Genomic DNA, 56,393 nt, shown 5'->3' with positions numbered 1-56,393 from the left:
AGACCTTCGGACAGCAAAACATCCGCAGTCCTGTCCGTGCTGGCAAAAAAACAAAAGGCAGCCCGCGGGCTGCCTTTTTTTGTACGGCGTGCCTTGGCACGCAGTCGCTCAGCGACGGCCGTACTTCTGCTTGAAGCGCTCGACGCGGCCAGCCGTGTCGACAATCTTCTGCTTGCCGGTCCAGAACGGGTGGCATTCGGAGCACACTTCCACATGGTAACCGGGCTTGCCCAGCGTGGAACGGGTGGTGAATGTGCTGCCGCAGGAGCAGGTAACTTGCACGTCAGCGTAATTCGGATGGCCTTCGGTCTTCATGACGGATTCCTTGTTGCGCGGGCGGCGGATGTGACCGCCCTTGAAAATAAGACTGCGGATTATGGCAGGACTTTGGCCCTGCCGCAAGTTAGCCCGGGCGCTCAGCGACGCATCGCGTCGAAAAACTCGTTGTTACCCTTGGTCTGGCGGATCTTGTCGAGCAGGAAGTCCATCGCGTCGAGGTCGTCCATGCCGTAGAGCAGCTTGCGCAGCACCCAGATTTTCTGGAGTTGAGCCGGCTCGATCAGCAGCTCCTCGCGGCGGGTGCCGGAGCGGTTGACGTTGATGGCCGGGTAGATGCGCTTCTCGGCCATGCGGCGGTCGAGGTGCACTTCCATGTTGCCGGTGCCCTTGAATTCTTCGTAGATCACTTCGTCCATGCGGCTGCCGGTGTCGATCAGCGCGGTGGCGATGATGGTCAGCGAGCCTCCTTCCTCGACGTTACGTGCCGCACCGAAGAAGCGCTTGGGTTTCTGCAGGGCGTTGGCGTCCACGCCGCCGGTCAGTACCTTGCCGGAGGCCGGCACCACGGTGTTGTAGGCGCGGGCCAGACGCGTGAGCGAATCAAGCAGGATGATCACGTCGCGCTTGTGTTCGACCAGGCGCTTGGCCTTTTCGATCACCATTTCCGCGACCTGGACGTGGCGCGTGGCCGGCTCGTCGAAGGTGGAAGCAATCACTTCGCCCTTGACCGAACGCTGCATTTCGGTGACTTCTTCCGGGCGCTCGTCGATCAGCAGAACGATCAGCACGGCTTCCGGATGATTGGCGGTGATGGCGTGAGCAATGTTCTGCAGCATCACCGTCTTGCCCGACTTCGGCGGAGCGACGAGCAGACCGCGCTGTCCCTTGCCGATCGGCGCGATCATGTCGATCACGCGACTGGTGATGTTTTCTTCGCCGCGCATTTCGCGCTCGAGCTTGAAGACCTTGTTCGGGTGGAGCGGCGTGAGGTTTTCGAAGAGGATCTTGTGCTTGGCATTCTCGGGCGGCTCGCTGTTGATCTTGTCGAGCTTGACCAGTGCGAAGTAGCGCTCGCCGTCTTTCGGCGTGCGGATCTCGCCTTCGATGGTGTCACCGGTGTGCAGGTTGAAACGGCGGATCTGCGAGGGCGAAACGTAGATGTCGTCCGTGCCCGCCAGGTAGGAAATGTCCGGTGAGCGGAGAAAGCCGAAGCCGTCAGGCAGGATTTCCAGAGCGCCGTCGCCGAAGATCGGCTCCCCTTTTTTCGCGTGATTCTTCAGCAGGGCAAACACGAGTTCCTGTTTGCGCAGACGGTTGGCGCCTTCGATGCCGTTGGCGTGAGCCATCTCGAGGAGTTGGCTGACATGGAGAGCCTTGAGCTCTGACAGATGCATGGGATGACCCTGAAAAAGATATGTGCGGGGAGGGTGGGCAATCTGCGGGATTGCCGGGCGTCCAGAACGGAAAGGGAAATGTGGATCAGTGTGATCAGTGCGCTGGAAAAGCGATCCGCGAGTCGTACAGGGCGGAGAACCCCGGAGATGACAGCATGCGGTGCCAGCGTTGGCCGGAACTGTAGCGATTCAGTTCCGGCCTGTCAAACGGGCTGTTGTATCAGATGTTGGCGTCGATGAACGCGGCCAGCTGCGACTTGGACAGCGCGCCGACCTTGGTGGCTTCCACATTGCCACCCTTGAAGAGCATCAGGGTGGGAATGCTGCGGATGCCGAACTGCGCCGGGACGCTTTGGTTTTCATCCACGTTCATCTTTGCGACGACGATCTTGCCGGCATATTCCTTGGCGATTTCTTCCAGGATCGGGGCAATCATCTTGCAGGGGCCGCACCATTCGGCCCAGTAGTCGACGAGAACGGGGAGTCCCGACTTCAGGACGTCGGCTTCGAAACTGCTGTCGGAGATGTAGGTAATGTCGCTCATTGAATCCTCGCTGTTGTGAGTCTGCCCGGTTGGGGGAAGCAGACGGGTCATGAGCCCGAATGCTATCCAAATCGGAGCGCAGGGGGAAGGCGAGGCTGCCTATCCGCGCAATAGCATCGCAGGCAGCATTGCCGGTTTTGCCGGAGCAGGTACTCAGGCGCTGGCCGGCTGGACCTTGCCGATCCAGTCTCCCTCAAGGGGACGGTGCTGGCGCATCGATTCAAGCAATGTCTCCGCATCGGCCGCCACATGAATGCGGTCCAGATGGATCTGCTGGACGAAACCGGCTTGAACCATGTGCCGGACCATGGCAAGAAAAGGCTCGAAGAAACCGTTCACGTTCAGCAGCCCCACCGGATTGTGATGGATATGGAGCTGGGACCAGGTCAGGATCTCGAACAGCTCGTCCATCGTGCCGAGGCCGCCCGGCAAGGCTACGAAAGCCTCGGCGCGCCGGGCCATGGCGGCCTTGCGGGCATGCATGGAGTCCACCACCACCATTTCGGTCGCACGGGGGTGGGCGAGTTCGCGTTCGGCCATGAAGCCGGGGATCACTCCGTAGGCCGCGCCACCTGCATTCAGCACCGCGTCCGCCACGACGCCCATCAGGCCGACATGGCCGCCACCCCAGACCAGTTCGATCCGGTGCCGGGCAAGTGTCTGGCCGAAGTTTGCCGCGGCCTGACTGAAAACGGGATCGGCGCCGCTGGACGCACCACAGAATACGCAAAGGGATTTCATGACGGAATGCACGAACGCAAGGGAGCCGGCAGATTAGCCGGAGCAGGGCGCCGGGGCAATCCGGCCCGCCAGAGGCTCAGATCAGGTCGGCGTTGATGACGGTCTTGAGTACGGTCTGCATTTCCCCGTTGCGCTCCCGGATCTGGAACCACCAGAGCGCCCCTTTCTTGAAGGACAGTGCACTGGCTTCATCGCGCAGCAGGATGGAGGCGACTTCGCCCAGCGTGGGCTGATGGCCCACGACCAGCACGGAACCACCCGCATCGGGCCAGCCTGCCGCCTCAAGAATGCTGTGCGGCGTGGCGTCCAGCCCGACGTCCTCGCTGACTTCGTAGCTGTGGTCCCAGGCTTCGACGGTCTGCCGGGTGCGGACTGCCGGGCTCGTCAGCACGCGCAGGTTCGCCGGCGCATGCTGATCGAGCCAGTGTGCCATGCGCTGGGCCTGCTTCACTCCGCGCGCGGTGAGCGGGCGACTGATGTCGGGATTTCCTTCGGCAGCGTCTGCGTGACGCCAGAGCAACAGGTTCAAGATGCCTCCGGATTCCGGCGTGCCAAGGCGCGCCTGGGTCAGTGGTGGGATGGCTTCTTTCGCGACGCGCCGGCCTTTTCGTCCTGCCATCCCGCGTCGGCCAGCACCAAGCCGGCGCGCCGCAGGATAGTGCGACGAAGTTTCAGGCTTGTTGCGGCATGCCAGCCGGTCAGGAAAGCGACCGGTGCGGCGAATCGGGGATCACTGCTGACCCAGCGACCCAGTACGGGCAGCGCGTCCGCGAGGTCATTCAGCCTGCCAAGCCGGCTCTGCAGGTCGGCCAGCGCGCGGAGGCGTCGCGACACCGCTTTGTGCGGCTTCCGGGGGGCCAGCTCGCAGACCAGTCTGAGCTGCTTGATGAGGATGCGCAGCGCGTGAAGACTTTCGTTGCTCCGCTCGCTGCAGACCCGTTCAAGCTGAGCCTGCGCCTTTTCGTGCAGATGGCGGGCCGCTTGTCGCCTGAGCGTTCCTGTCAAACTTGCCGAGTTGGCGGGCAGGGCGAGCAGCGCGCGATGGAACTCCAGCGCCAGCATGCCCGCGCCGGCTGCGGCGAGCTGGAGACGGACTTCCGCGAGCGCAGATTCCCGCCATTGTTCCGCATGCCGGGCAAGCGGCGGAAGATAGCCGTCCACATCATCTTCGGTCGCCGGCAGGATGAGTTCGTCACAAAGCACCTGGCTGCTGCGCAGGGGGCCCAGGCTTTGTGACAGGGCCTGCAGCCGTGCTCGCCAATCGTCGGCGAAGCCCTCCGGCAGCGCCGGCTCGAAAATCCGCAGCAGCCCGCGCAGCCGGGTGAGTGATACCCGCAGCTGATGGATGAATTCCGGATCCGGGTAGCTGAGGGCGCCGTGGTGGTTGGCCGACCATGCCGACAGGCAGACAAGCGCGCGCTGGCGAAAGCTGTCCAGCACGTCGGCGTCGTCGGGCACGGGGTCGATCAGGCTGGATTGCGGTGTGACGGGCGTGTCATGGAAGAGCTGGTAACCCCGCGCGGCCTTGCTTGGATCGAAGGGAATCAGTGGAAGGCCCGAGGCCAGCGCACAGGCGAGTTCGAGCAAATCGTCCGCATCGCCCGAAACCAGCTCCAGTTCCAGCTCGCTGATGAGCGTTTGCCGGCCGGCTGCGCTGATCTCGCCACGATCGATCATGACCAGGATGGAGACGCCGTCGCGCGGCTCGAGCTTCAGCGTGTCGCGCACGAAGTCCGTGCTGAACAGGGGCACGAGCGCGGCATGGTGTTTCTCCAGCGTCCTGCGGACTTCGGTGGCCTCGACATCCGAAAAGTCGAATTCGCCCGAGAAAGCCTTTTCCCATTCCGGGCGTGAGGACAAGCCTCCGAATGACTCCGCCGCGCACTTGACTGTCTGCAGCCAGTTTTCGCCGGATTTTCGCGTCCGCAGCGCGATCCGTTTTGCCGACAAGGCCAGATCGGGCGTGTCGAAATAGGTGTTGATGAGCGTTTTCCGGCTGCCCTGGCGAGCTGCGCCGGCAAGCAGCGGATGGGCCAGAACGGCGTCGAGCGCCTCAGGCGGGAAGGCCAGCTTGAGTTCGATTTCCCGTGCCATCAGTCGGCCTTCCAGTGGCCGGATTTGCCACCTTCCTTCTCGAGCAGGCGGACGGCTTCGATGCACATGCCCCGGTCTGTCGCCTTGGCCATGTCATAGATCGTCAGCAGCGCCACGCTGGCCGCCGTCAGCGCCTCCATCTCGACACCGGTCCGGCCGACGGTTTCGGCCGTGACCTCGCATTCGATGGCGTGATTTCCTTCATCGATCCTGAACGCCACCGCAACCCGCGTCAGCGGAATCGGATGGCACAGCGGGATCAGTTCCGAGGTGCGCTTGGAACCCTGGATCGCCGCGATGCGGGCGATGCCCAGCACATCGCCCTTCTTGCTGTGACCGTCGCGGATCATGGCGAGCGTGGCGGCCTGCATCACGATGCGGCCGGTGGCGACGGCACGCCGCGCAGTTTCAGACTTGTTGCCGACGTCGACCATGTGGGCCTGGCCTTCGGCATCGAAATGGGTAAGCGGAGAAGTGGTCATGAAGTATCGGATGCTTGTTGCCCGCGCAGAATCGGGGCCGTGAAGTCAGGCTGGTTGTGAACGTTCCGGAACGGGAAGTATCATAGCCTCATGCCAAATCGAACAGTTCTCCGCCGCTGCCTTGCGCAGGTCCTGATCGCGGTCCTGATGATCCAGACCGCAGCCGCCCAGACCTACAACTCCGGCTTGCCCGATCTGGGCGATCCGGCGCAGGAAGCCCTCTCGCCAGCGCAGGAACGACGGATTGCCGAGGAGGTGATGCGTTCGGTCCGTTTTCGCGAACCGAGCTACCTGGATGATCCGGAGGTCGAGGAGTACCTGAATGCGCTCGGACGCACGCTGGCCTCGACGCTGCCGGAGCAGGGCAACGGGTTCCAGTTCTTTGCGCTGCGCGACAGCACGATCAACGCTTTTGCCATGCCCGGAGGCGTCATCGGCGCACACACCGGCCTGATCGTGACCACCGAGGCCGAATCCGAGCTTGCTTCGGTGCTGGGCCATGAAATCGGGCACGTCGTCCAGCATCACATGGCCCGCATGCTGGTCCGGCAGGGCAACACGACGGCAATGGTGCTGGCGTCACTCCTGCTGGCGGTGCTTGCAGGGCGGAACAGCCCGAGTGCGGCAGGCGCGGTTCTGGCCTCGGGGCAGGCTGCCGCGATCCAGAGCCAGCTGGCTTATTCGCGTGACTACGAGCGCGAGGCGGACCGGGTTGGCCTGCAGATCCTGAATGCGGCGGGATTCGATATTCGCGGCATGCCGACGTTTTTCGACCGTCTCTTCCAACGCACGCGCTCTTCGGAAAACAACGCGCCGGCCTATCTGCGCACCCACCCCTTGACCCTCGATCGCATCGCGGATATCGGCTCCCGCGTCCATCAGATGCGCGCGATGCCGCATCCGAGTTCCATTGACTACACCCTGGTTCGGGCGAAACTCGAAGTCATGCAGCTCGGCGCCCGGGCAGCCATTCCGCGCCTGCTGGCCCGCGAGGCACAGACACGCCAGGAACAGTCGGCCCGCTGGTATGGCCTCGCGCGTGCCTATCTGGCCGACAGCCAGCTCGTCGAGGCGGACAAGGCCTATGGCGAGCTCGCACGGCTCACGCCGGACACCGCCATGTTCGCTTTGCTGGGGGCTGAACTCGAGCGCGCGCACGGCCGTCCGGCCCAGGCCGCCAGACTCTGCGCAGACGCCCGGAAGCGTTATCCTGCGCGCAGCTCGCTGATCTATTGCGAGGCGGAAAGCTGGCTCGCCGGCAGTTTGCCGGACAATGCGCTCAAGGTGCTGGACCCGCTGCTGCGCGTGCCGGCCAGCGATTACCGGCTCTACATTCTTCAGGCCAAGGCGGAAACCGCGCTGGGCCGTACTGCGCTGGCCCATCGTGCGCAGGCCGAGGTCTATCAGCTGCAGGGCGACCTGAGTGCGGCCATTGACCAGCTCCAGCTGGCCCAGCGGGATGGCGGCGGCAGCTTCATGGAGCAGGCCTCGATCGATGCCAGGCTGCGAGAGTTCAAGCGCCTGGCTGAAGAGCGCAAGGACAAGGACAATTGAACGACTTCAAGGAACACGGCATGAACAAGATTGACAGCGAGCTGGACGTGCGCGGCCTCAAGTGCCCGCTGCCCATTCTCCGCACGAAAAAAACGCTTGCCACGATGAGCAGCGGTCAGGTGCTCAAGGTCATGGCGACCGACCCCGGTGCGCGCAAGGATTTCGAGGCTTTTGCCCGTCAGACCGGGCATGAGATGGAAGACCAGAGCGGGGACGATGGTAGCGAGTTCGTCTTCCTGATCCGTCGCAAGTAAAGAAGAAAAGGATTCCCACGTTTTGGCGCTGCGCTCCACTGTTTTCAAGGCCGAAGTCGGCATTTCAGACCTCGATCGTCACTACTACCAGACCCATTCCCTGGTGCTGGCCCGTCACCCCTCCGAGACCGATGAACGCATGATGGTGCGTCTCCTGGCGTTCGTGCTGAATGCCAGCGAGACACTCGAGTTCGGCCGCGGCATCTCGAGCGAAGACGACCCAGCGCTGTGGGATCGTGATCTCACTGGTGCCGTGCAGCACTGGATCGAAGTCGGCCAGCCGGACGAGCGCCTGCTGCGGCGCGCCTGCGGCCGGGCCGACCGTGTCAGCGTCTATGCCTATGGGCGCGGACTGGACCAGTGGTGGCAACAGAATGCCGCCGCGCTCGAAAGACAGGACAAGCTCACCGTCTGGAAACTCGAGGCTGCTGACTGTGCGGCTCTGGCCGCACTGGCCGGACGCGGCATGCAGATCCAGAGCACCATCCAGGATGGCCAGCTCATGCTCTCGGCTGGCGACGATACGCTGCAGATCGAACCGCTTCGTCTCACGCCGGAGCGCTGAGATGGACATGCAGGCGCTGACGCTCGCCTTGCTGGTTCTCCTGCTGGCGGGCCTGGCGGCGCTGGGCTGGCGCCTTGCTGCGCTGACCCGTGGGGCGGCCACTGAGCGGGATGCGATGCTTCAGGCGCTGGCAAGTGCTCAGGCCGCGGGCCATCGCGCCATGCTCAACGACCTCGGCGCCGGTCTTGACCGGCTCGGTGACCGCATGCTGGCAGCCAGTACGGACGCCTCCGAGCGCCAGCGCAATCTGGTCGCTGGCGAGCTGCGCGCTACCCGGGACGCGATGCAGGCCCTGCATGGCGCGATGCAGACCCTGCTTGCCCAGCAGGGCGGGGATGCGGCACGCAAGCTCGATCAGCTTGCCGCGCTGCTCGACCAGCGTCAGCAGCAGCTCAAGGCCGAGATGCTCGGTCAGACGCTCGAGAAACTTGCCGAATCGGCTCGCACGGATCGCGAACTGCTGCAGGATGGCCTGCGTCGTGCCGCACTTCAGCAGAGCGAAACCAGCGAGAGCCTCAATCGGACCATGAACGAGCGGCTGGAGGCCATTGCTGGCGTGGTGAATCAGCGCCTCGACGAGGGGTTTGCCAAGACCAACGAGACCTTTGCCAATGTGATGGCGCGGCTGGCAACCATCGATGAAGCGCAGAAGAAGATCGGGGATCTCACCCTGAACGTGGTCAGCCTGCAGGAACTGCTTGGCGACAAGAAGGCGCGCGGAGCCTTTGGCGAGGTGCAGCTCGAAGCTCTGGTCCGCAATGCCCTGCCGCCTGATGCCTATGAGTTCCAGTGCCAGTTGGCCAGCGGCGTTCGGGCTGACTGTGTTCTCCGGCTGCCCGAGCCGACCGGCCGTATTGCGGTGGATTCGAAGTTTCCGCTCGAGAACTACCATCGCATGTTTGATCCGGCGGCAGGCGAGCTGGAGCGCAAGGCAGCGGAAGGGCTCTTCAAGCAGGATATCCGGCGGCATGTGGAGGCGATCGCCAGCAAGTACATCGTGGCAGGCGAAACGGCGGACGGAGCGGTGATGTTCGTCCCGGCTGAGGCTGTTTTCGCCGAAATTCACGCCTATCATCCGGACCTCGTCAGCTGGGCCCAGGCCCGGCGGGTCTGGATCGTGTCCCCCACCACGCTGATGGCCGTGCTGAATACCGCAAGGGCGGTGCTCAAGGATGTGGAAACGCGCCGCCAGATCCATCTGATCAAGGATGCGCTGGGCAAGCTGTCGAAAGACTTCGGCCTTTTCGATCAGCGCATGAAGAAGCTGGCCGACCACATCCGTCTGGCGCATGAGGACGCGCAGGATGTGCACATTTCTTCGAAGAAGATCTCCGGCCACTTCCAGAAGATCGAGAAAGTCGAGCTGAGCGATGTGGCGGGCCTGCTCGATGTCGAGGATGACTCGCGCGCATCCTGAAGGCTCAAAGCCAACCGGAGCGGAAGGCTCCGGTCGGTGCGAAGAGGGTGGACGGTCTTACCGGATATTGACGTGCACCTTGCAGCGATCCTCGTAGCGCTGGTCGCCTTTCTTGTCCTTGATGACCAGACGGAATTCCATGTCCCCCGTGCCTTTCACCACGACCGGCAGGCTGAAGAAGCGGCCGGTGCCGTCTCCCTGATTGGCAAGGCTCGGGGTGGCGCTGGTGCCGAGTACCGTTTGCCAGCCACTGCCTTCGGTGAACCATTCGCCGGAGAGGGGTTCAACGTCCCCGGTCGTATTCACGCGGATCGACATCCTGACCGTACCGCCGTTAGCCACGTCGACACTCTTGGTGTTGCCGGAGCCGCCGCAGCTGTCTTCATACTTGTCGAGCCAGACACCTTTGGTGACATCGGCAATGGCGTCCGCGATCGTGTCACCGCCGCCGCCACAGGCAGTCAGGGCAAAAAGCGGCACGGCCACGAGGGTGAGGGCATGCGGGCGGAAGAATCGGGTTTTCATGGTCTGTCCTTTCCTGATGAATACCGCGATCTGCGCGGCACGAGGCTGGCGCGACGCTCAGACGCGTCAGATCGGATAAATAATTGTCAGACAGTTTAAAGACTCGCGCTCCGGACGAAGGTGCAGTCGTCGCCCGAAGCAGGACGTCAGACAGACGGCCGCCACCGTGAACCGCACGGGCGGCAGACGGGACGCGGCGTGTTCCCGCTCAGTCGGAGATCCGTCAGGAAAGGCAAGCGGGCCGCAACGCGGTCAGGCGCTCAGCGCGCGCGGACCCGCAGGGAGATCTGCAGGAACTCATCCCAGATGTCGCCCTGTGCCAGACCCTTGATCATGCGGTCGGCCCGGGCTGCATGCAGCAATGCGGCGCGCAGGCCACCGGATTTGAGCCGCTGCACGGCGCGCTTGCACAGCGCCTGACGCGGGCCGAAAACGCGTTCCGCCTTCAGTGCGCCATCGATGTTCTGGCCGGCATCCACGCTTGCGCGCAAGCGTGCCAGGGTGCGGACTTCGTTGGCGATCGTCCACAGCACCAGAGGGGGGGCGGCGCCTTCGCCCTTCAGGCCTTCGAGCAGTCGTGCACAGCGTGGCGCATCGCCCTCAAGCAGCGCCAGTCGCAGCTTTTCGGTGTCGTAGCGCGCCACATGCAGCACCGCATCCTCGATCTGCTCGAGGCTCAGCTCGCCCGGGTCATACAGCAGGGAGAGTTTCTGGATTTCCTGGTGGGCCGCGAGCAGGTTGCCTTCCACATGGCCGGCAATGAACTCCAGCGCTTCACGGGATGCACGCTGTTGCTGACGGGCCAGGCGCTGGGCTATCCAGTGCGGCAGCTCCGCCAGGGGCGGTGCATTGCACTCGATCACCGTGCCGGCTTCGGACAGGGCAAGGAACCAGGCTGCCTTGCGCACCGTCCAGTCCAGCAGTGGAAGCGTGATGAGCGTGATGTCACCGGCATGCGGGTCGAGCTCGCGGGCGAAACGCGCGAGCGCCTCGCCGCCCTGCTTGCCCGGTTTGCCGTTGGGAATGCGCAGGTCGACGAGCTTCCTCTCGCCAAACAGCGAAAGATTGCCCGCTGCCAGGCCGAATTCGTCCCAGCGGAAATGCTGGTGGGTGACGATGACTTCTCGTTCGCTGACGCCCGCTTCGCGAGCTGCGGTACGGATGCTGTCTGCCGCTTCGATGACGAGCAGGGGCTCGTCACCGTGCAGGACGTAAAGCGGAGCCAGCCCTCGCTGGAGCTGAGCGGCGAGCTGGTCAGGGCGCAGGTTCAAGGCTTGGCGGCGTCGCTTGCCGGTTCGGAATTGGGTACTGCCCGGGCGAGCCGGCGCATCAACTGCTGCAGGATGTCGTTCTGCATGTCGCGGTAGAGCAGTGCGTCTTCCTGCTCCTTGGCGAGCTCCTGACCTTCGGCAAAGCTCACGTCACGCGTGACATAGATTTCGCTGTAGGACGTGACTTCACGACCATTCTTGTCGAGGACCCGGAAACCGAAGCGCTGACGCAGCTGATACTCGCGGACCGTGCCCGAGGCCGTCAGCGACAGGATGTATTTTTCCTTGTCGTTGCGTGCCACGAAAAACTGGACGTCGGCTTCCTTGAGGCTGTCGACCACCCTGGTCGAACCACTGGTTTCGATCTGCCGCTTGAGCGCCGCCGTGAAGGTGTCATAGCGGTTCATGTTCAGATAGATCGTGGAGAAGGGCAGCGTCTGTGGTCCGCGCAGGTGGTAGCCGCAGGCGGAGACGGAGGCAAGCAGGACTGCAGCGAGAAAGACACGGCGGAGCATGGTTTTCCTTCAATGTGTAGCCCGGATGCCACGGAGCGGAATCCGGGGGCTTGCGTCCCGGATTCCGGCCTGCGGCCTTCATCCGGGCTACGTTCAGACGACGATATTAACCAGCCGGCCCGGCACCACGATGATCTTCTTCGCGGGCTTGCCTTCCATGAACTTCTGGGCGGCTTCCGAGGCTACGGCCAGGGCTTCGATCGCGGCCTTGTCGGCTGCGGCCGGCACCTTCACCGCACCGCGCGTCTTGCCCAGCACCTGCAGCACCAGTTCGATCTCGTCCTGCACCAGTGCGGCGTCCAGCGGTTCCGGCCAGGCTGCGGCGAGGATGTCTTCGCCATAGCCAAGGTCCGCCCACAGGGTGTGGGTGATGTGCGGGGTGATGGGCGAGAGCACGCGCAGCAGGATGCCGAAGCATTCCTCGATGACTTCGGCGGCAATCGCCGAATCACGCGGGGCTTTCTCCAGCGCGTTCATCATCTTCATGCACGAGGAGGCGACGGTGTTGAACTGCTGCTTGCCCAGATCGTAGTTGGCCTGCTTGAGGTTCAGGTGGATCTCGCGGCGCAGCGTGGCGAGGTTGTCCGGCAGCTTGGCCGAAGCCAGCTCGCGCGTGGCGGGCAGCAGCGGCTTGATCTGGCTGGCATAGACGTGGCCGAAAGCCCATACGCGCTTGAGGAAGCGGTAGGAGCCTTCGATGCCGGCGTCGGACCATTCCAGCGTCTGCTCGGGCGGCGCGGTGAACATCATGAAGAAGCGGCAGGTGTCGGCACCGTACTGTTCGATCATGGCGTTCGGGTCGACGCCGTTGCGCTTCGATTTGGACATGGTGCCGAAGCCGCCGTATTCGACGGGCTCGCCATCACGCACAGCGGTGGCTCCGGTGACGCGGCCGGACTCATCCTTGATCAGGTCCACTTCTTCGGGGGCGAACCACTCGATGCCGGTCTTGTCGGAGCGGCGCGAGAACAGGTGATTCAGCACCATGCCTTGCGTGAGCAGGCGCTTGAAGGGCTCGCGGTAGTTCACGAGCTTGAGGTCACCCATCACCTTGGTCCAGAAACGCGAGTAGAGCAGGTGGAGGATGGCGTGCTCGATGCCGCCGATGTACTGATCCACCGGCAGCCAGTAGTTCACTCGCTCATCGACCATCGCCGTGTCGTTGCCCGGCGTGGCGAAGCGGGCGTAGTACCAGGAGGAATCCACGAAGGTGTCCATGGTGTCCGTCTCGCGGCGGGCGGGCTTGCCGCAGCAGGGGCAAGCGACGTTCAGGAAGTCTGGACGCTTGTGCAGCGGGTTGCCGGAGCCGTCCGGCACGCAGTCTTCGGGCAGCACGACCGGCAGCTGGTCGTCCGGCACCGGCACCGAGCCGCAGTCATCACAGTGGATGATCGGGATCGGGCAGCCCCAGTAACGCTGGCGCGAAATGCCCCAGTCGCGCAGGCGCCATTGAACCTTCTTCTCGCCCGCGCCCTTGGCGGCGAGGTCGGTGGCGATGGCGTCGACAGCGGCTTCGTAGCCGAGGCCGTCGTACTTGCCGGAGTTGATGGTTTGGCCTTCCTTGCTGCCGTACCACTCCTGCCAGGCGTCGGTGGAGAAACTCTTGTCTCCAAGGGCGACGACCTGTTTGATTGGCAGGCTGTATTTCTTGGCGAATCCGAAGTCGCGCTCGTCATGCGCCGGCACGGCCATCACGGCGCCATCGCCGTACGACATCAGCACATAGTTGCCGACCCACACTTCAACCTGTTCGCCGGTGAGCGGGTGGGTGACGAAAAGGCCGGTGGGCAGGCCTTCCTTCTCCATGGTCGCCATGTCGGCTTCCATCACCGAGCCGCTCTTGCACTTGGCGATGAAGGCGGCGAGTTCGGGATTGTTCTGTGCGGCGTGCGTGGCCAGCGGGTGCTCGGCGGCCACGGCGCAGAAGGTGACGCCCATGATGGTGTCGGCACGGGTGGTAAACACCCACAGCTTGCCGTCACCGATCAGCGCGCCGGATTCCTCCTTGATTTCGTGCGGGAAGGCGAAGCGCACGCCGGTGCTCTTGCCGATCCAGTTGGCCTGCATCAGGCGCACGCGCTCGGGCCACTGGTCCAGCGTATCCAGATCGTTCAGCAGCTCATTGGCATACTGGGTGATGGCGAGGTAGTAGCCGGGGATTTCGCGCTTCTCGACTACCGCGCCGGTGCGCCAGCCGCGGCCATCAATCACTTGCTCGTTGGCCAGCACGGTCTGATCGACCGGGTCCCAGTTCACGGTCTGGGTCTTCTTGTAGGCGATGCCCTTTTCGAGCATGCGCAGGAACAGCCACTGGTTCCACTTGTAGTAGTCAGGCTTGCAGGTGGCGAGTTCGCGGCTCCAGTCGATGGCGAAGCCCAGCGACTTCAACTGGCCCTTCATGTATTCGATGTTGGAGTAGGTCCACTGTGCCGGCGGCACCTTGTTGGCGATCGCCGCGTTCTCGGCGGGCAGGCCGAAGGCGTCCCAGCCCATGGGCTGCATCACGTTGTAGCCGCGCATCTTGTGGAAGCGGGTCAGTACGTCGCCAATCGTGTAGTTGCGCACGTGGCCCATGTGCAGCTTGCCCGACGGGTACGGGAACATGGACAGACAGTAGTACTTGGGCTTGCTGGCGTCTTCCACGGCCTTGAAGGCAGCGGTGCGCTCCCAGAATTGCTGGGCAACTTGCTCGGTGGCGGTGTGATCGTACTTTTCCTGCATGGACGAGGACTGCATGGAGTGAATCCGGTCGGTGAAAATCGCGAATCGGGGATTTTAACCTGCCGCGGCACCTGAAGGCGTGGTGCAGCTCAACGAATGGTGGCAGGGAGCGGGAGGTTGTCCGGAACCAGGGCGTTCCGGGAAAAGGCCGGACCCTCCGGCCGTGCGGAAATGTTCAGGACTTCTTGCGCGCTGCCTTGTTGGGACATTCAGGCTTGACGCACTCGGCGTAGAGATACATCGCGTGCTCGCGGATGTGAAATCCTTTTTCCTTGGCGATGGCGTTTTGCCGCGCTTCAATCTCGGGGTCGTAAAATTCCTCCACTTTGCCGCAATCGAGGCAAACCATGTGGTCGTGGTGATCGCCCTTGTCGAGCTCGAAAACGGCCTTGCCGGATTCGAAATGGTGGCGCTGCAGCAGCCCGGCCTGTTCGAACTGGGTGAGCACCCTGTAGATCGTGGCAAGGCCGACATCCAGCTCTTCCGCCAGCAGCAGACGGTAGACGTCCTCTGCGGAAAGGTGGCGTTCCGTTGAGCGCTGGAACAGGTCAAGGATCTTCATGCGAGGCAGCGTCGCCTTGAGTCCCGATTCCTTGAGGCTATTGGGTGGGGGCATCACGGTCTCCGGTAGGTGAGGGCCGTATGATATAGTCCAGCGCCTGTTCTTGGAATCTGGAAGGACGGGCCAGCCTGAAGGGGCGCCTGTCAGACCCTCCTGTTCCGTCCTTCGATGTCACGAGAGATTTTCCGCATGTTCCTGCGTTCCGGATTGGTGCTTGTTGCTGCCACTTTGCTGGCGGCCTGTTCCTCGAGTGCTGTGACCAGCGTGGTCAGGCCCTATCAGATCGAGGTCAGGCAGGGGAACGCGCTGACCCAGGAGATGGTGTCGAAACTCTCCCCGGGCATGAGCCGCGAGCAGGTCAGGTTCGTGATGGGTTCGCCGATGCTTGTGAGCATCTTTCACAAGGACCGCTGGGATTACGTCTATCAGGTCTCCGGCAATCGCAAGCCTCTGGAGCGTCGCTCCATCACGCTGTTCTTCGAGGGTGACAAGCTTGCCCGCGTCGAGGGCGACGTGATTCCGGCCAATGGCGTGCAGGAGAGCGCGCCGACGGCGCCGCGCGTGATCGATATCACCGGCCCGGCCGTGCCGCCTGTGACCCCCTGATTTTCCGGGGGCGCCCCGGAGCGGCTCCCCTGTCAATTCGTTCTGCTTCCATCTTCCGAGGTTTTTCATGACGGTAAAGGTCGCGATTGCCGGAGCTTCCGGCCGCATGGGTCGCATGCTCATCGAAGCTGCGCTGCAAACGCCCGGCGTGTCGTTTGTCGCTGCGCTGGATCGTCCGGACAGCGCCTTCCTCGGGCGTGATGCCGGCGAAATGGTCACGGGCAACGCCTGCGGCGTGCCGGTGTCCTGCGATATCGAGGCGGCGCTGGAGGCGGCGGATTGTCTGATCGACTTTACCCGGCCCGAAGGCACGTTGGCCCACCTTGATGTCGCGCGTCGCGTGAAATGCGCCATGGTGATCGGGACAACCGGTTTCAAGCCCGAGGAAAAGGCCCTGATTGGCGCGATAGCGGCTGAAATTCCGGTCATGCTCGCGCCGAACATGGCGGTCGGTGTGAATGCCGTGTTCAAGCTGCTCGACGTGGCTGCCCGAATCCTGGCTTCCGGCTATGACGTGGAAGTGTTCGAGGCTCATCATCGCTTCAAGGTGGATGCGCCTTCCGGAACCGCGCTGCGCATGGGCGAAGTGATTGCCGACGCATTGGGCCGCGATCTCAAGGAATGTGCGGTGTATGGGCGCGAAGGTGTCACCGGTGAGCGCAAACCCGAAACCATCGGCTTCGCCACGGTTCGTGGCGGAGACGTGATCGGTGACCACACGGTGATGTTCTGCGGGCTGGGCGAGCGCGTCGAGATTTCGCACAAGGCCAGCAGCCGGATGCCCTACGCTACCGGCGCGCTGCGTGCGGCGGTTTTCCTGCAGGGGCGCCCCAATGGGGTGTATGACATGCAGGACGTACTTGGTCTCAAATGAGTTTCCACGCATTGAATTGACAAGGGCCGGCAGAACCGGCCCTTTTTCATGCTCAAGTCTGCGGCCTTGCAGGCCGTTGATGTCCGGGAGTCAATCTGCTTTGTTGTCACCGGAGAACCCATGGCCCGCCGACGCCAGGAAGAAGAGCATGAAAATCACGAGCGCTGGCTGGTGTCCTATGCGGACTTCATCACGCTGCTGTTCGCCTTCTTCGTGGTGATGTATGCCATCAGCTCGGTGAACGAAGGCAAGTACCGGGTGCTTTCGAACTCGATCGTGCATGCGTTTCGCAGCGCAACCAATCAGGACGGCATGAGCATGGTGCCGCAGCCCCAGGTACTCAGTGCGCCGGTGGCGCCCGTCGTTTCACGCAGTGCCAGCCCCGATGCGCAGGCTGAAGCCCGCAGGGCTGCATTCCGCCAGAAGATGCGTGACATGGCTGACGACGTCAAACGGGTGCTGGATCCGCTGGTACGAGGTGGGCAGGTCAGGGTGACCGAAGGCGTGAATGGCATTTCCATCGAAATCAATGCCAGTGCCCTGTTCAGTCCGGCAGAAGCGCAGCTGGGGCCCGAGGCGGTCCGGGCCCTGCAGGCCGTGGCCGAGGTCATTGCCAAGGGCGAGTTCCCGGTCAAGGTGGAGGGGCATACTGACAATCTGCCGATCAAGACTGCCATTTTTCCCTCCAACTGGGAGCTGTCCGCCGTGCGGGCATCGTCCGTGGTCCGGCTTTTCGTCGCCAGTGGCGTGGCTGCCGACAGGCTGACCGCTGCCGGCTATGGCGACCAGCGCCCGGTGGCGGACAATGCTTCGGCGGACGGTCGCGCCCGGAATCGGCGTGTCACGATCCAGATCGAGTCGATGGCGCCAGATGTGGCTGAAGCGCCTTCCACGACAGAAGTACTGGAGAGCGGGCAGCCGGAGGGCGTACGCAAGCTGGAAAATGCGGATGGCGCCCTGGGGACGCCGGAAAACACCCGGCTGGTGGCGCCGCAACAGTCTTCCCCGGCTGGGGGCAACTGAAGATCAGTAGCTGCCGAGCAGGCGGGAGCCCGGGCGGGTTCTGGCGCTGCCGTCGCGCCCATAAACGGTGGGCTGGTCGGAATGTGCCATCAGGATGGCGAGTGCCTGATGATTGCTGGCAAGCCTGTCGGTAAGCAGGCGGCCGTTGTCTTCGTTGAGCTGGCGGGCGCTGGCCACAACGGTGAGGTAAGTTTGCCAGACAGGCGTTTCGGGCGAGCCCAGCAAGGCTTCCACGCCGGCGCGATCATTGGTCAAGCCAGCCTGGGTCAGCAGGACAGAGCGGGCGTGAGCCGATTGCTGCAGCAGGCGCGCGTAATGTGCCTTCTTTTCGGACAGCGCGAAAAGCGGCTCGACGTCGCGCTGGGTCAATATCCGGCGTTCCTCTTCCAGCACGGTGACGAATTCCCTTACATGCTGCGTTTCGGCAACAAGCTGTGTCGTCAGGCGCTGGCGCAGGGCCGCGGAATTGACTGGCGTATTCACGCTGTCCTGGGTTGTGCGGAAAGCATCTGACGAACGCTGTCGATCAGTCCGTCTGCGACTTTTTCGGGATTGACCTTGAATTGCCCCTGGGCAATGGCGTTCTTGATTTCATCTACCTTGCCGCTATCGACCACCGGGGTGTTTTCGACGGCTGATTCGAGCTTTTGCAGATTGCTGGCGAATGCAGACAGCTGAACCTTGGATTCGCTGGGCGCACTGGTGCTTGTCGAGGCCTCTCGCGCAACGCGGGCCTTGGAATCACTGACGGATCCCGACGATTTGAGTGAATTATCGATTTTCACGGCGTTTCCCTTTGCTCTGGACGTGCATGGCTGGCGCGAAGGATTCCGGACCCGGAGCATTTCGCGTTGACACAGCAGTCATATCGGAGTCGGTCAGTGAAACTTTAGGTTTTTTTATGGACCAAGACAAGCGCGGCAAGGCCCTTTCGGCTTTGCGGCATGGGGCTTTCGCACCTTCAGGGGCGAACGTCGACCCGGCCGTCTTCGGTTGCCAGGCCCGTGATGATGCGGCCGCTTTCGAGCTTCACCCGTACGGCCTGACCGGGCGCGGCGCTGCCGATGGCCACTCCTTCATTGCTGACGGAGAGTGAGCCGTCAACAAGCTCGATCCGCACGGACTGCCCGGCCTCGATGACGTTCTCCTGCCGCAGCAGGCTTTTCAGGATCGGGCGTCCGGGCGCGATGGCTGCACGGCTGATCCGCCCGCGGGCTGAGGCGGGGTCAAGAATCAGATCCGGCGGGTAGCTGCCCAGATCAGCTTCGAGTGAGGTCAGATCATCTGCGCCCAGAAGCTGACCGCTCGGGATGTGGCGGGCGGCAACGACGGCGACGCCATCGATCCGGACTCTTGCCTGGATGTAGAGCGACTGCGAGGGGCCGTCGCTGCAGCGGGCTCCCAGCGACACCTGTCCCCAGAAGCGCGCGCGCTCGGGCAGGAAAATCTGCCATTGCTTGCAGGCGGTGATCCTGGGGCTCTCGGGAACGCGCGGCAGGTCCAGCGTTGCCTTGCCCGGCAAGCCGGCGGCTTGCGCGCTGGCAAAGCTCCGCAAAGCCGGCTCGAGTGCTCCGGCAGCCCTGGTTGGGCCGGGCAACGCGGCCAGCAGGAGCGAAATCAGAAAGGCGAGGGCGGCGGGTTTCATCCTGTGCGGTGGTTCGGGTCCGGTCTTCATTAAACCGCGACCCGAGGCGCATGCATGGCGGGAACAGTCGCCGACTTGCCGCTCATTTCCGGCCTCCGGTGCCTTGCCGGCAAAGTTTGCCGAAACGGGCCTGTCTGCCGCCGGGAAAGGCGGGAGTTTTGCCGCTTTATCGCGCGCTGCCGCCTCAAAGCCCCGTCGTACGATGCTGGCACAGAAGCTGCAATGAGACTGTCGCCAGACCAGCAAGTCCATGTGGGGAGCGACGGAATGTTTGAAGAGATCATGAACGGAGTGGAGCAAATGAACGTCCAGCTCGATAACGCCCTGCGCTTTCACCAGACCGCACTCAACCTTCGCGCCGAACGCCAGGAGCTGCTTGCGGGCAATATCGCCAACGCGGACACCCCGGGCTACAAGGCGCGCGACATGAATTTCGGCTCGGCGCTGGGCAGTGCCCTGCAGGGACGCGGAACGGCTCCTGTCGCCCTGTCGACCACTGCCGCGCGGCACATTGCAGCCAGTGCGCCGGGCTCGTCAGCCCAGTTGCTGTACCGCACCGAGCAGCAGTCGAGCGTGGATGGCAACACGGTGAACATGGATGTCGAGCGCGCGGCGTTTGCCGAGAACTCGGTCCAGTATGAAGCCAGCATCACTTTCATCAACGGCCTGTTGCGGACGATGCAGCAGGCAGTTTCCGGCCAGTAAGCGGGAGGCTGCCATGAGCATGTTCAATGTATTCAATATCGCGGGCTCGGCGCTTAACGCGCAGTCAATGCGCCTCAATACCACCGCGAGCAACCTGGCCAACGTGGAGAGTGCGCTGGGTGCGGACGGTAAGCCCTACAAGGCCAAGCAGGTCGTTTTTCAGGCCGTCCAGATGGGAACGGCTGGCCAGGGTGTGCAGGTGAAGCAGGTGGTCGAGAGCGCGGCGCCCGGGCGCATGGTCTACGACCCGAAGAGCCCGCTGGCCGACGAAAAGGGCTACGTCACCATGTCCAACGTGGATGCGGTCGAGGAGATGGTGAATATGGTGTCTGCCTCCCGCGCCTATCAGACTAATGCCGAAGTCATGAACACAGCCAGAACCCTGATGCAGAAAACCCTTGCATTGGGTCAATCGTAGTAAAGCAACCGGAGCAAGACCATGGCCGTTACCAGCGCAACTTCCAGCAGCGCGCAGCAGATCCTGTCGTCACTGAATGGCACGACCTCTTCAGGTTCGACTTCGTCGTCCAGCACCAAGGTCGATGAGCAGCAGTCGCGATTCCTCAAGCTGCTGACCACGCAGCTGAAGAATCAGGATCCGCTCAATCCGATGGATAACGCTGAAACGACCTCACAGCTCGCTCAGATCAGCACGGTGGACGGTATCGAGCGCTTGAACTCGACCCTGTCTTCCCTGATGGCAAACATGCAGTCCTCCGATGCGTTGCAGGCTGCCGCACTGGTGGGGCGCGCGGTACTGGTGCCGGGCTCCGGAATGCTGGTAGCCGATGGCATGGGCGTTGGTGGCGTGCAGCTCGACAAGGCGGCCTCTGCCGTGAGCGTCACCATCACCGATGCCAATGGCCTGGAGGTCAAGCGAATCGATCTGGGCAAGCTGGAAGCCGGAACGCATGAGTTCGCCTGGGATGGCAAGAACGACGCCGGCACCAAGGTGGCCGACGGCTCTTACAAGATGAAAGTGACCGCCACCAATGGTGACACCAAGGTGACGGCCAGCACGCTCGAGCTCGCCACGGTCAATAGCGTGGTGACGGGGGGCAGTGAGGTCCAGGTGGATGTCGGTTCGCTTGGGCGTGTTTCGATGGGCGACATCAAGCTTATTCTGTAATTCCGGGAGCAGATCATGGCATTCCAGCAAGGACTCAGTGGCCTCAACGCAGCCTCCAAGGCACTTGATGTCATCAGCAACAACGTTTCCAACGCCAACAACGTCGGTTTCAAGCTCTCCGGTACGCAGTTTTCGGACGTCTACGCCACGGCGCTCAACGGCGCTTCTGCCGGTATCCAGATCGGGATCGGTACGGCCGTCGGAAAAGTGTCGCAGGTGTTCAACCAGGGCAACATCACACCGACCAACAATCCGCTTGACGTGGCCATCAACGGCAACGGCTTCTTCCGCGTCGAGAGCAATGGCGTGGTGGCCTACTCGCGCAATGGCCAGTTCCAGGTGGACAAGAACGGCAACATCATCAACTCGAACGGGTACAAGCTCACCGGCTACCCGGCGGATGCGCAGGGCGCCATCCTGCCCGCCAGCCCGAGCGCGATCTACATCGACACGTCTGACCTGATGCCGGTGCAGACCACCGTCATCGACATGGGGCTCAACCTCGATTCGCGCTCGACGACGCCGGCCAATGCCTGGGTGACCGGCGCCACGACGCCGGACACCAGCACCTACAACTCATCCACCTCGGTCACGGTGTACGACAGCCTCGGCAACTCGCACATCATGAGCCTGTATTTCCGCGCCGGCGGAGCAGGCAGCTGGAACATGTATACCCAGCTTGACGGAGGGGCGACCAGCGCCACGCCGACCCCGGTTACTTTCGACACCTCAGGCCAGCTGACCAGCACCATGCCGCTCACGGTGGCCGGCCTCACCGTCAGCACCGGCGCGGTCAGCCCCTTCAGCGTGAGTCTTGACCTCACCGGCAGCACGCAATACGGCAGCGCGTTCGGTATCAACCGGCAGACGCAGGACGGCTACGCCTCGGGCCGCCTTTCCGGTATCACGATCGGAACGGACGGCATCATCCAGGGGCGCTACAGCAACGGCCAGACCCGCAACCTTGGCCAGATCGTGCTTGCGAACTTCGCCAATCCGCAAGGGCTCACCTCCCTGGGCAACAACCTCTGGGGCGAGTCGCCTTCCTCCGGCCAGCCGCTGGTGGGCGCGCCGGGCACTGGCAGCCTGGGGGATCTCATGGCAGGTGCCGTGGAAGAGTCGAACGTCGACCTCACCGCAGAACTGGTCAGCATGATCACGCAGCAGCGCAACTACCAGGCCAACGCGCAGTCGATCAAGACGCAGGATCAGATCATGCAGACGCTGGTTAATCTGCGCTGATGCGCAATCGTAGAAACCGGAGGCCGGCATGGACAAGCTGATCTACACCGCGATGACCGGGGCCAAGGCCACCATGGGCCAGCAGGCCGCGGTGGCCAACAATCTGGCCAATGTGTCGACAACCGGTTTTCGCGCCGAACTGCATCGCCTGCGCGCGGTGCCGGTCCAGTCCGAAGCCTTGCCGACGCGTGCCTTCGTGGTCGATTCCACCACCGGCAGCGATTTCACGTCCGGCCCGATGAGTCAGACTGGGCGCTCGCTGGACGCCGCCATCAACGGCTCCGGCTGGTTTGCCGTGAGCCTGCCGGACGGTTCCGAAGCCTACACCCGCTCCGGCTGTTTCAAGCTCGATGAAAACGGCATATTGCGAACGCAGGGTGGGCTCGAAGTGGTCGGGGATTCCGGCCAGATCTCGATTCCGCCGGATAACTCGGTCGAAATCGGTGGTGATGGCACGATCACCGCGACGCCCCTGACCGGGGCAGCGACCGCAACGCCGGTGGCCCGGCTCAAGCTGGTCAATCCACCCGAGGCCGATCTGGTCCGCGGTGGCGACGGTCTTTACCGGCTGGCCAGTGGCGAGCAGGCACAGGCGGACGAGACGGTGCGCGTGGGCGGTGGCTATCTCGAAGGCAGCAATGTGAATCTGGCCGAGCAGATGGTCAGCATGATTTCGCTCTCGCGCCAGTACGAGACGCAGATGCGTCTGCTCTCGAATGCCCAGGAAAACGATCGGTCAGCCACGCAGGTACTGACTGCGCGCTGAGGCCGCAGGAATGCAGGATGTTTGTTGTCCTAATCGCAGGACTGGTCACGGGGTGAGCGAAATATCCTGAGGGCCTGGAGGATGGAATCATGATCAGAGCTTTGTGGGTGGCAAGAACCGGTCTCGATGCACAGCAAACGCATCTGGATGTCATATCGAACAACCTCGCCAATGTGAGTACCAACGGCTTCAAGCGGGCGAGGGCGGTGTTCGAGGATCTGCTCTATCAGACCGTTCGCCAGCCGGGTGCGCAGAGTTCGCAGACCACGCAGATTCCCTCCGGCCTGCAGATCGGTACCGGTGTACGGCCGGTAGCGTCAGAGCGGATCCAGACCCAAGGAAACCTCCAGCAGACCGGCAACTCGCTCGACATGGCGATCCAGGGTTCGGGCTTCTTCCAGGTCCAGCTGCCTGATGGCACGACGGCCTATACGCGTGACGGCTCCTTCCAGCGCGATTCTCAGGGCCAGCTGGTGACTTCCAGCGGCTATGTCGTGCAGCCCGCGATCACGATTCCGTCCGACGCGCTTTCGATCACCGTCGGCAAGGATGGCACGGTGAGCGTCAGCCAGCCCGGGCAGGTGGCTGCCACCCAGATCGGTACGATCCAGGTGGCCAACTTCGTCAATCCGGGCGGCCTGCTTTCGACCGGTGAAAACCTGTTTCTCGAGACGCCTTCGAGCGGCGCGCCGACGGTCAGCACGCCGGGCACCAACGGCACCGGCGTGATCAACCAGAACTATGTCGAGACCTCGAACGTGAATGTGGCTGAAGAGCTCGTCAGCATGATCGAGGCACAGCGCGCCTACGAACTCAATTCGCGGGTGGTGACGACGGCTGACCAGATGCTGTCCAAGCTCACCAATCTGTAAGCGGTGGGGAGGTGTGTCATGACTGAATGCAGAAGGCTGATTTCCGCCGCAGCGTTTGTCCTGCTGCTATCCGCCTGCAGCATGCTGCAGCAAACGACATCCGTTCACCAGCCCATGACCGCCCGGCCCATGCCCGCGCGCGCCATGACAGATGGTGGCGGCTCGATCTTCAACAGCCAGTCGCGCTCGCTGTTCGAAGACCGCCGCGCCCGCTACGTGGGTGACACGATTACCGTCAATCTGGTCGAGAAGACGGCTGCGACCAAGTCTTCGAATGCTTCGGCAGAGCGTGCCAGCACGACCGATGTCGGAACCCCCGTGATCAGCGGATTGCCGGGCAAGTTCCTCAACAAGGTCGGCGTGACGGCGGATGACACGACGACCTTCTCCGGCAAGGGCGGGGCAGCCGCCAACAACACCTTCACCGGTACGGTGACGGTGACGGTGATCGACGTATATGCCAATGGCAATCTTCTGGTTTCCGGCGAGAAGCAGGTGGCCATCAACCAGGGGCAGGAATTCATCCGCTTCTCGGGTGTGGTGAATCCCTCCAACGTGACCGGATCGAACACCGTGCAATCGACCCAGGTGGCCGATGCGCGCGTGGAATACAAGGCGTCCGGCTATATCGACGAGGCCCAGACCATGGGTTGGCTGCAACGCTTCTTCCTGAACGTGATGCCGTTCTGAACAGCGTGAAACCAGGCAGGAACACATCATGAAGCCGCTTCTCCAGACCACCTTCCGGGTTCTCATGCTGGCACTCCTGCTGGGCGTATCAGGCCACGCAGGGGCCGAACGCATCAAGGATCTCGCAAGCATCACCGGCGTTCGCAACAACCAGCTCGTCGGCTATGGCATTGTCGTAGGGCTCGATGGTACGGGTGACCAGACCTCCCAGGCGCCCTTCACCACCCAGAGTCTCATCAACATGCTCGGCAATCTCGGCGTCACGATTCCGCCCGGCACCTCCCTGCAACTGAAGAATGTGGCGGCGGTCATGGTGACGATGCAACTGCCTCCCTTTGCGCAGCCTGGGCAGCAGTTTGACGTGACGGTCTCCAGCATGGCCAACGCGAAAAGCCTCAAGGGGGGCACGCTGCTGCTGACCCCGCTCAAGGGCGCGGATGGGCAGGTCTACGCCATTGCCCAGGGCAACATGATCGTCGGGGGCGCCGGCGGGCAGGCAGGTGGCGCGCGGGTAACAGTCAATCATCTGTCTGCCGGGCGCATTCCCGGCGGCGCAACGGTGGAGCGTTCCGTCCAGACCATGCTCGGCGGCGCAGAAGGTGTGCAGTTTGAGTTGCACCAGGCCGATTTCGGCACCGCTCGCAGGGTGGTGGATGCGATCAACCGCGATCTGGGTGAGCAGGCGGCGGTGGCGCTCGACGGACGCCGCATCCAGATCCAGGCGCCGGATACGCCGAACGAGCGGGTGGCATTCCTGGGGCGAATCGAAAACATCGAGGTCAGCCCGATTACCGGAGCAGCGAAAGTGATCGTGAATTCGCGCACCGGTTCCATCGTCATGAACCAGGCGGTGACGCTGGCGGAATGCGCGATTGCACATGGCAATCTGACTGTCTCCGTCAACACCGAAACACAGATCAGTCAGCCCAACGCCCTCTCGCAGGGGCAGACCGCCGCGACGCAGACCGGAACGGTCGGTATCACCCAGGATCAGGCCAGCCTGATGCGCTTCAAGCCGGGCGTTACGCTGACCGAGGTCGTCAAGGCCCTCAACTCGGTTGGCGCCACGCCGATGGACCTGGTCAACATTCTTCAGGCCATGAAAACAGCCGGCGCATTGCGGGCCGAGCTGGAGGTGATCTGAGGACACTGGCATGAACGTGCAGCAGCCCAACGCGCTCGATCCGAACAGCCTTGCCGACATCAAGCGGCTCAGCCGTGAGAACTCGCCCGAAGCCAACAAGGCGGTCGCCAAGCAGTTCGAAGCCATGTTCATGCAAATCGTCATGAAGAGCATGCGCGACTCGGTGCCGGATGACGGCATCTTCGGCAGCGAGAGCACGAAGTTCTATCAGAGTCTGGCTGACCAGCAACTCGTGATGCAGATGGCGCAGAAGGGCGGGCTCGGGTTGGCCGAGGTGATCGAGCGTCAGCTCAATGGCAGCGCCTCTGCGCGCCCGCCCATCTATGATCTGAAGGGGCCGCCACCGGCTGCCGATAATGGGGCCCGTGCTGTATCGCAGACCTCGGCTGCAGCCGCGGCTCCCCGGCTCGGCGCACCCTACAGCGCCTCTGCGCAGGACTTCGTTTCCCGCGCCTGGCCGGAGGCAAGCCAAGCGGCCGCTAGCCTCGGCGTGCCGCCGCATTTCCTGGTGGCACAGGCCGCACTCGAAACCGGCTGGGGCAAGTCCATCATCCGGAATGCGGATGGCAGTTCGAGCTACAACCTTTTCAACATCAAGGCAGGCGCCGGCTGGCAAGGTGCTGTGGCCGAAGCCCGCACCACCGAGTACGAAAACGGTCAGCCCGTCAGCAAGGTGGAGCGTTTCCGCGCGTATGGCTCTTACGCTGAAGCGTTCGAAGACTATGCAAGGCTCATCGGCAATGCGCCGCGCTATGCCGCCGTTAAGGGGCAGCAGGATGCCGTCGGCTTCGCACGCGCACTTCAGCAGGGCGGCTATGCAACGGATCCGGCCTACGCCGACAAACTTGCCCGCATCATCAATGGCGATACGCTGAGGGCAGGGCTTCTGGCTTCCGCTCGCTGAACGGATACGCTTTGGGCATGTCCGGCTACACTGCAGCTTTTTCCGCACAGGTGTCTGCCATGTCCAAAGCCTTCAACGCGCTTCATGTCACGCTTGCGCTGATCGTGTTCGTCGCGCTGCTGATCTCCGGCATTCAGCCCTTTGATCGCACCACATGGTGGCTGGAGGTTGCGCCGGTCTTCATTGCAGCCACCATCCTGGCCACGACAGGCCGCCGTTTCCCCTTGACGGACCTGCTCTACACACTGATCGCGCTTCACGCGCTGGTGCTCATCCTCGGCGGCGCCTACAGCTATGCGCGCGTACCGCTCGGCTTCTGGTTGCAGGACGCCTTCGATCTGGCGCGCAACCCCTACGACCGCATCGGTCACTTCATGCAGGGATTCGTCCCCGCCATGGTCGCCCGCGAAATCCTGATTCGTGGCAAGCATGTTGCCGGCCGCAAGATGACCGCCTTCCTCTGCATCGCCATCGCCCTTGCCATCAGCGCCTGCTACGAACTCATCGAATGGGCTGCCGCCGTCATCCTCGGGCAGGGCGCCGACGAGTTCCTCGGCACGCAAGGCGATCAATGGGACATGTTCATGGCCCTCATCGGCGCCAGCTGCGCGCTGGCGTTGCTGGGGCGGTGGCATGACAGGGTGATGCAAACAGTTCTGCCACAGCGCTGAAGAGGTGATTGTTGGCGAGGCGACGAAGTCGTGCGTGGGATGAAGTCCAAGAAGCAGGTTTCGATGCCGCTTTCGTTAGCGTTTTCAGGTTGGGCTATGAATGGAGCGTAGCGTGTAATAGTCGGCGCCAGAGAGGTCCTTCTGCGCCGTGCCACCCGAAAGAGAGAAGTGTTCGAAGGAGTCATGCACGTAGGTCGAGAAGAAATGTCGCGCGGCTGGAGCAAGGGCGGTCGTATCGGCAGGCACTGACGCAGCACCCCGCCCGGCAGGCGTGCGCGCGAGATTGTTCAGTAAAAAGGCCATGGTCTGGAGCGCCTTCCGATTGTTGGCATCTGGCTGTGCCTTGAGCTTGATCTGAGTGTCGGCATGTGCCAAGCCGGAGTCAATCCAACTCCAGTACTGCTGCATATGAGCCTGCATGTGGCTGCGCATGTCGCCCTTGGGCTGGACTATCTCAAGATAGGCGCCCAAGTCTGACCGCATCTTATCCGGAATGCCGAACGAAGGCTCGAACTGTAAAGCCCAGCGTTCAGAGGCTTGCATCTCTCCGAGAGACATCATTTTGAGGCCCGCTCCACGAGCTTCGTCGAGCATTTGCAGCAAGGCCGTGCGCGCCAAGGTATTGGGGCGTCCCTGCTCCAGCAGGGAATAGCCGCCACCTACGTCCGCATGGGCGCCGGGATAGACCACATGACGTGTCGCACCGTCGCCTTCGGTGAGCGGAAAGGCGTGGCGCAATTCGTGCGCCGCCACGAAATGGCTGCAACGTTCCACCCAGGACGGAATCGAGGTTTTGATAAGGTCCTGCATCTTGTTGGCAGCCGCCCAGCCGACGGACTCCACAGTATCGAAAAGCCCCAGAAACTTCACATTCAGCGGGGTGCCGTCGTAGCTCAGTTTGCCGTTTGTTGTGCTGACCTTGCTGTGCCCAGCGACCCAGTTTACAAAGGCCCGCGCCTCGGTGGCTCCGCGCGAGAAGCCAAATGCGGCGAGATTGATTTCGTCGAGGCGTCGGGTAGTCTGAAAACGATCGATTTCGGCGAAGAAATCGACGGCTGCCTTTTCAAGACGCTCGGTTATGCCGTTGGCAAAGCCGAGGCCGAGCGCACTTTCTCCTTTTTCTTCATAGCCGATGTCCTCGATTTCGCGGATATCTCCCCGTCCGTATGACACGCGGCGTTTCTCGTAACGATCCTGAAATTGAAAAGGGGTTCCAAGCCCTTCGTAGTACCGGCGTATGACCCCGGCTTTGACAGTGTCGATGTGCGCGTCAAAAAGAGCAGCAACGTTCGAGTGAGAGCGCGGAAAGTCGCGTTCGCGGTTGTTGCCTGTACCGTCAAAGAACGCGCTATACCACAGCGTAACGTGGCAGACAGGGCACGCTGGGGAGTCGCTTTTGCGCGTTTTTTCGCGCGCACGCTTCACCATGTTTTCAACCGATTTCATTTTGGGTGCGATGGCGCCGGTCATGATCACTTCACTCCGTCCGCACGCTCCAGTGGGCTCAATGTCCAGATATTTTCTGGCCCATCTTCGACTTCGCGTTTGAGCTGGAGTTCGGCAATACGCGCGTCGAGCAGATCTTTGCGCGGCCAGGTCATCGGGCCTATCGAAACCACGACCCTCCTGCCGGGCAGGATGTGGAGGATGGCGCTAGAGGCCAGATCGGGCCACCATTTCTCTACCGTTGCATTGACTATCGCGACTTCGCCTTTTGCTGTTGTTAGCGTTACTTCTGACCTAGTCGCGCCCAATGGCATTGCGATACAACACATTCCGCCTCCGCCTGTAACGTCTCCGACCTTAACTCGGTCTGTCCCGGTTCCAACGGTTTTTCCATTCAGTTTCACCAGTACAAAAGTTTCCTGCGAGTAGTTGTACACCACACCGGTCATGCCGCCGATCATTTTCGGGTCTGCGTGCGCACATCCCACTACTAGCCATGCAATCAGCGTGAGCAAGGCGTTGCGGGGCACGCGTAAGGGAAAAGTTGCAAATGACATTCCTGGCTTCCTTGTTTGCATCGTTCTGTCAAAGTGTATTCAGCAGCTTGTCCGTGACATCCCATTGTTCAGCGGGGATCTTGTCGAGGTACTCGCCGAACCGGCGCGAACCTGCGCGTGTGGCGGCCAGCGCTTTGGCGAAGGGCTCAATCTTTTCGAAGCCGTCAGGCAACTGCAGGCTTAGCGCGCAATAGAGCGCGAGATCATCGGTCTGGCTGAGCCCTTGGCCGCGGCCGCGCGCAAGGCGCTCCCTGACCAAAGTTCGCCGACCGCAGGCTCGGAGCCCATGCAGCAGGCTACTGTCGATTTCATCTATCTGCTCAGCCACCGTCCACGGTAGCAATGCTTCATTTAGCGCGGCGAGCATGTTGCGATCGATGGAGAAAGTCTTGTTAGTGGTCTGGCGCGTTGAGCCGACAGGGTGTTCTAGGCAGATGAGCTCACCGCAAGCGTCGCGTACCAGCCAACCCATGGCGGGTCCCAGGACCCGATTTGCACGACGCGTATCAAGAAGAGGCCAGAGTGCTGAAGTGACATGTACATCCTGAAAGCGGAACAAGGCTGCGCCACCATCGGGAAGCATGACTTCACGCAGAGCCTGCAAGTGCGTTGCCAGCATATCAAGTGTGCAGCCAGCCAGAATGAAGCTTGCCGACTCGTCGTTGATTGCGTGTGCGCATATTGCTTCGATTGCTGCTTCGTTGTCGGGGATTTCAATCAATCGTGGCCCATTGCGTGCCAGCTCTGATTCGGGCAAGTCCCCGTAGAGATTCACCCCGGCGGGTTCTTGGCCTAGTGACGAAGGGGGGAGTGCCCCGAGCGAGGTCGATTCCTTTGCATGCTTGAAATCTAGCAACACGAACTGGCGCAGCTTGGTTTGCTCACCCCGGGATTGCAGGCGCATTCGGATGTGAGTCAGCGCGTTGCGGAATTCTGCAGGATTTTGAATTTGAACAAGACTGTTTGGCCTCATGGTTTCAGCCCAGTTTGATGAATGCCGCATTGCGCGCGGCAGCAGCTTGAGCACAAGGCAGTGTCAGGTCGCCCTGGGTCCATATGGGGAGCGGAAGGCTGGCTTGCGCAGGCCCCCCAAAGCTTCTCTGACTAGCATGCACCGTCAGCACCCCCGGGCACTGCACGGTGATGTTCCCACCCTCAATCGTGATCGCCGATCCACCCGCCACTGCGAGGTGAATCTTCTTCGGCGAGGCCATATCGAGCTTGCCGGAGATGGAAATCATCTTCAGCTGCTCTTTGGATGCGAGCGTCATGGTGTCGGCCTGGGCTTGGGCGATGACCGGGCCGGTGGCTGCGATGGCTTTGAGATGGCCCTTGCCTTGTGCGCTGGAGAGGATGCCGAGCGACTGGCCGGTGTGGATGCGCAAGCTGGTGGCGAGCGCGAAGTTGCTGTCCTGACCGCTTGCCCAGTTGAGGGTTTCGCCGCTTGCCCATTGCAGGCTCTGGCCGGAGACGAAACCCATGCCGCCCCGCGCGGCGAGGGTGAGGAGCGGGTCTTCGCTGTGCGGGACCGCGCTGTCGCCTCCGGCGGATGATTGAGCGCTGAGTGCTGAGGGCTGAGTGTTGGCGCTGACCATGCCCTTGGCGGACTTGAGCATCGCGGGCAGGGGGGCGAGATCCGGTTTGAGTGTGCTCTTGCCGGAGCTGGTGGCGCCTTCGCTGGCGGCAACCTTTACCGTCTTGTGCGTGGCGGCGATCTGGCTGGTGTTCTTGAAGAGTTCGCTGGCCTGTTTGAGGAGTGCGGTCGGAGCCGTCGCGTCCCCCGCGGGTTCGCTGCTGGCCTGGTTGATCGAAGCCTTGAGCGGCCAGGTCGTCAGCATCAGGCCACGGCCTGCGCGCAGCGCTCCGTAAGCGTCGGTGCGCAATTCAAAACCGTCGCCACGGTGGCTGCCGCGATAGTTGTCCGCCTGATGGATGATGTGACCGAGGTTGAGCTGGGTGGCGGCCTGTGTGGTGGCGAGCTGGATGCGCTGCTGACCGTCGGTGTCGTCAAACTCTTGATAGCTGAAAATCCAGCGTGGGCGCGCATGAAAACTCAATCGGACCATCCTATTTCACCCATCACTCTGAGGAGCACGCCTGGTGCGGGCTTACTTACTCGCCTTGTCACAGACTCGTATCACGTGGCCCTTGATTCGATGAGTAAGGTCCAAACTTGTGAATGCAAATATCCTGCGGTAATGCTGCGGGCACCGCGCTCACTTATGGTGAGCTGATCTGCTGATAGTTCCTCGGGGTTTCGCAGCTGGCGGCCAGCTCGACACGCAGCTGGTTTATTCGTTGTTCCAGCTCTTTACTTCGCGAGCTGTAGGACGGAGCAATCGAGTTGATGACGATGCCGACCGATTTGTCGAGACCTTCCAGATACTGGGTGTAACCGGTCTGGATCAGCTGACGGCGCTGAGCCTGCACGTTGTCGAGATAAGTCTTGATCAGACGGTCCCGTTCGGTTTTCAGCCTGATGAGATCGGTTTCAGTTCGCTTCAGTTCCGCACGCCGAACTTCGATGTTCAGCACGCAGATATCGTATTGGCGTAGCTGCCATGCGTTCCGGCGACTATCTGCCACGCTATACACCGTGCGCCAGCGCAAGTAGCCCGCACCTATCGCGATTCCTTCCTGAGTGCTTTCGCCCCTGGCCTGCAGGGTGTCGCCGAGTTTTTCGTAGAGCGCGAGCTCGCGGTCGATGTCCCGCAGTCTCGCCTCCTGCGCACCTCGGCCGTGCGGATTGCTGGTTGGGTCGGCCAGTTGCTGCTGCAGTTCCCGCTGCTGTCTCTCGAGATTCGCCCGATAGCTGGCGCGCTTGCTCTCGCGAACATTGCCTTTGGCATCCTTGCCACCGCCAAACCATTCGTCATCGCTCTCGCCGCCCAGCTTGAACCAGGCGCGGGAGTCATGAACATAGAGATCGAACAGATCGATCAGCGCCTGATCGCTGCCGCCCTGCAAATGGGCGGTTTGCCAGATCCGGCGGGTTTCCGCAAAGCCCGGATCGTCGCCATTGGCGGCGTGCAGGGCTTGACGCTTGAGCCAGCCCAGATGCTCGGGCGAGAGCTCCAGCTTGAGCTGCTCATTGGCTTGCCAGATGTCATAGAAATCCTGGCGGGCAGCCGGCTCGCCAAGCCGAATGCTTTCCTGCAGCCCCGGCAGCCGATGCACGTCGTTCAGGCGGAATTTGCGCCAAGCGAGATAGTGGCCGTAATGGCGATGCATGATCGCCTCCAGCGGTTCTGGCGGCTGGGTTTCGGACGGGCAGAGGGTGCGTAGCGCCCCGGTGTTGCTGGCGGGATCCACGCGCCCGATGCGGGTCTTCTCGACGTAGGCATTGAAGCAGGCGCGCACCCGGTCGCTGATGGAAAACAGCTGAAAGGTGGGGGCCGGCATGGCTTCGGGAGTGGCTAAGGGCACCCCTGCCATGCGTGCTTCGCGGTACATCTGTGCGAGCGTGATCTGCGAGATCTTGTCGGCATCCGAGGCCACGCGGCCCTGATCCCACAGCCCGTAGCCGCCGCCCACATCCGAATGCACGCCGGGGTAGACGATCTCCTTGCAGTTCTCCGGAATGTGGCCGTTCTGGCCGACCGAATCGAGCGGAAAGCACATGCGCACTTCATGTGCCGACACCAGATGCACGCAGCGCCGCACGCATGCCGGGATCACCATGTTTTCCCCGTCCGCCCAAGCCATATGCCCGGCGGTGATTGAGCTTACATGCGCCACGCCGACCGAGGCCACGGTGTCGAACAGGCCCAGCATGTCGATCTGCAGTGGAATGCCGCCGATCCGCTCGCCGCAGGATCTGAGCAGCATGTTCGTGAAGGCACGCGCTTCTGCCGCGCCGCGTGAAAAACCGAATACGGACAAACGCAGCGCGCGGGTGTGCGGCTTGTTCGCAAGCCAGGGCGCGAGCACTTTCGCCAGCTCGCGATTGGCCTCGGCGAGAAAGGCGGGGAAGCCCATGGTCTTGATCAGGCCGAAGCTGGCAAGCTCGTAGAGCTGACCGCGCAACTGCACGATGGCCAGCCGGTTTGGCTCTTTCACATACGCGAATGGCGCGCGGGTGAACATGTAATGCACCTGGTTCAATAATTCCAGCAGCGCCCACTGGATCCGCGCCTCGCCAAGGGCCGCGAAGGCCAGGCCGCGCGTCTTGTCGCCCGCTACCGGGTTCGGCAATACCTTGTTCTCGTTCTCACCGGGGTCGGACACTTCCGGGCAGGCCGTCCCGACGCCGGGGACATAGATCTTGCGGTAGAAGGGAAAGTCGGCCGGCTTCACCTCATCGGACTTGAGTGGCAGATTGGGGCTGCCGCCATAGGTCGGCGCCGCCTCGGCCGGGCTGCCGATAAAGGCTTCGAAGAGGCGGGCGACATTGCTGGCCGAGTGTGTGGGCAGGTCGCGGTACTTGTTGTTGTTCGTGCCGTCGAAGAAAACGCCTAGATAGGCGTCGCGCTGGCAGCTCAGGAGCTGATCCTTCTTGCACACTGCGATTTTAGTATTTGAACTTTCGATGCTGTACTCAGCCGGCGTTAGTGTGAGTGGGGCTGGTCTACAGGCTTCTGCAAATCGAGCACTCATTTCGCGTACGCCCCCCAGAGAGTTTTCTTACAAAACGCCTCATCTTCATATTCATTCACGCATAGGTACATCGATGCCGAGCAATTTGTTAAAGCCTCGGGTGATTTTTGTTCTTGTGCCCATGTACAAAAACCTTTTGCGCTTACAGAGTCAAATCTCTTTGGTAATGCCGCCTTGCAAGGTTTTCGCCCATGCTGTGCAACGCAGTACTCCCACGGCGTTTGCCGGATTTTTCCGGGCCAGTCCGGGTGGCCGGGTTCGACGCGGGAGACGATCAGTTCGGGTTGCCGGTCGGGGCCGAAGACCACGTAGAGATTGCCCGGGCTCTGGTAGGCGGGGATTTCCAGTTCGCGTTCAAAGTGGCCTTGCAGATCGTGCTTGATGTAGTCATCCCAGGTGAGCAGCAGCTTCAGGCCCGGGCGCCACGCATCCGGTAGCTGGATGCAGCAATTGACGGAGCCGCCGGACGCCAGCGGCCACACGGCTCCGCCGCTGATGGTCTGCCCGTCTGAAACCGTGCGATCAACAACGGAGTAGCCGAAGTTGTGGTCGTGGTTGTAGTTGATGACGTCGACGTAAGCGGGGGTGCCAGTTTCTTTCGTGCTCTCGCTGGACGGCGGCTTGCACGCGGTGAGGATCAACGCGCTGCAGAGGGACATGCCGAGCAGGCGGACGACCGAGCCACGGGTTGCGGCGGTCGGGCATCGTCCTCTATTTGCTGCAATGCGTGTCATGCTGAAGTCTTTTCTTTTCGTGTTGCGGTGGAGGTCTTTTCCAACCAGCGAGACAGACACCACTCGGCCCGTTCCGAATCGTCTTCAATGCCTTGGGCGCTTGCGTCTTCGAGAGCCTTAAAAACGAAGTCTGCCTGTTCTGCCGGGTTGAGCTGCATGGAGAAGTCGCGATCAAGGTTGCGCAATTGCGCCATCATGAAGCAGGGGGCACAGGCTTCAAGCAGTGCATCGATCTGCTGGGCGTTGAATGTCAGCGGCAACGGGGCAGGGGATGCTGTGATCGATTGTTGGCAGATGTCCTGGAGTCGGCCACGATGATCCGTTACCCACCAGTGCTCGATATCCATCAGAAAGCTCGCGCGTTGGCTCGGCGTTAACCTCTGGATGATCGGCCCCAGCAGCAGAGGGTCTGTGTAACGTAGCAGGAAGTCCGCATCGGCTGTCTGGATGCGCAGCAGGGTTTTCAGATGCTGTGAAAGTGCTGCCAGCGAAAGCTTTGTTTGCAGATAGCTGATGATGGGTTTCTTGAGACACCCGTCGTCAATCAACCCGATCTGCCGTGACGAAAGCTCTTCTTTCTGTCCGATTTGAACAAGGAGCGGTGAGGCTGCTAACGCGGCTTCTGCGCAGGTGTGAGCAAACAGATCGTCCGACGCTTGTCCGGCAAGATGTCGGCGCAGGAGACTCCCGGAGTCCGGTAGCTGTCCCGCATCGATCAAGGCATAGAGCTGGCTTCTCGTGTTTGCAGTCTCAGAAAGGATGAGTTCGCTGTGTGCAGAAAAGGCGTAGGCGTATGAATTTTTCATGATTCAAGTCAGGGCGGCCAGCGGGCTGCCCGATTCCATGGCTTTCTTCAAACACTCGATGCAGATGCTGCTATTCGGGAACTGTGGCAACACTGCCTCCACTTTTCCCGGCCCCACAAAGCTCCTCTGACTCGCATGCACAGTCAGCATCCCCGGAGACTGTACCGTTATGTTCCCACCCTCAATCGTGATCGCCGATCCGCCCGCTACAGCAAGGTGGATCTTCTTTGCGGAGGCCATGTCCAGCTTGCCGGAGACGGAAATCATCTTCAGCTGCTCTTTGGATGCGAGCGTCATGGTGTCGGCCTGGGCTTGGGCGATGACCGGGCCGGTGGCTGCGATGGCTTTGAGATGGCCCTTGCCTTGTGCGCTGGAGAGGATGCCGAGCGACTGGCCGGTGTGGATGCGCAAGCTGGTGGCGAGCGCGAAGTTGCTGTCCTGACCGCTTGCCCAGTTGAGGGTTTCGCCGCTTGCCCATTGCAGGCTCTGGCCGGAGACGAAACCCATGCCGCCCCGCGCGGCGAGGGTGAGGAGCGGGTCTTCGCTGTGCGGGACCGCGCTGTCGCCTCCGGCGGATGATTGAGCGCTGAGTGCTGAGGGCTGAGTGTTGGCGCTGACCATGCCCTTGGCGGACTTGAGCATCGCGGGCAGGGGGGCGAGATCCGGTTTGAGTGTGCTCTTGCCGGAGCTGGTGGCGCCTTCGCTGGCGGCAACCTTTACCGTCTTGTGCGTGGCGGCGATCTGGCTGGTGTTCTTGAAGAGTTCGCTGGCCTGTTTGAGGAGTGCGGTCGGAGCCGTCGCGTCCCCCGCGGGTTCGCTGCTGGCCTGGTTGATCGAAGCCTTGAGCGGCCAGGTCGTCAGCATCAGGCCACGGCCCGCGCGCAGCGCTCCGTAAGCGTCGGAGCGCAATTCAAAACCGTCGCCACGGTGGCTGCCGCGATAGTTGTCCGCCTGATGGATGATGTGACCGAGATTGAGCTGGGTGGTGGCCTGTGTGGTGGCGAGCTGGATGCGCTGCTGTCCGTCGGTGTCGTCAAACACCAGTTGGTTATAGCCTGCGTGAGGCTGGTTGAACTCGGCGGACTTGAAACCTGACAAGGCCGCGCGGTTGCGCATCGGGCCGTAGGCCGAAGCCTCGCCGTGCCAGGCCGGGCTGTGACCGCCAGCGATGCGGTTACCCTGATGTGCGGGGGCGTGGTCCTTCGCGTTTGAGAAGGATGACTCAGGACTGCGTGCTGAGGTCTGAGTCGAGTCCAGTCCGCCCGGCGTGGCGGCGACGCCGTCTTCACCCGCGCCGTCATACAGGCTGCCCAGCACGATCGGGCGGTCGATGTCGTTCTCCAGAAAGCCCACCAGTACCGCCTGACCGATGCGGGGCACGAACTGGGCACCCAGACCTTTGCCGGCGTAGCGGCTCGCTACGCGCAACCATGCGCTCGACATCGAGCAGGCTTCGTTGCGCTCGGGGTTGGCTGCTTGCCAGTGAAACTGCACACGGATCCTGTGCAGCGCATCCGTATGGATTTCGCCGTCCGCCCCGGGATGTGTTTCGCCGTTCGCGCCGACAACGATCGCCGTCTGCGGACCCAGTGCAGTGGGGCGGGGATTGATCCGGATGCCGGTGTCATCGATGAGCGCGGGGCGCCAGGGAACGTACACGCGCTGAGCGGCGAAGTGGTTGGCGTAGCCGCGGCTGCGCGCCTGGCGAACGAGGGGAGCGGTATCCGTCGTGTTGCCGTTTTCCGCAGTCTGGATCAGCTGTTCGAGCACCCGGGCGGTGTCATCCAGGTCGCGGGGCAGGTTATTGATGCCGGCATGGCGCACTTCGGTGAGTAGGAAATGGCGCGAGTTCGCCGCACTGTCCGCTGCGCCGGTTTCCCCCCGCAAGCGGGATTCCAGATCCAGCGGACTGTTCGCCAGCACAAAACGGGCGCCTGCCGTGAAGGAGCGAACCGAGCTCGTTCCCGCAAACACCTTGTTGCGCGCTTCGATGGCTTCGCGGGCGATGCGCAGGGCATGGCGGGCGGCTGCTTCGTTGGCGAAGGCTCCGGCGCCGGGCGCGTCATAGTCTTCGATGTGTGGTGCATTGGCGCTGCCGAACTGCTGACTCGTCGGCAGGCTGGTGACCACATTGCGCTTTTGCGAGTAGTCCCATGACAATGTCGTGATGACGGCGGCTTGCAGCACGCGCCGGGCGCCCAGTGCGGTGATCGCGTCCTGCGCTTCCTGGGACGCGGCGCGGTGGAAGCGGATGCCTGTGCCACCGCTCGCGCTGGCCGAACTGGGGTCTTCGGGCAGCGCGTCGTTCTGCGAGAAAATCAGCAACTGGTGCAGGGGTGCTTGTCCCGGCTCCTCTGCGTCAGCCGGGATGAAGCAGTAGCCGAGTCCTTCTTCCGCCATCAGGCGGGAAATGAAGGCGTAGTCGCTCTCGCGGTATTGCACGCAGTAGCTGCGCTTGCCTTCATGCGGTGCTTCGCTCAGGAAGCGCTCGACGCCTTCTGCGAGTTGCCACGCGGCACGGGGGGCGTAGGCTGCGAAAACCGTCTCGACGATTTCGAGCACCGTCTTGTCCTGGAACACACGGCAGTCCGTACGCTGGGTCAGCAGCCACAGCCAGGGCACCAGGCTCACCTGATAGCGGGTCAGGGCACCATCCGCGCCGAGGCGGCGAGCCTGGGCGATGTAGCCGGAGCGGGCGTGAGCGCTTCCGTCTGCAAGCCGCACCGTAAAGCGCATCTGCCGGCCCAGCAGGCTTTCCAGCGAGAGGGAGGCCTGAGTCGACAACAGCAGCACTTCGTGTCGATACAGCGTTGAAAGCGCCTCGGTTCCGGCAAAGGCTTCGAATTCCAGGGGGGCTTCGACGCGGGACAGACCCTCTATCGACATGTCATAGAGTCGGGTGTCCGAGCGCAAGCCGGCGAGTGCGCTCAGCGCCTGACTGGCGAGCATTCCTGCAGCAGCCTGATTCATGGCGTGACCTCTCCGGCCGGTGTGGCTTCGGCGCGGGTTTTCTTGCTGTGGGAGACAAGCGCTTCGAGCAGGATGACGTCGGTATCCAGCGATTCTTTCGCGCGTGGCCGGGTTTTGCCAGCGGGCGGATTCTGGGCTGGCTTCTGGGGCGCTGCCAGGGTATGCAGCAGGCTCTTGTGCGCTTCGGGCCGGGCTGCGGGCTCCTGATCGTTTGCCGGTGACGCGGTGTGCGGAGCAGGGGCGGGGACCGTCACGGCCACCACGGCGTCTTCACTTGCAGGATGACTCTGTGCAGAGGGCGACTCGGTATTGGGGGGCGTAGCCGCCTCAGTCTGTTCCGTGGCCAGACGCTCGATACTTGCCGGCGCAGCGCTTTCTTCCGGCTTCGGATGCGGCGTTTGCGTTGCTTGAGCCGGTTCTGCTGTCGCCAGCGTCCGGGGGCGGCCGGCGTCGGCGGCAGTGGACGTATCCGGGGCCGGCGACGCCAGCATGAACCAGATCCCGCCGCTCAGGGCACAGATACCTGACAGGCAGGCCAGTGCAATCCAGAGCGGACGGCGGGAGCGGCGCGGTGCAGGGGCGGGGCGTGCGTCCAGCGAGGCGAGGACGCTGATCCGTTGTGTGCTGGCGGTTGAGTCCTTGTCCGGTGAGGCGAACAGATCGGGCCGGGTCGGACGCGCGGGGCCGGCGGTGGTATCAAGGCGGGTGGGCTGGTTCATCTCGGATCTGGCCGCGGTCAGTTGGCGATGCGGAATTCAATGCGTCGATTCCGGGCGCGGCCGTCCGGTGTGTCATTGCTGGCGACCGGTTCGCTTGAACCCTTGCCGATGGACACGAGCTGGGTGGCGCTCAGGCCATGCTGGATGAAGTATTGCCGCACGGCGTCAGCTCTGGCTTGCGACAGCGCGGCGTTGGCATCCGGGCGGCCCTGGCTGTCGGTGTGGCCGATCACCTGGATCGTGTGGTCGCCGAGCTTGCGGATCGCGCCGAGCATTTCGTCGAGCAGCTTCGAGCCCTCCGGTGTCAGCGTTGCGGAAGCGGGCGCAAATTGCACGATGCGATTGGCGAGCGCCTTGTCGAGTGCCTGTTGCTCGTTCGTTCCCACACGCAGGCCGTTGCGCACCTGGTAGGTGGGATTCAGGTTGTTCGCGAACTGCGCGGGCAATTGCTGCACAAGCCCCTCGTTGCCTACGTCGCCCCGCACGCTGAGCACATTGCCGTTGATATCGAGTTCGCCGTTGCTGATCTGCTTGAGATCGGGGGTCAGCAGCTTCTGGACATGATCGGGCCAGTTGGGTGGCGTTGAGACGTTGCCTACACCCAGCTGGTCGACCACCTGTTCGTTGCCATAGATGGCGCGCAGCCGGGTCAGGATGGCTTGGCGTGTCGCTTCATCCGGAACCGTGCCCGAAACGACGACCGGGCGTGTGGTCTGCGATGGCGGCGTCTGCGCGCCTGCGTTGGTGAAGGGCAGCAGGAGGGCGAGCAGCAGGGCGGTAAGTGCGATCGGCTTCATGGTGTCTGGTCGGTCGTGGTCAGCTGCCAAGAAATACTTCGCCGAAGGTGGCGAGCGCTTGTGACAGGGAGAGGTCGGGATGCTCGAGGTAGCTCGAGAGCTTGGTCAGGGCGTAGTCACCGGGCAGGTAGTCTTCTATCCATTCGGCATCGCACAGATCGATGTTGGCTTCGAAAGCCAGTGCAGGATCGAAGATGGACTGCAGGGTGCGCGGGCTGGCGCCGGAGAAGCTGATGATGAGTTGCTGTCGCCCGGCCAGCCGGCTGCGCAGCAAGGTGATTTCATGGTCGCCGCGCGCGAGGAAGGGCGTGACGAGGCTCAGCCAGAACACGCTGGCAAAGGCCGCCGAGGTGTTGTCATCCGGTAGCGGCAGCGCAAGCCCCTTGCTTGCTCCACCGCTGCCCGAGGTGAGCAGCGGAGAGAGCAGCAGGCCCAGGGCCGTGACGGTGTGGCGCAACGAGCACGGATTGCCGGCCGCTTCCAGATTCTTTTCCAGCTGACCCACGGTGTGGGTTTCCAGATGCGTCCGGATGCGCGCCATGAGGGTTTCGGTGTCGCGTTCGGCCTCAAGCGGCGTGACCTCGATGCGTCCGAGCGCCTGGCTGATGTCAGCGGCATCCCGTGCGTCACGCATCAGATGTTCCATCTCGCTCCATGCAGCATGCATGGCCAGCGGCATGCCGGGCAGGAAGGCCAGTGGCGACTCGGTACGCAGGCTGCCAGCGACCAGAAAGGGGAAGCGTCGTCCGGAACTGTCCTGGCTGCTGGCCAGTCGACCGACCAGGAAGGCTGGGTTGCGGCTGCCTGCAAAGGCGAACAGTACGGCAGGCATGGCGTCGAAGTGGCGCTTCCAGTCTGCGTCGGTAGCCAGTTGCTCCAGGCAGCTTGAAATCCAGCGATCCAGGGTGTTGATGACGGCGCCACCATTCTGGCTGCGCACGAAGTCGCCACGCGAAGGCAGCTTGCCGAAATAGATCAGCGGCTCGCTGCCGATCTGCAGGGTGTAAGGCGCGTTCATGGATCAGCGGCCCTCGACGCGTGCAATCGAGGGGGCCGCGGCGCTGTTGCCTGCCACGTTCTGCGGAAGCTTCAGGCCCTTGAGGGTCTGGGCGGGGGCCGGGGAGGCATTGTCCTGTGTGGCATCAGCCGTCTGCTGGCTGACAATGCGCAGCAACACGCTTACGGCATTGTTGCCTTCACCCCAGGTCAGCTCGAAGTCGCCGTTGCTGCGGCGCTTGCGCTGGGCATTGCCGATCATCTTCTCGAGGCCGAAGCGACCGGGAATGTTGAGCACTTCTACCGTGCGGCCGTCATATCCGATCGCCGTGATGCGGGCGCCCGGCGTGCCTGCTCCCGGCCACTGGAACTGGTGCCAGGCCGTTGCGCCATTGCGGTAGCGCATCTGCTGCCCGTCGATCTCGATCGTGTACTCGGTCAGACCCTGAGATGGGGCCGGCTGGATCTGGAACACGGTTTCCGGAGCGGTTGCAGTGGCCCCGCCTGCGTTGACCGGACCTCCCGGGGGCGCAACATAACGCGGGTAGTTGGCCGCGAACTCGGGGTTCAGCGAGATGCCGATATCTGCCCAGGTACGGGGGGCGAAAGTCTGGCCGCGCTGAACAACGAGGGTTGCGAGGGCTGAACTGGTGAACTTCGAGATGGCACCATCCGGTCCGAAGAATTGCGCGATTTCGGCGCTGCTGGCCTCGATGCTCGAGTTGGCCTGGAACGGGTATTTGTTCGCAAGGCTGCGATTGAAGGGATCGAGCACCTGTGCCAGCCAGATCTTGTTGAGCTCGGCTTCGGCCGGCTTGACGATCACCGAGAAGGACTCCATCAAGGGACGAACGAGCAGCGGGCGGATGGTGGCGCGCTGCGAATCGGACAAGCCGATCAGCATGCTTTCGTCAACAAAGCGCAGCGTGTCGGCCAGCTCGGAGCTGTTGCCGTCGAAGGTCTGCTGCATCAGCTGGCGCGCTGCCGGGCCGGGGTCGCCGGAGTTCCGGATCTGGTTGAAGCGCGTCCGCAATCCGGAGAGACGATTGAGATAGCCATCCAGCAGGACGTCCTTGTTTTCTCCGCGGGCCATCATCAACGCGGCAATGGCGGAGAACTCGCGGCTGATGAGTCCCTTGCCGGAGCCCGCGTCGTTTGCGAGGTTGAGGTTCACGTTGATCTGGCTGGGGGTCTGACGAAGGATGGTGGCCTTGAACCAGGCCACGATGCCACGCTGTGCACCGGCAAGCTCTTCGCCCGAGAAAGCGGGGTTGTCCCAGGAGGTTTCGCGATAGAGCGACTCCATCAGGCGCTTGACCGGCGAGCTGACCGGATCGCCAAGGCGATTGAGACCGATGACGGCAGAGCCGAAATCCGGGAAGCCGGTGATCGAAACCCCCTGCAGGAACTTCTTCCATTCAGCCACATATTCGGTCTTGTACATGTCGACCAGGGCCTTCTGGATCTGCTCGGGGCTGCCCTGCACGGTGAGGTCTTCGCGGGTGCTGGTTTTCAGGACCCAGTCGCTTGACTGCAGCTCCTTGTTGGCGGCTTCCTTGATTGCCGGCTCGACGTATTTCTCCCATGCGTCGCGTGTGAAGGCGCCCGACATCGCGTAGCTGCCGGAGACGAGCTTGCTGTCCTCCTCGCCGACCACGCGCGCCACGGTGAGGGGCGGGAAGCGGGTGGCGGCACGTGCCTTGATTTCGGCATAAACGCGTTCACGCGCCGGCATGCCGCGCACCACATGCCGGAGGTTTTCGCGAACCTGATCGACCAGTGCGATCTTGTTGTCGACCACCGGGAAATCGGGCTGACCTGTCTGGGCGAGCAGGAAGCCGAGAATATGTTCCGCGCTCTTGATCATCTGTTCGCGCGGCATGGTGCCGCGATTGGCATCGAGCCAGACACGCCAGAAGCGGGTGATCTGGTCGTTGAGGTGGCCTGCTTCCAGACGCTCGCGGTTGGCCAGCATCAGGTAGGTCTTGAGTGCGTTGTAGGCATCCTCGACATTGGTCGGGGAGACGTCGCGGTAGAGCGTCGTGCCGGCAGTCTTCGCGAGACTGCTGGCACCGGCCGAAGGCTGTGCGGCAGCGGTCTGCGGCTGCAGCTTGTCGGCATTGCCGTTGACTTCGGTGAGATAGGTTTCGATCGATTCGGTTACCGGCCCGAGCAGGATCGCTTTGATGCCATTGAAATATTCGTAGCGCAGCCGCTGTTCGAGTGCCTTGCCCTGATAAAGGCCGAAGCCGAGCGCCAGGGGCTTGTCTTCGCGGAAGTCATGCAACTGCTGGATGCGGTCCTGGATCAGCTCGATGGCTTCGAGCCTGCTGCCGATGTCTGTCTTGCTCTTCTGGATGGCTACCGCACGGTCGAGGTCGGCCTGCACGCCGGCAACCAGCTTCTGGTTGGCGAGGAAGGACCAGGTCCACACCGAGAGTGCTGCAGAGAGCAGCAGCACGGCCGTCACGAAGCCCGCCACACGGGCGCGCTGGGTAGCGCGGGAGGTGAACTGACGCACCAGTCCCTTGTCGGCGAAAATCACCTTGGAGAAAAGGTCGGAGAGGAAGAAGCCAGCGCCGTGATAGACGCTGACCGGCGGGCGGGTAATCGTGACGGGTTTGAGCGCGAACAGCTCGCTCATGCGCTGATCCGAGGTGTTGACCGGAGAGCCTTCGCGCACCGCGCTCGAGAAATAGAAACCGCGGAACACCGGTTTGTACTGGAAGGGGTTTTCTTCAAACAGCGTGGCAAGGAAGGTGCGCAGGCTGTTGCGCGTGGCTTCGAACTCCAGCGGGAAACTCAGCACGCCGGCGCCGATGTTGCCGTCCAGACTCATCGACATCCGTGTGACGGAGAGCTCATGCAGGCCATCGAGCAGTTTGGCGAAGTGTTCGTCAAAGGCGGCGACTGCATCGGTCTTGCCTTCTCCGTCAAAGGGCAGGGTTGCGCCCCAGGCACGTGCGCGCTCCTGGGCGTCAGCGTCTTCGAAGAATTCCGAGAAACCGGAAATCAGGTCGACCTTGGTGAACATCACATACACCGGGGCGAACACGCTCAGCTCGGAAGAGAGCTCCTGCACGCGGGAGCGCAGCTGCTTGGCGAGGTTGATCGCGTATTCGGGCTTGTTCTGGCTCAGTTCGGCAATGCTGACCGCGATGATGATGCCGTTGATCGGCGCCTTGGGCCGATTGCGCTTGAGCAGATGAAGGAACGAGATCCACTCGCTGCGGTCCGCTTCATAGACCGAATAACGGCCTGCCGTATCAAGCAGGATGCCTTCCGAAGTAAAGAACCAGTCACAGTTCCGGGTGCCACCGAGGCCATGGATGACGCTGCCGGTCACATCGGAGAACGGGAAGTTGAGACCCGAATTGACGATCGCCGAGCTCTTGCCGGCGGCCGGGTTGCCGATCACCAGGTACCACGGCAGTTCATACAGTGCGGCCTTGCCGCTTGCTTCGCCCAGCTTGGAGGTCTTGATGGTCTTGACCGCTTCAAGCATGCGATTGCGCAGGGCTTCCACTTCGGGACGCTTGTCCGGCGACGCGGCCTGGACCGCACGGTCTGCTTCAGCTTCCATCATTCCGGAAATCGCTTCGCCCGCCCTGCGGGCCCGGGCGCGGCGCCACAGCCAGAGGGACAGCCACAGACCGACAACGATGGCCAGAATCAGCGCCACCCAGAGCAGTGATATCTTCAGTGTGAGGGCGGCAATCAGCAGGAAGGTTGCCAGCGCGACAAAACCGACGGCGGCGATGACCCGGCGATCGAGCAGGAAGGTGAGGAAGCGGTTCATTGTGTCGAGACTCGGGAGAAATCAGGTGGACGCTTGCAGAGGACGAAGCAGGGCGAGGCTTCGCTGTAGGGGGTCAGTAAGGCTGGCTACCAGTCCGGGCTGGTTTGTCTCGCGCACGCACGCGGCAGCACATGCCAGGGCGAGTGTTGAAGCGGCCGCGCCGGTGTGGCCAAGCGCTCTGCCAAGTGACAGATGATCGGCGACAGGGTCGAGACCGGGCAGCATGCTGCTGATCAGCGAGGCGGCCTCCGCGTTCCAGGCGCTGCGCTGGTCGCAGTCGGATACGAAGGCACCGATGGCGTCGGCCGTCAGGCTGTTTTTTTCGAGCAGGCTTGTCGTCAGACGGGTCATCAGCTCGACGTCGGTACGACCGCCTGCATCGACGGCTTTCTGCCTGCGCCCCCAGGCAGCGGGCTGCAGTTCGGCGATCACGTCGAGTCCTTCCGGCACGCGGTCTGCCGGTGCAATGACGACGGCGGCGGCTGCTTCGCCCGGAATCATCCCGTTCTGGTTGCCTGCGCTGAAGAGTTTTCCGTCATAACCCGCACGCTCGATCACGGCGTCCGTGCCGTGACTGTCGCATGCCACCAGCATCATCATGCTTGCGGCCGGAATTCTGGCAAGTTCTGAGCTGAAGGCGCCCGACACCCGCAGTGCGTCATGCTGGAGTTCCGGACGCTCGGGGTCTCCGCGCACGAATCCCGGGTTGATCCCGTCGAGCGCGGCAAATTGCTTGCGCAACCACGCTTCCACCAGATCTTCCCAGCCGCGCTCGGCGAAAATCTTGATCAGCAGGGGCCGTTTGCCCGCCTGCGCACCGGCGGTCGATGACTGAGCAGTCTGCGCAGGAAGCGAAGCGAGCAGATCCAGGCTGGCACCTACAGGGGCGTCCAGCAGGGCCAGCATGCGGTGCGCGCGATCAGGGTCTTCCTTGGCGGGGTGGGTGTCTGCCGCCGCAAGCAACCATTGGCTGACGAACTCACTGACGGATTCGGTATCCAAGTCTTCGCGCAGAGCCACCATTACAGGCAGACCGTTTTCATCGACGAATCGGTCCGACAGTGCCGGGCGGATGGCGTTGTCATTCAGACCGGCCAGCAGATCGTCGATGTGGTAGCTCTGCGCGGTGCTGATTTCAGCCGACAGGATCGCGAGGGCAGGCAGCACGGGTTCGGCTGCCGGGCCAGGTGCTGCTTCCGGCTGCGCTGGTGGTTCGGCAGACGCCGTGGCCGCCGGCTTGTGCGATAAAAGGGAGAAGAGCCCTTTGAGACCGAACCAGCAGGCAATCAGTACGGCAGGTGCGATGACGAAACCGTTCAGCAGCGTCTGGCCCGTGACCTCGCCCCCCGTTTGCTGAAGATAGATGACTGCCACCAGCCAGGTGAGACCGAGCAGCAGGACGGGTACCGCGAGAAAACCCAGCAGGCGACGCATGATCAGATATCCGTGGTCAGCGTCTGGGTTGCGATCAATGTTGCACCACAGGCAGTCTTGTCGCCATGGCGCGCGACCGGCCGGCCTTCGATCAGGCAGGTTTCGTCTCCGCTGACGATGACGGTGGTATGGCCGTGGCCTTTCTCCGGGCAGGTCACCTTGTCCCCCACGCGTGCCACGCGGCGGCCATCGATGTCTGTGGTCGGTGCGCCTTCGATGACGACGCCACCATGGTCGGTCTTGTCACCAATGAGGATGATCGGGCGGTTCATGTGAGTTCTCTGTCTGATGAGCTGGGTATCAGGAGGGGGCGTGAAGCTTGCGACTGCGGAGCTCGACGTGGCCGAAGTCCATCATTTTCCAGCGGCCACCCCACGTCAGCCCCATGGCTTCGGCTTCCTGCCCGTAGAGTTCGTAGCCGCGCATGGCCCAGGGGTCCTTTTCGTTGATCACGATCTTGCCTTCGCGCATGAAGGCGCAGTCCGCAGCCAGACCGAACTGGTGGTAACTCTGGTAGGCGCCGGCGTTGGTGACGTTACTGCCCATTGCTGCGAGCTGGTTCTGCCGCTCGGGGCTGCGATAACCCTCGAGCAGAACAACCTCATAGCCGTGCTCGCGCATGCGCTGAAAGACGCGCAGCAGGCGCTGGGAAAAATTGTCATCGAGCAGGTTCCAGTCCCGGCTCGCATTGACAAGCGCCGGGCGGATCGTGGTGACCTCGAGCGTCGTGAAGGATTCAGGCGGCAGCGCGGGAGGCGGAGCCAGCCGTTCGCCCGCAAGCAGGGCAGAGATGACCGCGTTGTCATTGCGCTGCAGATCGGTTTGCGAACCGACGTCGATCTCGTCACGCGTGAGCACGATCAGCATGACCGGAAACGCCAGTACGAGTCCCGCGGTGAGCAGCCACCAGCGATACCTGACGCAGGCTTGCCTGAGCAGTCGTGCGTTTTCAGAAACTTCCCTGCCTCCGGTGCGCCAGCCACGCGTGATACCCCTGAAAATATATTCAAATGGCAAAAACGCCATATTCGCGAGATTGGCTGTCGTATTGATCAAATATCTTCTTGCTTCTGAAAAAAGAACAGAAACGCAAATAACGACAATAATCAGCGCGTAAGTGAATATTATTGTAATGGCCACGAAAACCCCGTAATCGTCCGTCCGTCAAGGGATGAACGTAAATGCGAGTTGAAAGTCTTGTATTTGCTGGATTTGGCATTTATTCAATGTAAATAAATGCAATGCCGGCTAGTATTTAATGATTCCGGCTTTTCGGGCAAGTGCCCGGATGATCTGTTCAGGAGAAATTTATTTGATTTTGTTTTTTGCGCCGGATCGATCCGGCACATCCGGATGACGCATTGCACGTCGTCCGGATGCTTGCCGGATACTCACTCGTCGGAACTGCTTTCGAAGCCCAGAAGATCTTCGAAACGGGAAAGCGAGCCCTCTTCCTTCAGCACGGCCTTGAGCCACACATGCAGTGGCATTTCGCCCCAGCTTGCGGCCTTGTCGGCAAGGTAGGCGACCGGGCTGTGAGGCTCGGTGCGGCGGAAAAAGTCGGCAACGTCCCGCAACTGCTGCAGCGCCTGCTCGCGGGTACGCAGCGGACCCGTCTGGCGTCCCGCGCCGGCTGAAGCTTCGACCGGTGAGTGCGGATCCGGGCTTTCATCGCTGCTGGTCGCCATCGCTTCGTCTGTTTGCGACACGCGCACGCCGTTCTCGCGTGCGATGCGCTCGATCTCCGCTGCGTAGGTCTCGAGTGCCGAGCGCAAGGGGGTGAAAGAAGGGCCGTCCATCCCGAGTCGTTCGTCGATTTCGCTGCTGAGACTGCTCAGCGCCTCGAGGCAACCGGTGCTGCTCTGGATGAGATTTTCGTAGTAGCTGCGCGGCGTGCTGCGTTGCGTATCCCGGATCTGCTGCAGGCTCACGCGCTCCGACGCATCCTCAGGCAGTGGCTGATTCCTGTCGATCAGCGACTGCAGCGCGCGGGCGGAGTCGAGTTCGCCGAAACTGAATCGGCGTCCCTTGTGCTCGACGACGGGGAAGTCGCGGGTCAGCTGGATGCAGCGGGTAATCAGCCAGCTGATGTTGCCGATCCGCTGCTCCTGATCGCCGTCTTCGGGGACCGGATGAATCTGGTCCCAGTAGGTTCTGCTCAGACCGCAGACGAGTTCGAGACCGCGCGCCATGCCGCGCACGCCGTCAGTCTTTGAGAGCGCTTCGGTGAGCCAGGAGGCGAGGCGAAGATCCTTTGTTTTTTCTTTCAGCAGTTGCTGGCACATCGCGGCGGAAGCTTTCCAGTCCGCCTCCTTGAGTGCGGTGACCCATTCCCCCTGATCCAGTCCCGGATCATCTTCGCGACGGGCTTCCTGGATATCATCGAATTCCGTGGAAAACGAGAGGTCTTCGCCGCAGGGCAGGGGGCCGGGAACGGGAGCGATCAGCTCGATCGCGTCTGGAAGGCTGGGCATGTTCATTGTCTTGAGGGCGCCGTGTAGGCAGATCGGGTTGGCAGGCGGGCTGTTTGTGACAGGGCCGGCCGATGTTAGGGAATCCCTGGACGTGCCGGGCATCGGTCTGCCTGAGCGTGCAGTGTCGGAGGATGGGTGGCGGTCAGGCGGGGGACGAGCGGTGTGCTCTCATGCCGTGGCTTTTGCGCAGGTGTAGAGGTCGGGGAGGCCGCGCCCTGATCGAGCGGCTGACCTGCTTCGCCGCCCGCGTGATGCGCGAGGCGGCGATGGAGAACCCGACCATTGTGGTGATTACCGACCGCAACGATCTGGATGGTCAACTCTTCGGCGTGTTCTCACTCTCGAAGGATTTGCTCCGCGAGCAGCCGGTGCAGGCAGACTCGCGTGACGATTTGCGCAGCCTGCTGGCTAATCGCCCCTCGGGCGGCATCGTGTTCGCGACGATTCAGAAGTTCATGCTGGCAGAGGGCGAGACCGTGTTCCCCGCCCTGAGCGAGCGGCACAACATCGTGGTGATTGCTGACGAGGCACACCGTACGCAGTACAGCTTCGAAGCCAAGCTGAAGGGTAAGCCGGGCGCAGAGCGTTATCAGGTGGGCTACGCCCAGCACCTGCGCGATGCGCTGCCAAACGCCACCTTCGTGGCCTTCAGGCAAGCACGTTCAGTTGCGGGTTGGCGGCCATATTGCCTTGATCGGTGTTCTGACTGGTCGCCAGCGTGTCGTGAGGAATGCAGAGCGTTGATCAACGCCTGCAGTTCCCCGTTGAGCTTGTCGCCAAGGACTTTAGGCGCTCTCCGAGGACGGCAATGAAACGCTGGCGAATCCCACCACTTTCAGTGAAGGCGGGGTTCTGTCTGCTCAACACTGCATTGCTGTCGTACGAACCCAACAAACAGATTGAATGACCAGATAGGCAAAGGAGTGACAATTAGCCGTCCAGCAGTTGTCTCTCCCGTTCGTGAAAGAGAGGGGCAAGTCTCCTGTGTTGAGGCCGCGAAAATTGACCGGCGGTAACGGTGTCTAGTACGCCACGATCGAGGTGCAGGGGCCGACGCGAGGCGTTGCTCCCGGACTTTACGCAGGCAACTCGATGCTTGCACACAAGCCGCCAGTGGTGCGGTTGGCGAGGCGTATGCGTCCGCCATGGGCTTCGATTGCGGTTCGCGCGATCGCGAGCCCAAGGCCGGCGGCGCCGCTGTGGGGGCCGCGCGCATGGTCGAGACGGGAAAATGGCTCGAAGGCTTTTTCCAGCCAGACTTCCGGCAGGCCCGGCCCGTTGTCTTCCACCTCGATCCGGAGCTGTCTGCCGTCGTGCAGCAGCTTCAGCGTAGTACAGGTGCCGTGGCGCGTCGCGTTGTCTGCCAGGTTGCGCACCGCACGTGTCAGTGCGAGGGGGCGGCAGCGATAGGGGCTGGCGGCTGGAAGGTTGATGCGAACCTCATGACCTTGAAGCTGCATGTCGTGCGCGATGCTGGTCAGCAGTGGCACCAGATCGATGACGCGGGTGTCTTCCTGGCTGCTGTCGTCCCTTGCGAACTGCAGGGTTTCGTCGACCATCTGGCCCATTTCTTCCAGCGTGCGTTTCATCGCCGCCGCAAGCGCTTGATCTTCGACGAGTTCGGCACGCAGTCGCAGTGAGGTGATCGGGGTGCGGAAGTCATGACTGATTGCGGCCAGCATGCGCGTGCGGTCGTCAAGAAATCGCGTCAGTCGCGCCTGCATCTGGTTGAACACGCGGGAGAGTTCGCGCAGTTCGCGCGGGCCGGTTTCCGGCAATGGGTCGGTGCGCTCGCCGCGACTCAGCCGCTCGGCCGCATTTGCGAGGGTTTGAAGCGGGCGCAGCAGACGACCCAGGAAAAGGGCCAGCACGATCAGCACGGGCAGGCCGCTGGCCAGCAGAGAGAATCCGAGCGGCTTCCACCAGCCGTTGCGCACGACAGGTTGCAGCGTGCCGATCAGCCAGCTTCCTTGCGGCAGCGCCATGCTGACTTGCAGGGCCGGTGTGCGATGCCGGTTGTTGCCGGAGGCCGGATCCAGGATCAGTACGTGGGCCCGTGCAGTACCTGTCGTGTCGATCAGTTGTTCGAGGCGCTGGCCAATCGCCGCCTCGGCTTCGTCCATTTCGTGCAGCGCGATGTGATCCGCCAACGTCAGGTGGAAGTCTTCCCCCTCCATTGCCTCCATCAGTTGATCGCGCGGACAGCCCTGTGTGCAGGCGGAGAGCACGCGGAAATCCGAGGCGTAGCGGCGCAGGATCTGATCCACGCCGAGCTGATGCATGCTGCCGGCGCCCTTGCCGCTGAGGGCCTGCACGGTCAGGTTGGTTGCGAGCAGACCCAGCAGGATCAGCGCGAAGAGCCTTCCTCCCAGCGTCTCCGGGATCAGCTTCATGACGGCACGGCTTCGACACTTGCCGAAAACAGATAGCCATCCCCCCAGGCTGTGCGCAGCAGGCGCGGATGGCGGGCATCGTCCTCGAGCTTTTTGCGCAGGCGACTGACCTGGCTGTCGACGCTGCGATCGAAGACGGGAGCATCGCCGCGATTCATCAGGTCGAGCAGTTTTTCACGACTGAGCACGGTGTTGGCGTTCTCCACGAAGGTTCGCAGCAGACGGAATTCCGTGGCGCTGAGTTCAACGATCTGCCCGTCATTGCCACGCAGTTCGCGGCGTGCAAGATCCAGCAGCCAATTGCCGAATGCATAACGGCTGATCTGCTCCGGCAGCACGCGGCTCTGGCGCTGGCTCAGCTTCATTCGCCGGAAGATGCCGCGGATGCGGGCCACGAGCTCACGCGGATCAAAGGGTTTGACGACATAGTCGTCCGCGCCAAGCTCCAGGCCTGCAATGCGGTCAGCCGGGTCAGCCATTGCGGTCAGCAGGATGACCGGGATGCCCAGATGCTCGTGCACATGGCGGCACAGCGACAGGCCGTCTTCTCCCGGCAGCATCACGTCCAGCAGCACGAGATCGAAATGCTCGCGAGCGAGCAGGGCATGCATCTGGCGACCGTCTACCGCCGTACTGACTTCCAGTCCGTAGCGCCCCAGAAAAGCAGCAAGGGGGGCACGAATGTCTTCATGGTCATCCACGACGAGGATGCGGGCGGGCGATTGCATCTGGAACTCCGGGCGCTGCAAGAACTTGCAATAAGCTGGCAAAGTTTCGCAAGATTAAATGAGTATCGTTCTCAATTGAAAGCAAATTTACCCCTCTTTTCAATCCGGTCATTTCGCTGCCACGCAGCGGTTTCAATTGGAGAACATGCATGTCATACACGAGGACCTTCACCCTGAGGCCCATCACTCTGGCGCTGGCGATGCTGCCCCTGCAGTTTGCGCAGGCGCAGTCAGCCCTGGCGGCAAATGCAGAGCCTGCAAGCAGCCAGTCTGCTCCACAGCCGGCCCCGGCGAAGCAGCTCTCCACGATCCGGGTGACGGCAACCGCTGCAGAAACCCTGAAGCAGGCGCCGGGCGTGTCGACCATCACCGGTGAAGACATCGAGAAACGCGGTGTGGTGAATGACCTTTCCGACATCGTGCGCCGGATGCCGGGCGTGAATCTAACCGGCAACAGTGCCTCCGGCCAGCGCGGTAACAATCGCCAGATCGACCTGCGCGGCATGGGGCCGGAAAACACGCTGATCCTGGTCGATGGCAAGCCGGTTCAATCGCGCAACTCGGTCCGTTACGGCAAGAGCGGCGAGCGTGACACGCGGGGCGACTCGAACTGGGTGCCGGTCGAGGATGTGGAGCGCATCGAGGTGATCCGCGGGCCCGCTGCCGCGCGCTACGGCTCGGGTGCCGCAGGCGGGGTGGTGAACATCGTGACCAAGGGGATCGGTGATGAAACCCATGGCTCGATGACCACCTACATCAATCAGCCGCAGCACAGCGAGGAAGGGGATACCCGTCGGGTTGGATTCAACCTCTCAGGCCCGGCAACAAGCACGATGTCATATCGTCTCTACGGCAACTACAACCGTACCGACGCCGACGATCCGGCGATCAATGCAGCTCATACCGATGCTACGGCAAGCACGGCAGCCGGACGCGAAGGCGTGAAGAACCGTGATCTCGACGCGCTGCTGCGCTGGGCTCCGGTGAGTGCCCATGTTTTCGATTTCAATTACGGCTATTCGCGCCAGGGCAACATCTACGCGGGCGACACCCAGACCGGTAACAGCGCCACCAGTACGAGTGGTGCGACTGGCAGCAATCCGGCTTCCTTCCTGGGACAGGAAACGAATGTCATGACGCGCAACAAGTTTGCGCTCGATCACAAGGGTGACTGGGCCATCGGCAAGTCGGACAGCTGGATCCAGTATGAGCGTACCTTCAATGACCGTATCGACGAAGGCCTGGTCGGTGGCACCGAAGGCAACATCAATTCGGATGACTGGCACAGTTCGCGCCTGGACGCTTATACCTTTCACACCGAGCTCAACAGCCCGCTGCAGCTCGGTGTGCGCCAGATGCTCACCACCGGCGCGGAGTGGGGCTACCAGAAGCTGGATGATCCGGCGAGTGTGCTCAATGGCCAGGCCATCAGCGGCGTCGCCAATGTGGCGGACGATCCCCTGAAGCGGCAGACCTGGAACGCGCAGCACTACATCGCGGCCTTTGCCGAAGACAACATCCCGCTGGGCGAACGCCTGATACTCACGCCCGGCTTGCGCCTCGATCGCTACAGCAGCTTCGGCAACAACTGGAGCCCCTCCCTGAATGCCTCCTGGGAGTTTGCTCCGGCGCTCACCCTGAAAGGCGGTGTTGCCAAGGTCTTCAAGGCACCCAATCTGTATCAGACCCATCCGAACTATCTCATCTATTCCAGTGGCAACGGCTGCAACAAGCTGGGGTCCTACACCGTGCGCTGCTATCTGCTCGGCAATGCAGACCTCAAGCCCGAGGTGAGCACCAACAAGGAGCTGGGCATCAACTGGACGGAGGCGAGCGGTCTCAATGCCGGCATCACCTGGTTCCGCAACGACTATGACAACAAGATTGTCTCGGGGACCGAGCTGGTCGGCATCGTCAAGGTGAGCGGGCAGGACCGCTATGTGTACAAGTGGGAGAACGCCACCAATGCGGTCGTCGAGGGTTTCGAAGGCAATCTGCTCGTGCCTCTCGCACGCTCGCTTGACTGGAGCAACAACTTCACCTGGATGCTGCGCAATGACGATCAGCAGGGGCAGCCCCTCTCGGTGATTCCGGAATTCACGATCAACACTTCGCTGGACTGGAAACTCACCGAAACACTCAACCTGATGCTGACCGGCACCTTCTACGGCCAGCAGAAACCGCGCTCCACCGTGGCTACGACTGGTCTGGCCACGACCGATGACGCCAACAGCAAGGTCTCGCCCTACAACACCTGGGGCGTATCGGCCGGCTATGCCTTCAGCAAGCACTACAAGGGGCGCATCGGCGTGTCGAACCTCTTCGACAAGCGCCTGTTCCGCGAGGGCAACAGCTACGCGGCCGGTGCGGCCTCCTACAACGAGCCCGGGCGTGCCTTTTACGCCTCGGTAACCGCGTCGTTCTGAGCAGGAAAGGAAGAGGGAACATGACATCCGGAACCGCCCCCGCTTCCAGGTTGCCTGCTTTGATCGAGCGCACCGCCTGGCTCAACACCGGCTTGCGCGTGCTGCTGGCCATCTTCGGCGCCTACGGCGTGGCGCTTCAGGCTACGGCCCTGTTGAGCGTTACGCTGCCCTTGAGCCGCATCGAAGCTACGATGGCGGCAATCATGCTGGGCTTTATCGTTCAGACCCTTGGCGTGATCTGGGTCATCGCAGCACGGACCGTGGCACGCGCAGCGCTGGGCATCATCCTGCCTGCGGTGGTGCTGGGTGCGCTGCTTCAGTGCCTTCCGTCAGGAGGTGCAGCATGAGGTTCGATCAGGCGCGCGGGCTGCGCAAATCGATGTCCTGGCTGCATACCTGGGCGGGGCTGGTGCTGGGCTGGCTGCTGTTCGCGATCTTTCTCACCGGCACGCTCTCGTACTTCCGCAACGAGATCACGCTTTGGATGCAGCCCGAACTGCATTCGGCACGTCCCGACGAGAAAGGCCTGGATCGTGCGCTGAGCTTGCTTGGGCGCGTCGCCCCCGGCGCCGCCCAGTGGCAGATCGCGTTGCCGGGCGAGCGCAGCCCGGTATTCGGACTCAACTGGCGCGAGGCGGGAGAAACGGAAGGGCGTGGCAGGCCATCCATGGTTGAGGACGACGGGGATGGCCCGTCGTCCGGAGGCCTTGGAGCACAGCCACCGGGCCCGCCCGGCAGGAGAGCGGGGCGCGAGAATCGCGGAGCGGATGAGGGCGCTCAGTGGCGCAGGCAGGGCCCTCCTGAAGCCTCATCCGGTCTGGAAGCTCGGGAGGGCAGGTCTCGCGGACGCAGCGGCGGCCGCGGAGCGGAGCGCTCTGGCGAAGAACGGGGGCGTGAGCGGGGCGGCCGGGGCGGAGGCGGCGGGGGTGAGCACGGTGGTCCTCGCCTCAGCATGAATCCTGCGACCGGAGGGATGATCGCGCCGCGCGAAACCGCAGGCGGAGATTTTCTCTACCGCTTCCATTTCGAACTCTACGGAATGGATCGCGCGCTGGCGCGCTGGATCGTCGGCATCGCCACCCTGTTCATGTTCGTGGCGATGGTGAGTGGCATCATCATCCATCGCAACATCTTCAAGGATTTCTTCACCTTCCGGCCCGGCAAGGGCAAGCGCTCCTGGCTGGATGCGCATAACGCGACAAGCGTGCTTGCGCTGCCTTTCCACCTGATGATCACCTTCTCGGGGCTTCTGCTGCTGGCCAACCAGATCATGCCCTGGGCTGCGCATTACGCTTATGGCGGCAGCGTCCGGGCAATGATGGGCGAGATGAAGAACATGCATGCCGAGTCAGCCAGCCCGCGCAGCGGCGAGTCGGCCCCGCTCGCGGCATTGGCCCCCTTGCTTGAGGCAGCCCGGCGACAGTGGCCGCAGGAGGGCGTCGGTGCCATCACAATCAGCAACCCGGGGGATGCGAATGCGCGCATCGAGTTCCGCCAGGCACGCGGTGTTTCTCTGGCCACGCGAGCGTACCCGCAGAGCATGGTGTTTGACGGTCGGAACGGACAGTTGCTCGAAGCGCCGCGTGCTGCAGAGGCACCCGGCAGCGTACGGGCAATCTGGAGCGGCTTCAATGCGCTCCATCTCGGCCGTTTTGCCTCACCGCTGCTGCGCTGGATGTTTTTCGGGTCGGGCATTCTGGGCTGCGTCATGGTGGCCAGTGGCCTGGTGATGTGGGTCATCGCGAGGCAGCGTGATCGGGAGCGCGCAGGGCACACGCCCTTCGGTCATCGCCTGGTGGAGGTGCTCAACGTGGCCGGGGTCGCAGGGCTGCTGCTGGCTACCGTCTGCTACTTCTGGGCCAGCCGACTGATTCCGGCAGACATCATCGGCCGGAGCCGGCTGGAGATCGCCTGTTTCTTCATCGTCTGGCTGCTGGCGCTGCCGCACGCCGCGCTGCGCACGCATCGCGAGGCTTGGGTTGAACAACTCGGTCTGGCCGGACTGCTCACGCTTCTGCTGCCACTGCTCAACGCCCTGGGAGGCGGCGCCTGGTTGCCGCTGAGTCTGGTCTCCGGACAATGGCAGGTCGCCGGATTCGATGTGGCGGCGCTGGGCATCGGTGCCTTGCTCATCCTGGCTGCCTGGCGGACCCATACCCATGTGCCGCGCAGCAGCACGACGACTCAGGTCGGAACGGCCGGCACGCAACTGCAAATGGAGGAAGCATGATGGCGCTGGCGAGTTTTGTTCTGCTCTTCATCGGACTCGAAGCACTGTGTCTGGGCATGGATCGCCACGCCCGGCAGCTTGCCGGTAGCACCTTGCCCG

The 56,393-nt window shown here is 62.5% G+C and carries 54 protein-coding genes and 1 pseudogene (1 of these 55 only partly in view); 22 read left to right on the top strand and 33 right to left on the bottom strand.

Annotation, left to right across the window (positions count from 1 at the left end):
- Window positions 1-108 precede the first annotated feature (108 nt).
- The 7 genes from rpmE to moaC form a co-directional block, all read right to left on the bottom strand.
- Complete coding sequence (gene rpmE / locus ABDB87_RS13070; RefSeq protein ID WP_345927708.1) at window positions 109-315, bottom strand: 50S ribosomal protein L31; 207 nt, start codon at window positions 313-315, stop codon at window positions 109-111.
- 101 nt (window positions 316-416) lie between these two features.
- Window positions 417-1,673 carry a transcription termination factor Rho gene (gene rho / locus ABDB87_RS13065; RefSeq protein ID WP_345927706.1) on the bottom strand — a complete coding sequence of 419 codons (1,257 nt, stop codon included), beginning with the start codon at window positions 1,671-1,673 and terminating at the stop codon, window positions 417-419.
- A gap of 220 nt (window positions 1,674-1,893) precedes the next feature.
- Complete coding sequence (trxA, locus tag ABDB87_RS13060) at window positions 1,894-2,217, bottom strand: thioredoxin TrxA (RefSeq protein WP_345927704.1); 324 nt, start codon at window positions 2,215-2,217, stop codon at window positions 1,894-1,896.
- Between the two features lie 153 nt (window positions 2,218-2,370).
- Window positions 2,371-2,958: an LOG family protein gene (locus ABDB87_RS13055; protein WP_345927702.1), complete on the bottom strand. Its 588-nt coding sequence runs from the start codon at window positions 2,956-2,958 to the stop codon at window positions 2,371-2,373.
- Between the two features lie 76 nt (window positions 2,959-3,034).
- Window positions 3,035-3,487: a SixA phosphatase family protein gene (locus tag ABDB87_RS13050; protein ID WP_345927700.1), complete on the bottom strand. Its 453-nt coding sequence runs from the start codon at window positions 3,485-3,487 to the stop codon at window positions 3,035-3,037.
- A gap of 38 nt (window positions 3,488-3,525) precedes the next feature.
- Window positions 3,526-5,052, bottom strand: a complete 1,527-nt coding sequence (locus tag ABDB87_RS13045) for a CYTH and CHAD domain-containing protein (RefSeq protein ID WP_345927698.1) — start codon at window positions 5,050-5,052, stop codon at window positions 3,526-3,528.
- Window positions 5,052-5,534 (bottom strand): cyclic pyranopterin monophosphate synthase MoaC, encoded by a 483-nt coding sequence (gene moaC, locus ABDB87_RS13040; RefSeq protein WP_345927696.1) that lies wholly within the window; start codon window positions 5,532-5,534, stop codon window positions 5,052-5,054. Before moaC ends, ABDB87_RS13045 begins: the two co-directional genes overlap by 1 nt.
- Window positions 5,535-5,681: 147 nt before the next feature.
- Here moaC and ABDB87_RS13035 point away from each other — a divergent pair, with 147 nt between their 5' ends.
- The 4 genes from ABDB87_RS13035 to ABDB87_RS13020 are packed head-to-tail and all read left to right on the top strand — an operon-like array spanning window position 5,682 to window position 9,324.
- Complete coding sequence (locus ABDB87_RS13035) at window positions 5,682-7,088, top strand: M48 family metalloprotease (RefSeq protein WP_345927694.1); 1,407 nt, start codon at window positions 5,682-5,684, stop codon at window positions 7,086-7,088.
- A gap of 20 nt (window positions 7,089-7,108) precedes the next feature.
- Window positions 7,109-7,342: a sulfurtransferase TusA family protein gene (locus tag ABDB87_RS13030; protein WP_345927692.1), complete on the top strand. Its 234-nt coding sequence runs from the start codon at window positions 7,109-7,111 to the stop codon at window positions 7,340-7,342.
- A gap of 22 nt (window positions 7,343-7,364) precedes the next feature.
- Window positions 7,365-7,907 (top strand): YaeQ family protein, encoded by a 543-nt coding sequence (locus ABDB87_RS13025; RefSeq protein ID WP_345927690.1) that lies wholly within the window; start codon window positions 7,365-7,367, stop codon window positions 7,905-7,907.
- A 7-nt stretch (window positions 7,908-7,914) separates the two neighbouring features.
- Window positions 7,915-9,324 (top strand): DNA recombination protein RmuC, encoded by a 1,410-nt coding sequence (locus ABDB87_RS13020; RefSeq protein WP_345927889.1) that lies wholly within the window; start codon window positions 7,915-7,917, stop codon window positions 9,322-9,324.
- A 57-nt stretch (window positions 9,325-9,381) separates the two neighbouring features.
- On the opposite strand, the gene ABDB87_RS13015 is transcribed toward ABDB87_RS13020, so the two are convergent.
- From ABDB87_RS13015 to fur, 5 genes are all read right to left on the bottom strand, one after another.
- Window positions 9,382-9,849, bottom strand: a complete 468-nt coding sequence (locus tag ABDB87_RS13015) for a hypothetical protein (protein ID WP_345927688.1) — start codon at window positions 9,847-9,849, stop codon at window positions 9,382-9,384.
- Between the two features lie 260 nt (window positions 9,850-10,109).
- Entirely contained in the window at window positions 10,110-11,120 is a 1,011-nt protein-coding gene (holA, locus tag ABDB87_RS13010; protein WP_345927686.1) for a DNA polymerase III subunit delta, read from the bottom strand.
- Complete coding sequence (locus ABDB87_RS13005; protein WP_345927684.1) at window positions 11,117-11,635, bottom strand: LPS-assembly lipoprotein LptE; 519 nt, start codon at window positions 11,633-11,635, stop codon at window positions 11,117-11,119. Before ABDB87_RS13005 ends, holA begins: the two co-directional genes overlap by 4 nt.
- A 93-nt stretch (window positions 11,636-11,728) precedes the next feature.
- Complete coding sequence (gene leuS, locus ABDB87_RS13000) at window positions 11,729-14,356, bottom strand: leucine--tRNA ligase (protein ID WP_345927887.1); 2,628 nt, start codon at window positions 14,354-14,356, stop codon at window positions 11,729-11,731.
- Between the two features lie 175 nt (window positions 14,357-14,531).
- Window positions 14,532-14,972, bottom strand: coding sequence for a ferric iron uptake transcriptional regulator (gene fur / locus ABDB87_RS12995; RefSeq protein WP_345927682.1), 441 nt, complete (start codon window positions 14,970-14,972; stop codon window positions 14,532-14,534).
- A 135-nt stretch (window positions 14,973-15,107) separates the two neighbouring features.
- Between fur and ABDB87_RS12990 the strand changes: the two genes are divergently transcribed.
- From ABDB87_RS12990 to motD, 3 genes are all read left to right on the top strand, one after another.
- On the top strand, window positions 15,108-15,524 hold the full coding sequence (locus ABDB87_RS12990; protein WP_345927680.1) for an outer membrane protein assembly factor BamE: 417 nt from the start codon (window positions 15,108-15,110) through the stop codon (window positions 15,522-15,524).
- Between the two features lie 67 nt (window positions 15,525-15,591).
- Window positions 15,592-16,398: a 4-hydroxy-tetrahydrodipicolinate reductase gene (dapB, locus tag ABDB87_RS12985; RefSeq protein ID WP_345927678.1), complete on the top strand. Its 807-nt coding sequence runs from the start codon at window positions 15,592-15,594 to the stop codon at window positions 16,396-16,398.
- Between the two features lie 120 nt (window positions 16,399-16,518).
- Window positions 16,519-17,421 carry a flagellar motor protein MotD gene (gene motD / locus ABDB87_RS12980; protein ID WP_345927676.1) on the top strand — a complete coding sequence of 301 codons (903 nt, stop codon included), beginning with the start codon at window positions 16,519-16,521 and terminating at the stop codon, window positions 17,419-17,421.
- 3 nt (window positions 17,422-17,424) lie between these two features.
- Here motD and ABDB87_RS12975 read toward each other — a convergent pair whose 3' ends face one another.
- The 3 genes from ABDB87_RS12975 to flgA form a co-directional block, all read right to left on the bottom strand.
- A complete protein-coding gene (locus ABDB87_RS12975) occupies window positions 17,425-17,904 on the bottom strand; it encodes a flagella synthesis protein FlgN (RefSeq protein ID WP_345927674.1) in 480 nt (159 codons plus the stop codon).
- On the bottom strand, window positions 17,901-18,206 hold the full coding sequence (gene flgM, locus ABDB87_RS12970) for a flagellar biosynthesis anti-sigma factor FlgM (protein ID WP_345927672.1): 306 nt from the start codon (window positions 18,204-18,206) through the stop codon (window positions 17,901-17,903). The genes ABDB87_RS12975 and flgM overlap by 4 nt, the downstream gene beginning before the upstream one ends.
- Window positions 18,207-18,382: 176 nt before the next feature.
- Window positions 18,383-19,066, bottom strand: coding sequence for a flagellar basal body P-ring formation chaperone FlgA (gene flgA / locus ABDB87_RS12965; RefSeq protein ID WP_345927670.1), 684 nt, complete (start codon window positions 19,064-19,066; stop codon window positions 18,383-18,385).
- Between the two features lie 300 nt (window positions 19,067-19,366).
- Between flgA and flgB the strand changes: the two genes are divergently transcribed.
- The 10 genes from flgB to ABDB87_RS12915 all read left to right on the top strand — a co-directional run bounded on the left by flgB (window position 19,367) and on the right by ABDB87_RS12915 (window position 27,189).
- Complete coding sequence (flgB, locus tag ABDB87_RS12960; protein WP_345927885.1) at window positions 19,367-19,771, top strand: flagellar basal body rod protein FlgB; 405 nt, start codon at window positions 19,367-19,369, stop codon at window positions 19,769-19,771.
- A gap of 13 nt (window positions 19,772-19,784) precedes the next feature.
- On the top strand, window positions 19,785-20,189 hold the full coding sequence (gene flgC / locus ABDB87_RS12955) for a flagellar basal body rod protein FlgC (protein WP_345927668.1): 405 nt from the start codon (window positions 19,785-19,787) through the stop codon (window positions 20,187-20,189).
- A 21-nt stretch (window positions 20,190-20,210) separates the two neighbouring features.
- A complete protein-coding gene (locus tag ABDB87_RS12950) occupies window positions 20,211-20,900 on the top strand; it encodes a flagellar hook assembly protein FlgD (protein ID WP_345927666.1) in 690 nt (229 codons plus the stop codon).
- Window positions 20,901-20,915: 15 nt separating this feature from the next.
- The gene (gene flgE / locus ABDB87_RS12945) at window positions 20,916-22,142 is read left to right on the top strand and encodes a flagellar hook protein FlgE (protein ID WP_345927664.1); all 1,227 of its coding nucleotides are present in this window, start codon (window positions 20,916-20,918) and stop codon (window positions 22,140-22,142) included.
- Between the two features lie 28 nt (window positions 22,143-22,170).
- Window positions 22,171-22,908, top strand: coding sequence for a flagellar basal-body rod protein FlgF (flgF, locus tag ABDB87_RS12940; protein ID WP_345927662.1), 738 nt, complete (start codon window positions 22,171-22,173; stop codon window positions 22,906-22,908).
- 89 nt (window positions 22,909-22,997) lie between these two features.
- Complete coding sequence (flgG, locus tag ABDB87_RS12935) at window positions 22,998-23,780, top strand: flagellar basal-body rod protein FlgG (protein ID WP_345927659.1); 783 nt, start codon at window positions 22,998-23,000, stop codon at window positions 23,778-23,780.
- A gap of 18 nt (window positions 23,781-23,798) precedes the next feature.
- Window positions 23,799-24,470: a flagellar basal body L-ring protein FlgH gene (locus tag ABDB87_RS12930; RefSeq protein ID WP_385918986.1), complete on the top strand. Its 672-nt coding sequence runs from the start codon at window positions 23,799-23,801 to the stop codon at window positions 24,468-24,470.
- 64 nt (window positions 24,471-24,534) lie between these two features.
- The gene (locus ABDB87_RS12925; protein ID WP_345927881.1) at window positions 24,535-25,614 is read left to right on the top strand and encodes a flagellar basal body P-ring protein FlgI; all 1,080 of its coding nucleotides are present in this window, start codon (window positions 24,535-24,537) and stop codon (window positions 25,612-25,614) included.
- A gap of 10 nt (window positions 25,615-25,624) precedes the next feature.
- Window positions 25,625-26,518, top strand: coding sequence for a flagellar assembly peptidoglycan hydrolase FlgJ (gene flgJ, locus ABDB87_RS12920; RefSeq protein WP_345927657.1), 894 nt, complete (start codon window positions 25,625-25,627; stop codon window positions 26,516-26,518).
- A gap of 59 nt (window positions 26,519-26,577) precedes the next feature.
- Window positions 26,578-27,189, top strand: coding sequence for a DUF2238 domain-containing protein (locus tag ABDB87_RS12915; RefSeq protein WP_345927655.1), 612 nt, complete (start codon window positions 26,578-26,580; stop codon window positions 27,187-27,189).
- Window positions 27,190-27,273: 84 nt separating this feature from the next.
- Here ABDB87_RS12915 and ABDB87_RS12910 read toward each other — a convergent pair whose 3' ends face one another.
- From ABDB87_RS12910 to tssA, 16 genes are all read right to left on the bottom strand, one after another.
- On the bottom strand, window positions 27,274-28,659 hold the full coding sequence (locus tag ABDB87_RS12910) for a T6SS phospholipase effector Tle1-like catalytic domain-containing protein (RefSeq protein WP_345927653.1): 1,386 nt from the start codon (window positions 28,657-28,659) through the stop codon (window positions 27,274-27,276).
- A 2-nt stretch (window positions 28,660-28,661) separates the two neighbouring features.
- A complete protein-coding gene (locus ABDB87_RS12905; protein ID WP_345927651.1) occupies window positions 28,662-29,192 on the bottom strand; it encodes a hypothetical protein in 531 nt (176 codons plus the stop codon).
- A gap of 28 nt (window positions 29,193-29,220) precedes the next feature.
- Window positions 29,221-30,219, bottom strand: coding sequence for a DUF4123 domain-containing protein (locus tag ABDB87_RS12900; protein ID WP_345927649.1), 999 nt, complete (start codon window positions 30,217-30,219; stop codon window positions 29,221-29,223).
- On the bottom strand, window positions 30,170-31,249 hold the full coding sequence (locus ABDB87_RS12895; RefSeq protein WP_345927647.1) for a DUF2345 domain-containing protein: 1,080 nt from the start codon (window positions 31,247-31,249) through the stop codon (window positions 30,170-30,172). The genes ABDB87_RS12900 and ABDB87_RS12895 overlap by 50 nt, the downstream gene beginning before the upstream one ends.
- A gap of 163 nt (window positions 31,250-31,412) precedes the next feature.
- Window positions 31,413-33,695, bottom strand: coding sequence for a T6SS phospholipase effector Tle1-like catalytic domain-containing protein (locus ABDB87_RS12890; protein ID WP_345927644.1), 2,283 nt, complete (start codon window positions 33,693-33,695; stop codon window positions 31,413-31,415).
- Between the two features lie 89 nt (window positions 33,696-33,784).
- Window positions 33,785-34,522 (bottom strand): DUF3304 domain-containing protein, encoded by a 738-nt coding sequence (locus ABDB87_RS12885; RefSeq protein WP_345927642.1) that lies wholly within the window; start codon window positions 34,520-34,522, stop codon window positions 33,785-33,787.
- Window positions 34,519-35,328: a DUF4123 domain-containing protein gene (locus ABDB87_RS12880; protein ID WP_345927640.1), complete on the bottom strand. Its 810-nt coding sequence runs from the start codon at window positions 35,326-35,328 to the stop codon at window positions 34,519-34,521. The genes ABDB87_RS12885 and ABDB87_RS12880 overlap by 4 nt, the downstream gene beginning before the upstream one ends.
- Before the next feature lie 3 nt (window positions 35,329-35,331).
- On the bottom strand, window positions 35,332-38,298 hold the full coding sequence (locus ABDB87_RS12875; RefSeq protein WP_345927638.1) for a type VI secretion system Vgr family protein: 2,967 nt from the start codon (window positions 38,296-38,298) through the stop codon (window positions 35,332-35,334).
- Window positions 38,295-39,017 carry a hypothetical protein gene (locus tag ABDB87_RS12870; RefSeq protein WP_345927637.1) on the bottom strand — a complete coding sequence of 241 codons (723 nt, stop codon included), beginning with the start codon at window positions 39,015-39,017 and terminating at the stop codon, window positions 38,295-38,297. Before ABDB87_RS12870 ends, ABDB87_RS12875 begins: the two co-directional genes overlap by 4 nt.
- Before the next feature lie 17 nt (window positions 39,018-39,034).
- The gene (locus ABDB87_RS12865) at window positions 39,035-39,814 is read right to left on the bottom strand and encodes an OmpA family protein (RefSeq protein ID WP_345927635.1); all 780 of its coding nucleotides are present in this window, start codon (window positions 39,812-39,814) and stop codon (window positions 39,035-39,037) included.
- A 19-nt stretch (window positions 39,815-39,833) separates the two neighbouring features.
- Window positions 39,834-40,832, bottom strand: a complete 999-nt coding sequence (gene tagF / locus ABDB87_RS12860) for a type VI secretion system-associated protein TagF (protein ID WP_345927633.1) — start codon at window positions 40,830-40,832, stop codon at window positions 39,834-39,836.
- Between the two features lie 3 nt (window positions 40,833-40,835).
- Complete coding sequence (tssM, locus tag ABDB87_RS12855) at window positions 40,836-44,609, bottom strand: type VI secretion system membrane subunit TssM (protein ID WP_345927631.1); 3,774 nt, start codon at window positions 44,607-44,609, stop codon at window positions 40,836-40,838.
- Between the two features lie 21 nt (window positions 44,610-44,630).
- Window positions 44,631-46,043 (bottom strand): hypothetical protein, encoded by a 1,413-nt coding sequence (locus ABDB87_RS12850; RefSeq protein WP_345927629.1) that lies wholly within the window; start codon window positions 46,041-46,043, stop codon window positions 44,631-44,633.
- A 2-nt stretch (window positions 46,044-46,045) separates the two neighbouring features.
- The gene (locus tag ABDB87_RS12845; RefSeq protein WP_345927628.1) at window positions 46,046-46,315 is read right to left on the bottom strand and encodes a PAAR domain-containing protein; all 270 of its coding nucleotides are present in this window, start codon (window positions 46,313-46,315) and stop codon (window positions 46,046-46,048) included.
- 28 nt (window positions 46,316-46,343) lie between these two features.
- A complete protein-coding gene (locus ABDB87_RS12840) occupies window positions 46,344-46,910 on the bottom strand; it encodes a M15 family metallopeptidase (RefSeq protein WP_345927626.1) in 567 nt (188 codons plus the stop codon).
- A gap of 524 nt (window positions 46,911-47,434) precedes the next feature.
- On the bottom strand, window positions 47,435-48,517 hold the full coding sequence (gene tssA / locus ABDB87_RS12835; protein ID WP_345927624.1) for a type VI secretion system protein TssA: 1,083 nt from the start codon (window positions 48,515-48,517) through the stop codon (window positions 47,435-47,437).
- 227 nt (window positions 48,518-48,744) lie between these two features.
- Between tssA and ABDB87_RS12830 the strand changes: the two are divergent.
- Window positions 48,745-49,167, top strand: a pseudogene (locus ABDB87_RS12830) (DEAD/DEAH box helicase family protein); the annotation flags it as partial.
- 426 nt (window positions 49,168-49,593) lie between these two features.
- Here ABDB87_RS12830 and ABDB87_RS12825 read toward each other — a convergent pair.
- Window positions 49,594-50,910 (bottom strand): ATP-binding protein, encoded by a 1,317-nt coding sequence (locus ABDB87_RS12825; protein ID WP_345927620.1) that lies wholly within the window; start codon window positions 50,908-50,910, stop codon window positions 49,594-49,596.
- Window positions 50,907-51,638 (bottom strand): response regulator, encoded by a 732-nt coding sequence (locus tag ABDB87_RS12820; RefSeq protein ID WP_345927618.1) that lies wholly within the window; start codon window positions 51,636-51,638, stop codon window positions 50,907-50,909. The genes ABDB87_RS12825 and ABDB87_RS12820 overlap by 4 nt, the downstream gene beginning before the upstream one ends.
- Window positions 51,639-51,787: 149 nt before the next feature.
- Between ABDB87_RS12820 and ABDB87_RS12815 the strand changes: the two genes are divergently transcribed.
- The 4 genes in view from ABDB87_RS12815 to ABDB87_RS12800 are tightly spaced (at most 20 nt apart) and all read left to right on the top strand, a layout consistent with a single transcriptional unit that may run on beyond the window.
- On the top strand, window positions 51,788-54,064 hold the full coding sequence (locus tag ABDB87_RS12815; protein WP_345927615.1) for a FepA family TonB-dependent siderophore receptor: 2,277 nt from the start codon (window positions 51,788-51,790) through the stop codon (window positions 54,062-54,064).
- Window positions 54,065-54,084: 20 nt separating this feature from the next.
- A complete protein-coding gene (locus ABDB87_RS12810; RefSeq protein WP_345927613.1) occupies window positions 54,085-54,411 on the top strand; it encodes a hypothetical protein in 327 nt (108 codons plus the stop codon).
- Window positions 54,408-56,294, top strand: coding sequence for a PepSY-associated TM helix domain-containing protein (locus tag ABDB87_RS12805; protein WP_345927611.1), 1,887 nt, complete (start codon window positions 54,408-54,410; stop codon window positions 56,292-56,294). Before ABDB87_RS12810 ends, ABDB87_RS12805 begins: the two co-directional genes overlap by 4 nt.
- On the top strand, window positions 56,291-56,393 hold the start of the coding sequence (locus ABDB87_RS12800; RefSeq protein WP_345927609.1) for a DUF3325 domain-containing protein. Its footprint extends 236 nt past the window's final position; the window shows 103 of its 339 coding nt (coding positions 1-103); the start codon lies at window positions 56,291-56,293; its stop codon lies beyond the right edge, outside the window. Before ABDB87_RS12805 ends, ABDB87_RS12800 begins: the two co-directional genes overlap by 4 nt.

The sequence above is a fragment of the Uliginosibacterium paludis genome (genome assembly GCF_039631355.1).
GTDB lineage: Bacteria > Pseudomonadota > Gammaproteobacteria > Burkholderiales > Rhodocyclaceae > Uliginosibacterium > Uliginosibacterium paludis.
Note: the sequence above shows the minus strand (reverse complement) of the source record. Positions and strands in the feature narration are given on the sequence as shown.

Coding starts and splice junctions, on each gene's coding strand:
- tssA (WP_345927624.1), bottom strand. CDS start 48,517: ATGCCCAGCCTTCCAGACGCGATCGAGCTGATCGCTCCCGTTCCCGGC.
- ABDB87_RS12915 (WP_345927655.1), top strand. CDS start 26,578: ATGTCCAAAGCCTTCAACGCGCTTCATGTCACGCTTGCGCTGATCGTG.
- ABDB87_RS12840 (WP_345927626.1), bottom strand. CDS start 46,910: ATGCTGATCGTGCTCACGCGTGACGAGATCGACGTCGGTTCGCAAACC.
- ABDB87_RS13035 (WP_345927694.1), top strand. CDS start 5,682: ATGATCCAGACCGCAGCCGCCCAGACCTACAACTCCGGCTTGCCCGAT.
- ABDB87_RS12910 (WP_345927653.1), bottom strand. CDS start 28,659: ATGACCGGCGCCATCGCACCCAAAATGAAATCGGTTGAAAACATGGTG.
- flgF (WP_345927662.1), top strand. CDS start 22,171: ATGGACAAGCTGATCTACACCGCGATGACCGGGGCCAAGGCCACCATG.
- ABDB87_RS13055 (WP_345927702.1), bottom strand. CDS start 2,958: ATGAAATCCCTTTGCGTATTCTGTGGTGCGTCCAGCGGCGCCGATCCC.
- ABDB87_RS12845 (WP_345927628.1), bottom strand. CDS start 46,315: ATGAACCGCCCGATCATCCTCATTGGTGACAAGACCGACCATGGTGGC.
- flgG (WP_345927659.1), top strand. CDS start 22,998: ATGATCAGAGCTTTGTGGGTGGCAAGAACCGGTCTCGATGCACAGCAA.
- ABDB87_RS13015 (WP_345927688.1), bottom strand. CDS start 9,849: ATGAAAACCCGATTCTTCCGCCCGCATGCCCTCACCCTCGTGGCCGTG.
- flgJ (WP_345927657.1), top strand. CDS start 25,625: ATGAACGTGCAGCAGCCCAACGCGCTCGATCCGAACAGCCTTGCCGAC.
- flgE (WP_345927664.1), top strand. CDS start 20,916: ATGGCATTCCAGCAAGGACTCAGTGGCCTCAACGCAGCCTCCAAGGCA.
- motD (WP_345927676.1), top strand. CDS start 16,519: ATGGCCCGCCGACGCCAGGAAGAAGAGCATGAAAATCACGAGCGCTGG.
- tssM (WP_345927631.1), bottom strand. CDS start 44,609: ATGAACCGCTTCCTCACCTTCCTGCTCGATCGCCGGGTCATCGCCGCC.
- leuS (WP_345927887.1), bottom strand. CDS start 14,356: ATGCAGGAAAAGTACGATCACACCGCCACCGAGCAAGTTGCCCAGCAA.
- ABDB87_RS12905 (WP_345927651.1), bottom strand. CDS start 29,192: ATGTCATTTGCAACTTTTCCCTTACGCGTGCCCCGCAACGCCTTGCTC.
- ABDB87_RS12990 (WP_345927680.1), top strand. CDS start 15,108: ATGTTCCTGCGTTCCGGATTGGTGCTTGTTGCTGCCACTTTGCTGGCG.
- ABDB87_RS12865 (WP_345927635.1), bottom strand. CDS start 39,814: ATGAAGCCGATCGCACTTACCGCCCTGCTGCTCGCCCTCCTGCTGCCC.
- trxA (WP_345927704.1), bottom strand. CDS start 2,217: ATGAGCGACATTACCTACATCTCCGACAGCAGTTTCGAAGCCGACGTC.
- ABDB87_RS12885 (WP_345927642.1), bottom strand. CDS start 34,522: ATGACACGCATTGCAGCAAATAGAGGACGATGCCCGACCGCCGCAACC.
- rho (WP_345927706.1), bottom strand. CDS start 1,673: ATGCATCTGTCAGAGCTCAAGGCTCTCCATGTCAGCCAACTCCTCGAG.
- tagF (WP_345927633.1), bottom strand. CDS start 40,832: ATGAACGCGCCTTACACCCTGCAGATCGGCAGCGAGCCGCTGATCTAT.
- ABDB87_RS12810 (WP_345927613.1), top strand. CDS start 54,085: ATGACATCCGGAACCGCCCCCGCTTCCAGGTTGCCTGCTTTGATCGAG.
- ABDB87_RS12820 (WP_345927618.1), bottom strand. CDS start 51,638: ATGCAATCGCCCGCCCGCATCCTCGTCGTGGATGACCATGAAGACATT.
- dapB (WP_345927678.1), top strand. CDS start 15,592: ATGACGGTAAAGGTCGCGATTGCCGGAGCTTCCGGCCGCATGGGTCGC.
- ABDB87_RS12875 (WP_345927638.1), bottom strand. CDS start 38,298: ATGAATCAGGCTGCTGCAGGAATGCTCGCCAGTCAGGCGCTGAGCGCA.
- flgC (WP_345927668.1), top strand. CDS start 19,785: ATGAGCATGTTCAATGTATTCAATATCGCGGGCTCGGCGCTTAACGCG.
- ABDB87_RS12805 (WP_345927611.1), top strand. CDS start 54,408: ATGAGGTTCGATCAGGCGCGCGGGCTGCGCAAATCGATGTCCTGGCTG.
- fur (WP_345927682.1), bottom strand. CDS start 14,972: ATGCCCCCACCCAATAGCCTCAAGGAATCGGGACTCAAGGCGACGCTG.
- ABDB87_RS12925 (WP_345927881.1), top strand. CDS start 24,535: ATGCTGGCACTCCTGCTGGGCGTATCAGGCCACGCAGGGGCCGAACGC.
- rpmE (WP_345927708.1), bottom strand. CDS start 315: ATGAAGACCGAAGGCCATCCGAATTACGCTGACGTGCAAGTTACCTGC.
- ABDB87_RS12870 (WP_345927637.1), bottom strand. CDS start 39,017: ATGAACCAGCCCACCCGCCTTGATACCACCGCCGGCCCCGCGCGTCCG.
- flgA (WP_345927670.1), bottom strand. CDS start 19,066: ATGAAACCCGCCGCCCTCGCCTTTCTGATTTCGCTCCTGCTGGCCGCG.
- moaC (WP_345927696.1), bottom strand. CDS start 5,534: ATGACCACTTCTCCGCTTACCCATTTCGATGCCGAAGGCCAGGCCCAC.
- ABDB87_RS12815 (WP_345927615.1), top strand. CDS start 51,788: ATGTCATACACGAGGACCTTCACCCTGAGGCCCATCACTCTGGCGCTG.
- ABDB87_RS13020 (WP_345927889.1), top strand. CDS start 7,915: ATGCAGGCGCTGACGCTCGCCTTGCTGGTTCTCCTGCTGGCGGGCCTG.
- ABDB87_RS12930 (WP_385918986.1), top strand. CDS start 23,799: ATGACTGAATGCAGAAGGCTGATTTCCGCCGCAGCGTTTGTCCTGCTG.
- ABDB87_RS12825 (WP_345927620.1), bottom strand. CDS start 50,910: ATGAAGCTGATCCCGGAGACGCTGGGAGGAAGGCTCTTCGCGCTGATC.
- ABDB87_RS12850 (WP_345927629.1), bottom strand. CDS start 46,043: ATGCGTCGCCTGCTGGGTTTTCTCGCGGTACCCGTCCTGCTGCTCGGT.
- ABDB87_RS12880 (WP_345927640.1), bottom strand. CDS start 35,328: ATGAAAAATTCATACGCCTACGCCTTTTCTGCACACAGCGAACTCATC.
- ABDB87_RS13045 (WP_345927698.1), bottom strand. CDS start 5,052: ATGGCACGGGAAATCGAACTCAAGCTGGCCTTCCCGCCTGAGGCGCTC.
- ABDB87_RS13030 (WP_345927692.1), top strand. CDS start 7,109: ATGAACAAGATTGACAGCGAGCTGGACGTGCGCGGCCTCAAGTGCCCG.
- flgB (WP_345927885.1), top strand. CDS start 19,367: ATGAACGTCCAGCTCGATAACGCCCTGCGCTTTCACCAGACCGCACTC.
- ABDB87_RS12950 (WP_345927666.1), top strand. CDS start 20,211: ATGGCCGTTACCAGCGCAACTTCCAGCAGCGCGCAGCAGATCCTGTCG.
- ABDB87_RS13005 (WP_345927684.1), bottom strand. CDS start 11,635: ATGCTCCGCCGTGTCTTTCTCGCTGCAGTCCTGCTTGCCTCCGTCTCC.